This window comes from Clostridium sp. CX1, from assembly GCF_025398335.1.
Taxonomy (GTDB): Bacteria; Bacillota; Clostridia; order Clostridiales; family Clostridiaceae; genus Clostridium_AM; species Clostridium_AM tanneri.
Genome location: NZ_JAODOO010000003.1, coordinates 1 through 57,671 on the forward strand (window position 1 = coordinate 1; position 57,671 = coordinate 57,671).

Below are 57,671 nucleotides of genomic sequence, written 5' to 3' on the forward strand. Positions count from 1 at the left end.
TAACGTTAAAGACACTAAGTATTAATACTTAGTGTCTTTATTATATTAACGATTATAATATAACCTCGCTAAAAACTTTCCCTATACTGTCGTTAATAATTATATCTGCTTTATTATCATAAGATGTTGAAGACTTGTTTATTAGAATTAACTTTTTTCCTTTAAAATAATCTACTAAGCCAGCAGCTGGATAAACCACAAGAGAAGTACCTCCAACAATGAGTATTTCAGCACTTTTAATAAATCTAATAGAACTCTCTAGCACATCCATATCGAGGCTTTCTTCGTAGAGAATTACATCTGGTTTTACTATACCACCACATATATCACATCTTGGAACTATTGATTCACTATTAATAATATGATCTAGACTATATGACTTACCACATTTCATGCAATGGTTTCTATGTATAGAACCGTGTAATTCTAGTACATTTTTTGAACCAGAACATTGATGTAGGCCATCAATATTTTGAGTTATTATAGCTTTTAGCTTACCTAGTTTCTCCAAGTGAGATAAAACAAAATGTGCTGAATTAGGTTTTGCTTCTTTATATATCATTTTTGTTCTGTAAAAGCTAAAAAAGTCTTCAGTATGAGAATTAAAGAAACTTCGACTTAACATAACTTCTGGTGGGTATGAAAGATTGTTTTTAGTTTTATATAACCCAGCCTCAGATCTAAAATCGGGAATAGAGGACTCTGTAGACACTCCGGCACCACCAAAAAAGACGATGTTATTACTTTCTTTAAGGATAGAATTTAAATTTGAATAAATCATAAAATCACCTCATTAATAATTATATCATATATTAATTATATGCAAAAAAATATTGACAATATTGAATAAAGATGATATTATGTAAGAGCATTAGATGTTAAGATTATGGCGCTATAGCCAAGTGGTAAGGCAGAGGTCTGCAAAACCTTTATCCCCAGTTCAAATCTGGGTGGCGCCTCCATAAGAAGACACCTCACAATTTGTGAGGTGTTTTTCTATTTAACAAACAAAATAAGCTATTTTAGTTACTATTCTACTACTGCTTCTAGTACTTCTATTACTCTCTTTTTGCAGTTTATTTTAACTCTTGCACCGATAGGTAATGTTAGTTTTGGGTAAGAGTGTCCAGATTGAATATTGGTTAGTACCGGAATACCTAATGATAAGATTCTATCTTCAATTACTTCCTGCAGGGTTAAGCTTCTTTCATAGTGAGGAAGCCTACAGTTAGTAAATTGACCGAGTATTATACCGGCACATTTTTGTAGTTTTTCTGATAAAAGAAGTTGAGTTAGCATTCTATCGATTTTATAGGGTTGCTCTCCTACTTCTTCTATAAATAAGATTTTGTCATTAGTATCTATTTCAAAGGGAGTTCCTAGAGTACTGCAAATCAAAGAAAGATTACCTCCAACCAATTGTCCTATGGCATGAGTTTTATCAATACCTATTGTTGCTATTCGCTTAGGATTTTTTATTATAAATGGTTTGTAACCGAGCATTAAAGTGTCGAGAAAGCTTTTAATGGTAGGCTCATCATAAAAGTTAGAATTACACATAGGTGAATGAAAGGTTGTTAACTGGCATTTCTGTACGATGCTATTTAATAACGTAGTTATATCGCTAAAACCTGCAAATATTTTAGGATTCTTCTTTATAATGTCAAAGTCTATAAGAGGGAGGATTCTCATGGAACCATATCCTCCTCTTACACATAAAATCATATCTATATCTTTGTCTAAGAACATATTCATAAGGTCTTCTGCTCTGTCATTATCAGTACCAGCAAGATACCCTAATTTATCATATATATGTTTTCCTTTTTTAATTTTAAAGCCTAAAGATTCAAAAACTTTAATACTTTCCTTTATTTTTTCTGGGTTTTCAGGACCAGCTGGAGAAACAAGTCCAATTGTATCTCCTTTTTCCAATCTTTTAGCTATCAATTTATCACACCCTTATGATTAGAATAGATCTTTTTTACGAAGTATAGCTATTGAAACTAAGCATATTATTCCGGTTAAGCCGTAAATAATCCAAAATGCCAAGGGGCTATTACTAAAAGGTATTCCGTTAACATTCATACCAAAGGAACCAAAGATTATATTCGGTATAGACATTACTATAGTTAGGGAAGCAAGAAGTTTCATCACAATATTTAAGTTATTTGATATTATAGACGCAAAGGCATCCATAGTTCCACTTAAAATATTGCTATATATATTGGCCATTTCGATAGCCTGTTTATTCTCTATTATTACATCCTCAAGTATATCTTGGTCTTCAGGATACTTCTGTAGCAGCTCTAATTTAAGCATTTTTTCTAAAGTAATTTCATTTGATTTTAAAGATGTAGAAAAGTAAACTAGTGACTTTTCTAAAGATAGCAGTTGAATGAGTTCTTTGTTTCTCATGGACTTATGAAGTCTTTGCTCAATCATAACACTTTTTTTATCTATTTGTCTTAGATATAGTAAATAATAGCTTGCAATTCTATAGAGTATTTGTAGTATAAATCTAGAGCGTTTAAATGTAAAAAAAGACTTTACCTTTCTATCTATAAAATCAGTAAGAATTTTACTATTTTTTAAGCATACTGTTATTATAGTCGATTCTGTGTGAATAATTGCCAAAGGATATGAGTCATAGGTTAAAGTGTTTTCCTCCATCTCTGTAAAGGGTATATCAACAATTACAAGCAAATTATTATCTTCCATATCTATACGAGATGTTTCCTCTTCATCTAATGCTGCTCTTAAGAACTCAAGGGAGACTCCTACCTTTTTAGATATTATAAGCAGGTCTTCATCTGAAGGGGCTACGATGTTAATCCAACAACCAGGTTCTATAGTATCTAGAGATTGTAGCGTGCCTAGCTCATCTACAGTTTTATATATTGAAATCATATTTTCCTCCTAAGTAACTTCAGTTTAATCACTAGTTATATTATATATTATGAAAATAATTTCTGTATATACTAACTTAAGTTTTCATTTCTTAATCAGTATTTTAAATCATTCATAAAACAAAAAAAGAGACTAAACAGTCTCTTTTTTGTTGTTAAAAAATTCAGTTTTAACTTGACTAAGCAATGACTCATTCTCACTTAGGTCAAAGCCGGTTAAAGCAAGCGCCTGAGCAGTTTTCATAACTCTATCCTGTGCAAAATCAGATACTGTAGCCTTTGCAAACTCAGAAGATGAATAGGGAACTTTATTATCTTCTGTAATAGAAATATAAGGATGTATGCAGGGTACTACCTGGCTTACTGTACCTAGACTTAATCCGGAATTTGTATCCTTAGGAGGCGCTATTTCTATTATGCCGCTTTCCTTTAAGTTGTGAGAAAATATTCTAGATAGAACTTTATTAGGAACAAGTTCATCATAAGGCAATTCATATAAGCATATGTCAGATTCTATCTCCATTATGCTGCTTGTAATCTTAACAAGCTCTCTTAATTTTTTTTCTATGTTGCAGGCTGCATTCATTTTTGGAGCTCTAATATAAAACTTTGATTCTGTTTCTGATGGTAAAAGATATGGCGAACTTCCACCTCTTAATATAACCCCGTCAATTGAAGTATCTTCTTCAAATCCTTTAGAAAGTAGTTCCAATGTGTTAAAGGTAAAAAGGCATGCATCTAAAGCAGAATGGCCCTTTGATTTTCTATAAGCAAATCCTTCTTTACTTTTATAAGTTATTTTAATAGGAACAATGGCCATAGAGCTGCCACTTTCAGCTGTTATTACATCAGGATGAGCCATAAGTACTACATCAATATCATTAAAAGTACCCTGCTTTGTCATAGTAACTTTTGAACTTCCAAGAAATTCACCTGGGCAACCTATAACTATGACACTACCATTAATTTTGGGCACAACCTTAGATAAGGATATTGCAGCCCCTAGAGATATAGCTGATATAAGATTATGGCCTACAATGTGTCCTTCCTTATCTATGGCATCATACTCACAAAGATAGCAAATTTTTGGGTGACCTGTACCATATTGAGCATAAAAGGCTGTTGGTATCTCAAGATAATTTTCCGTTACTTTAAAGTTATTTTTTTTAAGCATATTTACTATATAATTACAAGCTTTATATTCCTGAAAACTTTTTTCAGGATTTTCATAAAGATATTTAGATAAATCAAATATTTCATCTTTTAGCATACTTAAGTGAGTTACTATCTCTTGTTTCATACATATACCTCCGATAGGTTTATAATAAGAAAAACATATAGTTTATATGTTTCTGTTGAAAATATTACCAAAAAATATTAAAATTAAGTATGTAACTTAATAATATAATGCCAAATCACAATACTTACCTAAGAAATCTATTAAATGAGGAGTGGTTATTATAAACAATAAATTCATACTAAAGAATACTTTTAAGGTTTTACTTTTGCTTCTATTTATTATTAGCACTACATCAGAGGTTTATGCACAGGGAAAGTATGAACGAATAGGTGGATCTGATAGATATGAAACTTCTATAAAGATATCACAGAATTTTAGTGATAAGTCTGAATATGCAATTCTGGTATCTGGAGAAAACTTCCCAGATGCTTTATGTGCAAGTCCCCTTTCGAAAAAGTATAATGCGCCTATAATGCTGACAACAGAAAAGAAGCTAGAGGATAGAGTAGCACAACAGCTTAGGAACTATGGCACTACTAGAGTTTTTATTATAGGACAATCTATATCAAAGGATGTAGAGGATAGTTTAAGTAATATGGGAATAGAGTATGTGAGGATAGGAGGAAAGGATAGGTACGAGACAGCTGTCTTGGTAGCAGATTACGTAGGGATAAAAGATAAAGTATTTTTAGTTTCAGGAGAAGGATATCCAGATGCATTATCTATCGCACCTATTGCTGCTTCTATGGACACTCCTATCATTCTTGTAAATAAGGATTATGTCCCAGATTCAGTTAAAGACTCACTAGCTGATAAGGATATTCAGTATACTTATATAATAGGATCTGAAGGGTCTATAAGTGATAATGTAAAATCTCAGTTTACAAATGCAGAAAGGATATCAGGAGAGGACAGATATAGCACGAATCTTGCGGTTATAAGTAGGTTTAAGGATTCATTAAATATGGAAAATATATATTTAGCTTCAGCACTTAGTTTCCCGGATTCTCTTTCTGGAGCTGCTTTGGCACAAAAAAATAGATCTCCGTTGATCTTAGTAAGTGAATATATAAGTGAAAGTCAGCAAAATGACATTAAAAATATTTTGGCTTCTGCAAAAAATACTTATGTATTAGGTTTAGAAGGAGCAGTTTCTCTAAAATCACTTTATTTAGTTGGGCTTGAGGATAAGCTGCCAGAACCACCTAAGTCTGAAAGTCCAAAACCTACAGGACCTCAAGCACCAGAATGGACAAGCTCTTTTAATGTAATGAATGCAGGAGAAACTGAGAGAGTTTATATAAAAAGCGCACCGAGTTCATATGCTTCTAATATTGCATCAACCTATGGAAGCCTTTCAGAGGTAAAAATATTGGATAGCAAAGATGGATATTATTATGTGGAAATACTAGATTATGATACCTTGAATAATGTAAAGGGGTATGTATCTGCTTCTAAGGTTACTACGGTAACGCCATCAGGGCCTTATAACATACTTGTAGACAAGAGTAAACAAAGGGTGTATATATTCAATGGACAAACCCTTGATAAGGAGTTTGTGTGCTCTACAGGAAAAGATGAAACACCAACTCCATCAGGTAGGTTTTTAGTAGGAGGTAAAGGTAAGCTTTTCTACGCCTCTTCAAACAGCATATGTTACTATTGGACAAGGCTTGATAATAACTACCTTTTCCATAGCGCTATTTACGATTTAAATGGATATGTTGTAGAATCAGAATATGAGAAATTAGGCTCAAAGGCATCTCATGGGTGCATAAGGCTTCCTTATAATGATGCAAAATGGATTTATGATAATGTTCCACAGGGAACATTAGTAACAATAAAAGATTAATATTTGAATTATTACCTCAGTATAAAATTATACTGAGGTAAATTTATTTATGTGGACAAAATAAGTTTATGGAAGCAGTTGAATATTATATATTATGAGAGGCAATAATTTAAGGTATTAGAAATTAATAAGGGGGATATTAAATGAAAAAACAGGGATGTATTATATGTGGGAAGCCTCTAAATAATGGTATAATGATATATGGAAGAGGAATTTGCAGATGCTGTGAAGGCAGAATGATTAATGTAAATGAAGAAACAGATTTTTACATTTACTATAAAGAATGTATTAAAAAGGCTATAGTTCAAGCTGTTATAAGAGGAGAGGAAATAAGTTGTCAAAATTACCGATTTTAGAAGGTGTTTTAAAATACATTAGAGAAAATAATATACCGTTTGCTATGCCAGGACATAAAAAAGGAAGAGGTTTTTTTAATACTCCAATTGGTAGGGAGTTTGCTACTAACCTCTTGAATTTTGATATTACAGAAGTAGAAGGGGTAGACAATCTTCACAATGCTGAAGGTATAATAAAAGAGTCATCAGAGTTATTAAGCTCTTTTTATGGAAGTAAAAAGTCTTATTTTTTAGTCAATGGCAGTACCTCTGGAAACTTAGCTATGATATTCAGTAGTTTCAATGAAGGAGATAAGGTACTAGTTGAGAGAAACTGCCATAGGTCTATCTTTAATGCTATAATAATGAGAAAATTAAAACCTATATATATTCAAAATGTAATAAGTGAGAGACTAAATGCTCCTCTATCAATAGACTTGGAGCATTTTTTACAGGTTTTAGATAATAACAAGGATGCAAAAGGAATAATAATTACATATCCTAATTACTATGGAATATGTACTAATTTAGAATACATAATTAATATAGCGAAAAAGTATAAGATAAAGGTATTAGTTGATTCAGCTCATGGTTGTCACTTTGGGGTACATAAAGAGCTTCCTGAAAGTGCTGTTAGACTAGGGGCTGATATGGTAGTTATGAGTGCTCATAAAACACTTTCAAGCTTGACTCAAACAGCTTACTTGCATATAAATAATGGACAAGATATAGAAAAAGCGGACTTTTATGTTAGTTCTTTTTCGAGCACCAGTCCTTCATATATGTTTCTATGTGCTATGGATTATGCAAGGTTTTATCTAGAAAGGTATGGGCTAAAAGAATATGAAAGACTCATAAGTATCTGTGATTATTATAAGAATAAAATAAATGAGATAAATGGCATATATATAGTCAATAAGGAAGATATAGATAATTTTAATAGAGAGATTGTAGATAAAAGGTATAAAGCTTCAGGTAACTTTAGTAATCATATAAAAACAATTTGGAATATAGATACTACTAGATATGTAATTAATCTAGAAAGAGGCTATAGCGGTCATTTACTTTCAAAGTATTTAAGACAGCTTGGAATTCAAGCTGAAATGAGTGATAGTTCTAATGTTGTATTAATCTTTTCACCTTTTAATGAAGAGTACGAGTTTAAAAGATTATATGAGGTTTTAAAAACATGTGATTTAAGTAAGCTAAAGCAAAAGAATCTAAGTTTACTTGATTACAATATTCCTGAGATGGTTATGTTGCCCTTTGAAGTTATGAGTAAAGAAAAGACGCATATTGATCTAAAAGATTGTCTAGGCAGAATTAGTGCATCAAGTATTGTGCCTTACCCACCAGGTATTCCTATTCTAACTGCAGGGGAATTAATTGATAAGGATTCTTTAGAGGTTATTAATTATTATAAAAATAGTGGTATAGATGTATTGGGATTAAAAAATGATAAGATAGAAGTAATTGATAATTAAGACACAAGAAGATTTAATTATGTAACAAATAATTAGGTATAGATATGAAACTATTCTATATTTTACGGAGGATAATTAATATGAGTTTATCAAAAGGAAGAGTCATAGTTATAGAAGGTTGTGATGGAAGTGGAAAAGCAACTCAGACAAAGAAGTTATATGAAAGGCTTGAAAAAGAGAGGTATAAAGTAAAAAAAATAGAGTATCCAAACTATGAAAGTGATTCCTCTGCCTTAGTAAAAATGTATCTCAACGGAGATTTTGGAAGTAGTCCAGAGGATGTAAGTGCCTATGTAGCTTCTACGTTTTATGCAGTAGACAGATTTGCATCCTACAAAAGGGAGTGGAAGGATTTCTACGAAAATGGGGGAATAGTTATAGCAGACAGATATACCACTGCTAATATGGTACATCAGGCTTCTAAAATTAATGATACAAAAGAAAAAACAAAATTCTTAGATTGGCTCTGGGATTTTGAATTTAGAATTTTTGCATTACCAGTTCCGGATTGCGTATTCTTTTTAGATATGCCGCCTGAGTACAGTAGGGAACTTATGCATGAGAGGGCTAACAAAATAACAGGACATAGTGATAAGGATATACATGAGAAAGATTTTAAGTACTTGGTTCATTCATATAATAACTCTTGCGATATATCTGATAGATATCATTGGAAAAGAGTTAGGTGTGTAGAAAAGGAAAGATTAAAATCCGTTGAAGAAATACATCATGAAATATATAGGGAAGTTAAGGATATGATATCAGGTTAATAAGGTCTTAGGGACCTTATATATAGTGCCTAGATAACTATATTGAGTTGTTATATAAATATTAAGGCTATAGAGGATATAGTAAAATAGAATAAATTAACATATAATACATTTAAGTATTAAGTTTAGGGTTAAGTACTAGGGTATAGTAAAAGGGAGATGAGTTGTATGAAGTTAATTATAGCAATTGTCCAAGATGATGATTCTGGAGATTTAATAAATACTTTAACAGAGTCAGGGTTTAGGGTAACAAAACTTGCAACCACAGGAGGATTTTTAAAGGCTGGTAATACTACGCTTATGATAGGAGTGGAAGACGCTGCTGTAGATAGAGTCATATCTCAAATACAAGAGGTTTGTAAGGTAAGAGATGAAATTATGACTGCACCATCACCAATAGTAGGCTCCACAGGAGCATATGTGCCTTATCCTGTAGAAATAGAGGTTGGAGGAGCAACTATATTTGTAGTAGATGTAGATAGATTTATAAAAATTTAGATGGAGGCGTTAACAAGTGAACTTTAATAACATAGTAGGGCATGAAAAGATAAGATGTCAGATAACCCAATCTATAGATAGTGGAAGATTTTCACATGCCTATGTTATTGCAGGTGAAGATGGCATTGGAAAAAGTCTTATTGCCAGGGAAATTGCTATAAGGCTTTTAGGAAAAAATGAGGATAAACAGTACGTAGATGTAGTAGAGTTTACAATGTTAAAGGATAAAAAATCTATAGGTATTGATGAAATAAAGAAAATAATACAAGAAACTAATAAAAAACCTTATGAAGGTGATAAAAAGATAATTATATTATATAAAGCAGATAAAATGACAGAAGCAGCTCAAAATGCGTTTTTGAAAACTATTGAAGAGCCTCCGAAGGGAATTTTTATAATATTGCTTTGTGAGAAATTAGAGAATATTTTGGACACAATAAAGTCAAGATGTCAAATCTATAAACTGAATAGATTAAGTGAAAAGGAAATCCTAATATTTTTAACTAATAAGTATAAGAACTTATCAGAAGACGAAATAAAGGTTATTGGTGCATTTAGTGATGGGGTTCCAGGAAGAGCTGAGCGGTTTATAGAAGATAAGTCCTTAATGGAGATAAGAGATACTGTAGTAGATATATTAAAGGAATGCAGTAGAGATGCCTTAGATACATCCAACAAATACTCAGAATTTCTTCTAAAGTATAAAAATGAGTGGCAAGAGGTTTTAACTTGTTTTTTATCTTATATAAGAGATGCTTTAATTTATAAAGAAATAGGAAATAGGGAATTAATAATAAATATTGATAAGATAAAGGAAATAAAAGATATAGCAGAAATGTTTTCATTTAACAAGCTAAATGGTATTATTAATATTATTAAGGATACTAGAAACAAGCTAGATAGAAATGTTAATTCAACGCTAGTTTTTGATTCTATGTTGGTGAAACTTCAGGAGGTATAGTATGATAACAGTTGTAGGTGTGCGTTTTAAGAAGGCCGGTAAAATATATTATTTTTCACCAGGTGAGCTAGAGGTTAAAGACAATAGTAACGTAATAGTAGAGACTGCTAGGGGTATAGAATTTGGAGAATGTGTTATAGCACCTAAGCAAATAGATGAAAGTGAAATAGTATCTCCTCTAAAGAGTGTTATAAGAATAGCAACAGAAGAGGATGTAGAGAGGCATACAGAAAATAAAGCAAAAGAAAAGGAAGCTTTCCAAGTATGCTTGGAAAAAATTCAACAGCATGGTCTAAAGATGAAGCTTATAGATGTAGAATATACATTTGATAATAATAAAGTTATATTTTATTTTACTGCAGATGGAAGAGTAGATTTTAGAGAACTTGTTAAAGACTTAGCATCTATTTTTAGAACAAGAATTGAGTTAAGACAAATAGGAGTAAGAGATGAAGCTAAGATGATAGGGGGACTTGGTCCTTGTGGAAGAACTCTTTGTTGTTCAACCTTCTTGGGGGATTTTGCACCTGTATCTATAAAAATGGCTAAAGAACAGAATTTATCACTAAACCCAACTAAAATTTCAGGAATATGTGGAAGACTTATGTGCTGCTTAAATTATGAGCAGGAAACCTATGAACATATTAGGAAAAAGATGCCGAAGGTGGATTCTGTTGTTCAGACTCCGGATGGAAGAGCTGTAGTAATTTCAAATTCAGTAGTAAAAGAAAGTGCAAAGGTCAGAATAAAAACTGAAGAAGGTGAAGAAGTAATTAAGGAAGTATCTATACATGATATGGATCTAATTTCTGGAGGATATGAAGGAAGTATAAGTGAAGATGAAATTAAAATCGATGTTGAACCTGAAGACGCAGAAGATGCAGATATAATTAAGGAATTATTTAAAGAGAACTAAGGAGGTAAAGTATGAAATCTGTATTTAAAATTTGTAATATGCACACCTCTGAAGATATTAATAAAATAAGAAGAGCAATTTCAAATAATGAGGGAGTAGTAGCTTGTCAGATTAGTAAGGAAAAAGGTGAAGTAAGTATTATATACGATGACTATTTTGTAACTAGCGAGGTTTTACTGCAATCTATAGAGGATTTGGGGTACGCAGTGATATAAAATTAACTTTAAAAGTTAGTGTAAACGTGGTAAAATATAAATTAGATGCTTGTCATCTAAATTTATAAGGAGGTGTTACATATGGCATATAAAATCGAAGATTCATGTGTAAGCTGTGGAGCATGCGCTTCAGAATGCCCAGTTGATGCTATAAGCCAAGGAGATACTTTATTTGTTATAGATGCAGATACTTGTATCGATTGCGGAAACTGTGCTAATGTTTGCCCAGTAGGAGCACCAGTTCAAGAATAATTAAAAAATAAAAAGGCTGCCTATGGCAGCTTTTTTATTTTTATAAGGTTTTACTAAAATAAATTTGCATAGATATAGTAATTTATATATAACATAAATATATAATATTGTATAAAGATTACAATAATTTTAACGAATATTTATATAGAAACGAGAAGGCCTTCTTAAAGAAGAATTTATTGAATGGAGGTAATTATGGATATATCAGTTATTATATTTATCATCTTGGGCTTAGCATCCCTAATAGGTGGTTTTTTACTAGAGGGGGGACATGCAGCAGCTCTTTTAGCAGGAACTGCAGCTATGATAGTTTTTGGAGGAACCGTTGGAGCAGTGGGACTAGCTTTCCCAGCAGAAACCTTAAAGAGACTTCCGGGGATTTTTAAAGTGCTTTTCAATCCGAGAAAATCAGATTTACCATCTTTGGTAGCATATTTTAAGGATGTATCCTATAAAACAAGAAAAAATGGATTACTGAGCTTAGAAGGAGAAATAACAAGTGACCCTAATTTAGATCCTTTTATAAGAAAGGGGTTACAATTAGTTGTTGATGGTGTAGATCCTCAAGCAGTTAGAAGTATATTAGAATTAGAATTAGAATCAACATCAGAAAGACATAGAGAGGGATCGGCAGTATTTGATCAAGCAGGTGGCTTTGCACCAACAATGGGTATTATAGGAACAGTTATGGGTTTAGTTCATGTTCTAGGTAATTTAAGTGATCCTAGTTCTCTTGGTCCTAAGATAGCGGTTGCATTTATAGCCACACTATATGGAGTTGCGTCAGCCAACCTTTTATGGCTACCTATAGGTCATAGGCTGAAAGCAGCAGATGAAAAAGAGATCAAGGAAAAGACCCTAATAATTGAAGGAATATTATATATTCAAGAGGGAATAAATCCAAACACTATAGCAGAAAAGCTTAAGGGATTCTTAAATAAACAGGAGTTATCAAAATTTGAAGGAATGGGTGGTAAGACTGAGCTATGAAGAGAAAACCGGAAAAACCAGAGAATCATGAGAGATGGCTTCTTACTTACTCTGACCTAATAACCTTATTGATGATATTTTTTGTAATAATGTATGCTATGAGCAATGTAGATGCAGCAAAATATAAACAAATGTCTGAATCCTTAAAGGTTGCAATGGGAGGAGGAAAAACTATAATAGGAAATGAAGATGCAATAAGTGTGTCTGAAGATAGTGATAAAGTTACTGAAGATATTGAGGCTAAAGGTGAAAGAGCTAAGTTAGAGCAGGTAAAGTCCCAAGTAGATAGGTATCTTGAACAAAATGGAATGAAGGATAGTGTAACTACTAAGATTGATGAGAGAGGGCTTGTAGTAAGTTTAAATGATACTGTATTTTTTGATATTGGAACAGCGGAAATAAAGCCAGAGTCTCAAAAAAGAATTATTGAAATAGGAAAAATATTAAATCAGATTGATAACTATATTAGAATTGAAGGTCATACAGATAACATACCTATAAGAAATAGCCAATACTCCTCAAATTGGCAGTTATCCTCAGTAAGAGCTGCTAATGCTACAGAGTTTCTTATTGCTAATTGTGGAATAGTCCCTGAGAGATTTTCATCAGTTGGTTATGGTGAATATAGGCCGATTCTAGATAACGCTACAGAAGAAGGAAGAGCTAGAAATAGAAGAGTGGATATAATAATAGTAAGTAGTAAATTTAATAAGATAGAAAACAATGGCTCAGGAAGTAATCCTGTACTTGATAATAAAAAATAGCTAAAAAGCCTTAAGATTGACGATAATCTTAAGGTTTTTTAGCTATTGACTTATACAAAGTAAGAGGCCTTATGCTAGTGAATTTGACAATTATAAGTACATAAATGATAATTAAGTATAATTAGGGTAATAATTAGAAATGAAGCGAGGTTGTTAGTTATTATGAATAAAGATTTTTTAGGAGATGAAGAAACATTAGATGATTTACAACTAAAAGGAATTCATGTTATACAAAAAAAAGATGCTTTTAGGTTTGGGGTAGATGCAGTACTTTTGGCTAACTTCCCAAAGATAAAAAAAGGGGCAAAAGTTATAGACTTATGCAGTGGTACCGGCATAATTCCTTTTATAATAGCAGGTAAAACAGAAGCAGCAAATATTATAGGAATAGAAATACAAGATGATATGGTTGATATGGCTCAAAGGTCAGTTAAGCTTAATAAATTAGGAGATAGAATAGGGTTTATAAACAGAGACTTAAAAGATATAGAGTTCCTTAAAGGGCTGCCAAAAGTAGATATAGTAACAGTAAATCCTCCATACAAGCTTAAAAACTCTGGGATCATAAATCCTAATGATAAAAATGCTATTGCAAGACATGAAATATGTTGTACATTAGAAGATGTGATTAAAGGAGTCAAAGCTGTACTAAAGGATAATGGGCGGATGTACATGATACATAGACCAGATAGATTGGCAGATATTATATGTACTATGAGAAAGCATAAGATAGAACCTAAGCTTATAAAAATGATTCACCCAAATATTAAAAAAGCACCTACTATGGTTCTGATTGAAGGTCAAAATCATGGGGGGACTTTTTTAAAGTGGGAAGCACCTTTGTATATATATAATCTTGATGGAAGTTATACTGATGAATTAAATGAGATATATGGTAGATAAAACATTGAATAATGGAGGGTTAACAAAATGAGTAGTGGCAAGTTGTACTTAGTACCAACTCCTATAGGGAATTTAAAAGATATAACATTAAGAGCACTTGAAGTGCTAAATTCAGTAGATTTAATAGCAGCAGAAGATACAAGGCAAAGTATTAAGCTATTGAATCACTTTAACATAAAAAAGTCCCTTATAAGTTATCATCAACATAATGAACAGGGTAAGAGTGAAAATTTATTAGAAAGACTTAGAGAGGGAAAAAACATAGCTTTAGTAAGCGATGCTGGAACTCCTGGCATATCAGATCCTGGAAGCTTGATAGTTTCAAAATGTATAGAGGAAAATATAGAGTTTGAGGTATTAACAGGTGCAACTGCTGTAACTACAGCATTAGTGTATTCAGGTCTTGATACTACTAAATTTATATTTAGAGGATTTCTACCTAGGGAAAACAAGGATAGAAGGTTTGTTATAGAGGAATTGAGGGATAGAAAAGAAACATTAATTTTTTATGAAGCTCCACACAGACTAAAAGACTCTCTCTATTTTTTAAAAGAGAATCTTGGAAATCGAAAAATAGCAATTTGCAGAGAACTTACTAAATTACATGAGCAAATATTAAGATGTACTTTAGATGAAGCAATAGAATATTATGAAGAAAAAAGTGTAAAAGGTGAAATTGTTATCGTTATTGAAGGAAAGACAGAAGAAGAAATAGCTAATGAGCAAATGGCAAAGTGGAACAGTTTAACTGTAGAGCAGCACATTAAAATGTATATAGAAGACGGTTTAAGTAAGAAGGAAGCGGTAAAAAAGGTAGCTAAGGATAGGAAGTTATCAAAATCTGATATATATAAGTATTCTATTGATATATAGATAATAAGTACTTATATATTAATTAAGTAAGTTAATTTTAGCACAGGTATCTATATTATTAAAATACTTGTGCTAAATGTTGTTGAATTTAATAGTATGATTGTGTATTTCTATTATTTTGGAAAACATTATCATTTAAATATTGAGGTTTTATGTATTTTAATGATATAATAGAAATAATTAGGTTGTTTATAGATGATTTAATTTAAGGATTACTTAAATAACATAAATAGGGCTTTGATATAGGGAGGTAGAGAGTGTGAAAAAAAAGATGTTATCTGCTATCATAGCGTTAACTTTAGCGGTATCAACAAGCGGAATGGCACTAGCAGCACCAGCTAATAGTGGATCTACTTCATTAAAACAAGTTCAGAATCAGAGACAGGAACTTGAAATAAAAGTAGAGAAGTTAGATAGTCAGATTATTGCTGTGATGAAGCAAATAGATGACAACAAGAGCAACATTAACAAGATAGGCAAGGAAATAAAAAAGACCCAGGAAGAATTAGGGAAGGCTGAAGATAATATAAAAGGTCAGCAGAACCTGTTTAGCAAAAGAGTAAGGGCCATGTACATAAATGGGGTAGACAGTTACCTAAATGTAGTTCTAGAGGCAGATAATTTAGGGGATCTTATTTCAAGAGTTGAAAATGTAAAAAAGGTAGTAAATTATGATAATAATATAGTAAATGATTTAAAAAGTAAAAAAGCTGCCATAGCTGATAGAAAACAAGAGCTAAATAACCAGAATAATAAACTATTATCCCTAAAAAAAGATAATGAAAGTAAGTTGTCCAAGCTAAATATTGATAAATCAAATCAAACGAAGCTTATATCAGACTTGAAAGATAAGGAAAAAATATTAGCACTAAGAGATACAGCAACTACTAATCTTGTTACATCTGCCCAAAACAGAGTTCAACAGGTTAGAGATGCAGCTCCTAGAATCTCGAGAGGGACAAGCTCTACAACTGCTGCCTCATCTGATTCTATAGTTGCCTATGCTTCAAACTTTTTAGGAACTCCATATCAGTGGGGGGGCAATGGACCAAACAGTTTTGACTGTTCTGGTTTTACTAGCTACGTTTATTCTCATTTTGGTATAGGTTTACCAAGAATTGCTTCAGATCAGCAAGGTGTTGGTACTTCAGTATCAAGGGATCAACTACAGCCTGGAGATTTAGTTTTCTTTGGTTCACCAGCTACTCATGTAGGTATATATGTTGGAAACAACTGCTATATTCACGCGCCTAGAACAGGAGATGTAGTTAAAATATCACCATTAAATAGATCAGACTATAGTGGAGCTAGAAGAGTAAGATAACTGATTATATAATTACTAGTGTAACGACAATTAAGTGTTACGATTTAATATAGGACTTAATAATAGAAAATGATAACCTTAGGTATAGAAGCCACATAGGGGGTTGTCTTACAATGCATATTTACGTATTGTAGGACAACCCTTATTTTATAAATAGTGTTTTAATAAAGAAAAAGCCCACATATAATCATGTGGGTAAAAAGGTGTGTTGTTTATTTTTATATGTATATCGACTTATTTATCGCCCTTTAATTCATTTAAGCAATTTTTGCAGATGTTTTTTCCTTTGTAGTTTACAACATCTCTTGCATCTCCACAGAAGATACATGCTGGTTCATATTTTTTTAATATGATTTGCTCACCATCAACATATATTTCTAATGCATCTTTTTCTGCAATATCTAAAGTTCTTCTTAACTCTATAGGAATAACTATTCTTCCTAGTTCGTCTACTCTTCTTACAACACCAGTTGATTTCATTTAAAATTCCTCCTCTAACTCCACAATTCGACATATTTACAATTAAATAGTAACAAATTTGTCAGTAAAAGTCAATATAATTTTACAGTCAAATTTACAATTTTCTTAACAAATTCCATCTATAGTTAATATACTACCAAAATATACAAATGTCAATATATTTTATGGGACAATACATTTTTTTACTATGCCAGATAATGTTGATATATCAATGTCTTTAATGTTAGTATATATCTTTTTACATATGAATGCTATTGAAAATACTTGGAAGATATTTGAGAAATAAAATAGTAATTAAATGGATAATAAATTATTAAATGTCGAAATACTAAAGTTTTTTTAAAATAGATTAAGATCAACACTTTATAAATTAAGATATATAATTATAATATCGTTGAATTTAAAGGTATTTATTCAATTTATTAACATATATTCATCAAACAATATACATAATATGTGAAAATTTAAGAATCTATAAACTCTATTGTGAAAAATAAGGAAATTTTATTTAGGTATTTTAAAATTAAAATACAGCAAAATAATTAGTAGGTAATGGACCACACTAAACGTTATTTAACTAAGCTATTTGCAAGCTTTAAAACAGAATGCTAAATAAGAGATTTTGTATAAATCACATAAAGTTAATATTTGGGTTATATAAATAGTATCCAATATGGTATAATGTTAGTTACAATAAATAGTATTGGGGGAATATAGTATGAAATTTTTTATTGATACCGCTAATGTTGACGAAATAAAAAGAGTTGCTAAGTGGGGAGTATTAGATGGTGTAACTACTAATCCATCCCTAATTGCTAAGGAAGGTAGAGATCTTAAAGACGTAGTTCAAGAAATTTGCTCAATAGTTGATGGTCCAATAAGTGCAGAAGTTATAAGTTTAGAATCCGATAAAATGGTTGAAGAAGCTAGAGAGCTTGTAAAAATTCATAATAATATAGTTATAAAAATACCGATGTGTGAAGAAGGTCTTAAGGCTGTTTCTATTCTAGCTAGTGAAGGTATAAGAACTAATGTTACATTAATATTTTCTGCGCAGCAGGCGTTACTTGCTGCTAAAGCAGGCGCTAGCTTTGTAAGCCCATTTATGGGAAGATTAGATGACATAGGAAGTAATGGACTTACAGTAATTCAAGATATATCTCAGATTTTTGATTTTTATGGTTTGGATACAGAAATAATAGCAGCAAGTATAAGAACTCCTATTCATGTTTTAGAGTGTGCAAAAGCAGGTGCTCATATTTCAACAATACCTTATAAGGTACTAATGCAAATGCTTAAACATCCACTAACTGATGCAGGTATAGAAAAGTTCTTAGAGGATTATAACAAGTCACAAAAATAGTTAAGGGCTACCCTATGGTGTATAAATGTACACTATAGGGTGGCTCTTTTAGTTGCATATTAAAGCTATTGTTTCAAAAATCTATTTTTTACTCCTTAATATTAAATAAATATATTGTATAAACAAATAAAAATTTTTTGTAATAGGTAAGATTAACATGAAAAATGAAAGTTACATAAACATATTTGGACAAAAAAATTCAATGTTATTAACAGGTATAGTTATCCACAGTGTGAATAAAGTTTTATAAATTTCTGTTAAAGCAAATGTTATCAAAGCCCATAGGTTATCCACAGATTTTGTTAGTAAATCCACAAAATCTGTGGACAAGTTAATAAAGGTGTTCAAAGTTAGCCATTTTGAATATAAATAATGAGCCAAAATCATTTTTTTGAATGGTGTATATTGTTGAAAAAAAGGACTTGTAGCAACAAGTCCTTATATTAATGCTATATTAAGTTTCTATATTTTGAAATGTTGAAACTATAAAGTCAAATTCTTCTGCGTCAGTAATTTCACCGTAGTTATCTTCAGAAATACCAGGGTAATAGTGAAGTATAAATTTTTCTTTTGATACAATATTTTCTAGTATAATATACTTTCTGTTTAGTTGGACATCCTGAAGAGTTGCAAGAACAATATATTTATCACTTTCACCTGTATTATTGTTAGTTAAGTTTAATAAAAAGTTGTCATGCTTTGTTACATTTATTTTCCCATGATCACAGTAAGCTATACGAGAATGACTTTTGCAACCAAGACAGCTATCAAATTTGCACATAGCTGTACAATTCAAGCATTTACAGTGGCTACATTTTTCTAGTTGAGATAGTGCTTCTAGGTTATCCTTCTTAAAGCTCTTTATCAAATCTATATATTTGTCATCATTAAGCTTTGAAAAGAAACCACTTTTTTTTACTTGAAGCTCTGCTGCTTCAATAGAGTCTATATATTTTTTCAAAGTTGAAACTCTAGATACAAACTTTCTGTTTTTCAGACAATCTTTTTCGAGAAAAGGAGAAATGTTATCTATTGCATAATTTATATCTACATAAATTTTACCATATTTATCTTTCTCACCTTTCAAAAAGTCTTCAGTTCTACCCATAGTACCCCCCTAGTCCTATTTATACTTATTTAACTCTTCATCAAGATTTACTTCTTTTAATTTTTCAAGCTCTTTTTCCAAAGAATTATCTTCCCTTAGATCTTGAAGACCTTCAGCTAAGGATTCTTTCTTTTGTATTTTTCTTTCTATGTCGTCTAAGTTTATTTTATTACTTCCAGTATCAACATTTGCTAAAATTTCATTTACTTTTTTGCTAGCTTCAGCATTATTGTATCGTGCAGCAGCTTCATCCCTGTAAGTTCTAGTTTTGTCTATTTCTTCTTGAAGATCTCTTAGCTTAAGCTTTATTGATTCGGCTTTTTTGCGAGCATCTTCGTAACTAGTACTTAATGAATTATAAGTTTTATCAGCTTCTAATTTTTTTGCAAGAGCCTTTTTTGCCAACTCTTCGTTTCCTTTGCTCATTGCAAACTTAACATTTTCTTCGAATTCTTGAGAGGTTCTTTTAGCCTCATCCATTTTCTTTTCTATTTCGTGAACGTTTCCAAGAATTTGAGCTGAAGAAAGTTTTGCTTTATTTAAGCTTTCCTCCATATCTCTTATTTTTTGGTCTAATAACTCGATTGGATTTTCTGCCTCGTCTAAAGCAGAATTCACCTTTGATCTAAAAATGTTAGAAACTCTTTTAAATAATCCCATAAAATATCCTCCTTAATTATCTTCTTCTATATTTTTTTATTAATTTAATGATAACTACAATAATAATAATAAGAATTATAAGCTCTACCACTGAAGCTATAATGTTTCCCATAAGACTTTGCCCGCCATAGCCTGCACCTGACCCATAGTAATTATTACTATGTCCCCATGGTATAGGGATTGGAATTGGCAAAAAGGATCTTTTACTTCCGCTATTATAATTCTTAGGTGGTGATGTATTAGTATTTGATTCAGATTTAACCCCTCCGGAAGATGATTTTGGTGTGTTTGAAAAGCTTCCAGACTTAAAGTCTCCTGAAGAGGATTTTGGTGCACTTGTAGAAGTACCAGAATTAACTGTCTTTGAGGATGAATTTGATGTAGTGTTGGAAGTATTAGACTTAGTCTCTCCGGAAGAGGACTTCGGTGTATTAGAAAAACTTCCAGACTTAAAATCTCCTCCAGAAGATTTAGGTGCAGAAGTAGAACTTCCTGAAGAGGATTTAGGACTAGAAAAACTTCCAGACTTAAAGCTGCTTCCAGAGCTCTTGCTACTAGAACTACGACTTCCTCCACCCTTTGCATAAACAGTAGCAGAATTATTGGTACATCCCATAAAATTCCTTAACTCAGGAGTAATAATGTCCACAGATATAAAAAGAAAAGCAAGCAGTAGACATATGAAAAACCGTTTTTTATTAATTTTAATCGCCCCCCAAAATAAAGAGAAATAATTTTCTTTCTTTATTATATGTTAGCATATTATCCTTAGTTATAGGTTAAAAATAATATTAAGTTTTCATTTATTAGCTTATGAATATATTATATAGTATAACATACTATATAACAATATTTAGATTAACTCATTTTAGGAGATTTAACACGATTTGCTTTCAAAGAGTTACTAAATCTTTCAATAGCTCATTATTCCTTATTATTTTGTCTAATTGTACTACATTAGTTTATAATATTTAACTTGTAAAGGGTTTATTCATAACTTATAATGTTAATATAATATATTTGTAGAAGGAGATTATAAAATTGACTAAGAGAAAGTTTAGTATTGAGTATATAAATGAAACAGCAAAAGAAATGTCAAAGAATACTATAGTTCCTTATGATGATTTACCTAGATATGATTTATTTCTATCACAAGTAATAGATTACTTAAATGATAAATTCGAAGGTGATAAATATACTAATAATATAGTGCAAAATTATATTAAAAACGAAGTTATATCTAAGCCTGAGGATGGTAAGAAAAGAGGTTATACTAAAGTACACTTAGCTCAGCTTGTACTTCTAAGTTATATGAGACCTATATTAACAACTGAGGAGATAAAAAGTGTGTTTCATCTAGCTTTTAATGAAATAAATAATGGTGATGATGACATTATATCTTGGGAAAAAGCTTATAAGATTTTCTCTGATATCCAGGAAGATAGCTTTGAGGATATTCTAGCAAGAGAGCATTTTAATGAAGAACGACTACAAAATATAATTAAGGAAATGGATTTAGAGTCGAAGGATCAAGAGAGAATATTAGTATTTTTCGCTGTTATGTCCTTGATATGTCAAGCCAGTGCAATAAAAAGATTAGTTCAACACATTGTTAATAGTTATGATAAAGAAAGTATGTCATAAATGTTGGTTTATGTATTATAAAACACCCCTTTAACCTAGCAGCTAAAGGGGTGTTTTACTATTTAGAGATTATGGAATTAAGCAAGCAGATGCTTTGAGCTGCGATGCCTTCCTCTTTACCGGTAAAGCCAAGGCCCTCTTCGGTAGTAGCCTTTACACTAATCATATCTATGTTAATATTAAGGGCTTCCGAGATGTTTCTTCTCATATCATATATGTAAGGCGCTAGTTTAGGTTTTTGAGCTATTATAGTAGAATCTATATTTCCTATCTCGTAGCCATTATCAGCTATAAGACTAGATACCTTTTTAAGCAAGTAAAGGCTAGAGATGTTTTTATAGTTTGTATCTGTATCCGGAAAGTGATAGCCTATATCACCTAAAGCTAAAGCACCAAGCAGGCTGTCCATTATAGCATGAATTAAAACATCAGCATCTGAGTGACCTAGCAATCCTTTCACATGGGGAATAGTTACTCCACCTATTATCATAGGCCTATCCTCAACAAGTTTGTGTACATCATATCCAATTCCTACTCTCATAAACAAAATCCTCCTGAGTTTTTTATTTATATTTTAACATGAAGTGATATAGATTATATAAGAATTCAACACATTGAGCTTGTTAAATATGATTTGTTTTAAATATAACAAAAAAGGTGCTGCGCTAGCACCTAGGATATCCCTTTGTTGTAATATATAATTTTTTTGTCGCTATCTGGGTCAGGGGTAGAAGGAGGAGTATGAGAGCTAAATAGGTTTTTTAACCTCTTTTTTATTAATGAAAGGAATGATTCTTTTTTATCTTTTTTATTTTTATTAAAATCTACATAAATGATTTTACTAACCATAAACAGCCCTACCTTTCATAATATAAATCTTCCTAATAAAATAATAGCACAAAACAGTTGGAATTTTAAGAAAATTATAGAAATAATTTGACTTTTATGTATATTTTTTATATCAAATTTAAATGTACTAGTCTATAAGAGCAGGTATCTTATAACTTATAATGAACTCCATTAGAGAAAATATGTATTAAGCTTAAAAGTCATAAAGGGATAATAAAGTTTGGGGACAGGAGTCCCCAGAATAAAGTTAAAGGAAAAAAGGTTAAAGGCATATAAAGAAAGGGCGTATTATTTAAATGAGCTTTACATCTTTATAGCTAATAATATTATATGTATGTAAGGTAAAATTGGTTAAACTAAATAAGTTAAAAATTCATATAAACAGCAGTACACCAGTTAAATAAAAATACCGTATAAAATAATCTGATTTACGACAGCATATTCTCGAAAGATATAGGATAATAAAGAATTATTATATGAAATAGAAAGTGTGGAAAATAATATACATTATCCACATGTTGTCCACAAAATTGTGGATAATGTGTATAATAAGTGATGTTAAATATGGATAATTAGCAAATATGTGACGGAATATTCAGACAAGTATATTATTCAACATAAATTTCACAAGTTATAAACAGGCAAACTGTGGATAATGTGAATAAGTTTATTTAAGTTAGATATTGAAGATATAACCAACTTAAAAAGTTAGTTATATTAATAGATACAGATTTTAGAAGTAATTTGTAGTAAAATGCGATATAGACTGAATAATAGAGTTTGTTGATACTATCAAAGGTATTAGAGAAGTGACAAAAAAGTAGAAAAATAATAATTGATATTAAGTAACACTAACAAGTTATTCACAGGTCAGGCATTAATGTTGTGGATAAGATAATAACAATACATACTATTAATCATATAATATTTATATTATAATTATGACAAATATTTTAATGTTCAGAAAATACATTAGAGGAAGTGAAAGTATGAGTAAAAAGTATAAAGGTTTTTTGTGGATTTTTATTTTTCTCGTAATTATAGGAGTAAGTATATTTTATCTCTTAAGGCAGTACGATAATCAACAAGCTAATAACACTAAGCTTATTCAGAATAATGAAACCAAAGCAAATGAAGGAGTATCAGATAAACCTCAAATCAATAAAAAGAAGGAAAGAGAATTTGCTGGAGTAAACATAAAATACAATGATAGGTCACTACCAGTTCTTATGTATCATTCAATAGCATATGAAGAAGGAAATGAATTAAGAATTCCTAAAGAAAACTTTAGAGAGCAAATGAAGTATTTAAAAGATAATAACTATACTACTTTAACCCTTGATGAGCTTTATAGTTTTTTTATAAGCAATAAACCTATACAGGAAAAGTCAGTTGTTATAACTTTTGATGATGGTTATAAGGATAACTATGAAAATGCGTATCCCATATTAAAAGAATTTGGGTTTAATGCAACTATTTTCGTAATTACAGGAGCCATTGACAATGAAAAGGATTACTTAACTTTAAATCAGTTGAAGGAAATGGAACAAAATGGAATAGACATAGAAAGTCATACAGTAGCTCATGAGCAATTAGATAAGATTTCTTACGAGAAACAGTTGGATACAATTACAAGATCTAAAAAATACCTAGAGGAAGCATTAGGAAAAGAAATAAGATACATAGCATATCCTTTTGGAAAATACAACACTGATACAGTAAAAGCATCAAAGTATGCAGGTTACAATATGTCCTTTACCACTCAGGGAGGATGGTCCAATAAAACACAGGACATATTTACACTAAACAGAGTATATATAAGTGCTAATTACGGATTATCAGAATTTAAAAGGCGCTTAACTAACCCAAATTATAATACTAATTAATAACAATAAGAAAGAGGCTTTATATAGAAGCCTCTTCTGTTTTAATGGAGGTTGAAATTAACTTATTTATTGTATCCATTTCATCTGAAGTTAGATATCTCCATTTTCCATTAGGAAGGTCTTTTAAAGTTACATTCATTATCCTTACTCTTTTCAATTTTATTACGGTATATCCGAAGGCTTCACACATTCTTCTTATCTGTCTATTTAAACCCTGAGTTAAAATAATTCTGAAAGTATTGGTGCCTTCCTTTTTTACTATGCAAGGTTTAGTTACTGTATTTAATATTTTAACACCTGAAGACATACCTTTAATAAAGTCAGAAGTTATAGGTCTATTTACTGTAACTACATATTCTTTTTCATGATTATTTCCAGCCCGTAGAATTTTATTAACTATATCACCGTCGTTAGTTAGGAATATCAGTCCTTCTGAATCTTTATCTAGTCGTCCAATGGGAAAGATTCGCTTTGGATAATTTACAAAGTCAACTATATTGTTTTTTACTTTTTTCTCGGTAGTACTGATTATTCCAACAGGTTTATTTAGAGCTATGTATACTCTGCTCTCTTTTTTTCTTAGTAATTTTCCATATAGTCTTACCTCGTCATCTGGGCCAACTTTTGAGCCAGTCTCAGCTATGACTCCATTTATAGTAACTCGTTTTTCTTCTATTAGTTTATCAGCATCTCTTCTTGAGCATATGCCTTTTTCACTTATAAATTTATTTATTCTTACTGAGTTGGTCATTTCTTCATGATTTATTAGATATTTTCTCAACTGAATAAATTCTCCCCTCTTTAATTTATTTTACAGTAAATTATTATACCTAAATTCTAAAGTATTATCTATTAAGTAAGATAATATTTATATATAGTTTATTAACTAAGGATTTAATAACGAAATTAAAGCTTAATAAACAATTCTGTTTAAAATATATAAATACAAATTTTAAGCTTTTAAAAATAATGTTGGAAAAAACTTTTTAATTTCCTTATAATAACATTGTAGGAATGAAATTGGGGGGGTAAACATGAATAAGAGGTTAAAGGCTCTTACCTGTTCTTTAATATTTTCATTATCTTTGATTCAGTCGAAGGTTTATGCAGTTAATTATTTATCAGAAGGTTCGCCTAGGATAGATATAAATAAGGAATGGGTTGTTAAATTCAATAGTCCATTAAAAATGGAAACAGTCAATAATAAGAATATATTAGTTACTGATGATAGTGGCAAAACTATCCCTGTGAATGTATCTATAGGGGCTAGTTCAGATATTGTATTGGTAAGTCCCATAGTATCAGGATATGACCCTAATAAAAAATATAACCTAGTAATAAGTCCTGATGTTAAATCAATCTCAGGAAAAAGTTTGGGAAAAACCATAAATATGCAATTTAATACTATTAACAAATATTCAGATGGTACAAGCTATGAAGGAGTACCGCAAATAGCATCATTAAGTTTTGATTATAATTCTCTTTTATCAAATCAAAAACCAGTGTTTTTTATAAACTCTAAAAGTGGAACAGATGCACAGTATAGAATATTTGTACATAACTACGCAGATAACAAAGATGTATATACGGAATTAACAGACGGATATGTATCAGCTGAAGGTGGTAAAATTACATCATCTAAAATACTAACAGGTAGTTCAAGTGGTGAGAAGTACAAAGTTGTAGTATATAGTAAGAGAGCAAACACCGCAGGAGCTCATAAAGATATAAACACTGATTATGATAACTATTACGTGGATTACTTTAGAGTTGTTGATAGCACAAATATAGGAGATAGCCAAGTTTCTAATTACGGTATTACTCTTGATGAAATGATTAATATTCAGAAGAATGTAGAGTCAAAACCGGTTTTTGTAGAGTATAGCGATATGAGCAATGAAGCAAGTAAGAATCACATTAAGTATTATGTTAATCCTAGTAATTTTTTAGATAACTATGGAAAATACCAATTTTTAAAGTTAACTTACTCCGAAGGCATTACTGCAGAGGATTTAGATAACATATTAAAAGGAAAGGGTATATTAGAAGGAAAAGGACAAGTATTCTTAGATGCAGCTAAAGAGGCCAATATAAATCCTGCTTATCTAGTTTCTCATGCGCTATTAGAAACGGGAAATGGAAAATCTCAATTAGCTAATGGGGGAATTAACGATAGTAGTGGTAACCCATATTACGGTGTGCCAGTATATAATTTTTTTGGAATAGGTGCTTTTGATGTAGAGCCTAATTTGAATGGAACTAGAACTGCCTATGAAAATAAATGGTTTTCTCCGGAAGAAGCGATTATGGGGGGAGCAAAATGGATTTCACCAAGATACATAAATAATCCAAATGGTAAACAGGATACATTGTATAAGATGAGATGGAATCCTGAAAAACCGGGAACTCACCAGTATGCAACTGATGTTTCTTGGGCATATAAGCAAATTCCACGAATGTATAATATTATGTCTCAAGTTAAAAATCCTGTATTAAGTTTTGAGATACCTAAGTATAAGTAGGAATATAAATAATAAGCAGCTAGATTTACCAGTAAATCTAGCTGCTTATTATTTATATTATGTTATTCAAGAATACCTTCTTCTTTTAAAATTGTTTCGAGTTGTGATACTTTTTCTGCAAGAAACATAAATTTTTCTTTTAAAACATCTTTAGGAAGGTTTTCGTTGTTAAGACTTTTCTCCATGTATTCAATAGTTGAAAGAGCCTCATCAATATCCTGTTGAGCTAATTTTAAGTTATTTTCCTTCATATGAACTCTCCTTTAGTTTAGCATATTTTTAGCTTTATTAAATCCATCCTCATCTATAAATGGTGCACAAAACTCGAAGGTTTTTTCATAGCCGCAACTTGAACAGATACAATCACATACGTCATAAGGTACGTCATCAACAATATCAATCTTTAAGCTTTCAGCTATGTACCCTCCACCACATATTTCACAAGGAGTATCATTTATAACATAGTACTCACTTTCTATATACTTCATTATATCCTTAATGGTCATCTCTAACCTCCAATTATAAAAATAATGCACATCATAAATGTTAACATTCTTAAAATTTATTTTCAATAGTAAATAGAATGAAAGCATAATATTTATGCAATACTGGCTAATTTCTATCATATACATTAATGATAAGTAGTGTCAACAATTAATAAAAGGAGAGAAACAATATGATTAACTTTATATGGTTTTCTATTTTAGCTATCGGAATTATTTTTGGTATTTTTACTGGAAGGGGAGCAGAGGTATCAAAATCTATTATAGTATCAGCAGATTCAACAGTAAAACTTGTTATTGGACTAGCTGGTATTATGTGTTTATGGTGTGGAGTTATGAAAGTTGCAGAAAGAAGCGGTCTAACAGATAAACTGGCAAAGCTGCTAAGGCCGCTGTTGAGACTCATTTTTAAGGAAGCCGCCAGGGATGAAAAGGCAATGGGAGCTATAGTTATGAATCTTACTGCTAATATGATGGGATTGTCTAATGCAGCAACCCCTTTTGGAATAAAAGCTATGGAGGAACTAAAACGACTTAATAAGAATAAAGATGGTGTAGCTAGTAATGATATGGCCCTATTTTTAGTTTTAAATGCAGCTTGTGTTCAAATAATACCAACTACAGTTATCTCTATACGTGCAGCTGTTGGTTCTCAAAATCCAGCAGAAACTATAATACCATCAATTATTACTACTGGAATAGCGGCTATATTTGGAGTAACGATGTGCAAAGTACTTCAAAGGTATTTTTAAGGAGGAAATAGCATGGATTACATCATAAAATCGATAATCCCCATTATTATTTTCTTAATCATTGCCTATGGGATGATTAAGAAGGTAAAAGTGTATGAATGCTTTGTAGAAGGTGCAAAGGAAGGACTATATATATGCGTTAGAATTTTTCCTTACTTATTAGCGATGATTATAGCAGTTGGGGTCTTTAGGGAATCTAATGCATTAGATTATTTCATAAGTATAGTGAAACCAGTGGTTAAGCTCATAGGGCTTCCGCCGGAGGTTGTGCCTTTAGTGCTCGTTAAGCCCTTATCAGGAAGTGGAGCAATGGGGATTTTTGCAGAAACATTAAATAAGTTTGGTGCTGATAGTTACATAGGGAGAGTTGCATCAATAATTATTGGGTCTACTGAAACGATATTTTATACCCTTACTGTATACTTTGGAGCTGTTGGGATAAAGAAAATACGACATACCCTTTGGGTAGCTATAATGGCAGATATGATATGTGTCATATTGGCGATAAATATTGTGAAAATTATGTTCTAAGATAAAACTTGTTTGGAACCTAGAACTATATAGAATTAGTAAAAAATAAAACTATTAGGTGTAAAAAGGAATATTTATTAAAAATTTAGACATCATATTGACAGTATAGAATATATAACATATTATTAATTTAAAATGCTATGAAGGAAAGAGTAGTAAATGAAAATGTCTAAAGAGAGTCGGAAGTGGTGAAAACCGATGACACAATAGTTTATGAACATGGCTCCAGAGCAGGTTATCTAAAAATAGAGTAGGATAGCACGGAAGCAACCGTTATTTTGCAGAGTAATAAGGAATTTTAGGAAAATGCTAAATTTCAATTACTTATTGAGGTCTTTATCGCGAGGTAAGGATAAAATAGAGTGGTAAAGCGTAAGCACGCCTCTATATGAAGGATATCTTCGTATAGAGGCTTTTTATTATAAAAATTTAATCTCAAAGTTAAAAACTGAAAAATAAAGGAGGAAAAATTAATGAACAAAAAAACATATTATATTACTACACCGATTTATTATCCATCAGCAAAGTTGCATATAGGAAACACTTATACTACTGTAGCTGCAGATGCTCTAGCAAGATTTAAAAGGCTTACAGGTTATGATGTAATGTTTTTAACAGGTACTGATGAACATGGTCAAAAGATACAAAGACTAGCAGAGGCTAAAGGGGTTACTCCGATACAATATGTGGATGAAATAGTAGCAGGTATCAAGGATCTATGGGGAATGATGAATGTAAGCTATGATAAGTTTATAAGAACAACAGAGGATTATCATATAAAAGCTGTTCAAGATATCTTTAAGAGACTATATGATCAAGGAGATATATATAAGGACTCTTATGAAGGATGGTACTGTACACCTTGTGAATCCTTTTGGACAGAAACTCAGCTAGCAGATGGAAAGTGTCCAGATTGTGGAAGACCTGTTGAAAAGGCAAAGGAAGAAGCTTATTTCTTTAAAATGTCGAAGTATGCCCCAAAACTTATTGAGCATATAGAAAACCATCCAGAATTCATTCAACCAGAATCAAGAAAAAATGAAATGATAAATAATTTCTTAAAGCCTGGACTTCAAGATCTTTGCGTATCAAGAACTTCATTTGATTGGGGAGTTCCTGTAACCTTTGATGAAAAGCATGTTGTATATGTTTGGATAGATGCCTTAGCGAATTATATAACTGCATTAGGATATGCAGGAGAAAATAATGAACTATATAACAAATATTGGCCTGCAGATGTGCATTTAGTAGGTAAAGATATTTTAAGATTCCATACTATTTATTGGCCAATTATGCTTATGGCCCTAGGAGTTCCACTTCCAAAACAGGTTTTTGGTCATGGCTGGCTTTTAGTAGACGGTGGAAAAATGTCAAAATCTAAAGGAAACGTTGTGGATCCAGTAGTTTTAGTAAACCATTTCGGAACAGACCCTGTAAGATATTACCTATTAAGAGAAATTCCTTTTGGATCAGATGGTTTATTTAACAATGAGATATTTATAAAGAAGATAAACTCAGATCTAGCAAATGACTTAGGTAATCTTTTATCAAGAACTTGCACAATGGTAGAAAAGTATTTTGATGGTATAATACCAGCACCAACAGCAAAAGATGTTATTGATAACGAACTTATAAACCTTGCTTTGGAAACTCCTATAAAGGTAGAAAAGAATATGAATAACTTGAGAATTCCTGAAGCATTAGATAGTATATGGGAGCTTATATCAAGATCTAACAAATATATAGATGAAACTACTCCATGGATACTTGCAAAGGATGAATCAAATAAAGAAAGACTTGGAACAGTGCTTTATAACTTAGCAGAATCCTTAAGAATAACTTCCGTATGTCTTTCAGCCTTCCTTCCTGAAACAAGTGAAAAAATCAATAAGCAGTTAAATGTAGAGCTAACTAGTTGGAATAGTGTAGCCGCTTTTGATGGAACCAGTGCAGGAACAAAGGTTAATAAGGGAGAAATCATATTCCCAAGAATAGACGTAGAAAAGAAAATTGAAGAGTTAAATGCTCTTAAAGAACAGCAGTTAGGTGAGAATAAACCTAAAATGCAACCTTTAAAAGAAGAGATAACCATTGAGGATTTTGAAAAAATAGACTTAAGAGTAGTTAAGGTTTTAGAGTGTGAACCTGTAAAAGGAGCTAAAAAACTTCTTAAGTTAAAGGTTGAATTAAATGGAGAGGAAAGACAGGTAATATCAGGTATAGCTAAGCATTATAAACCTGAAGATTTAGTAGGAAAATATGTAGTATTAGTTGCTAACTTGAAACCTGTTAAGCTTAGAGGAGAACTTTCACAGGGAATGATACTAGCAGCTTCTACAGATGATGATAGTAAGTTATTTACCGTTTCTATACCTGGAGAACTTCCAACTGGAAGCGTAGTTAGATAAAAGTATATAAATTATCATTTACTATGAGGATTATTAGAAGAAAGACTGACCTATAGAACAAATTGATTTAGAAATACCCTATATGATAATAATCCTATAGGGTATTTTTATTAACAAAACTTGTAAATAAGTAGGGAATTTTGTTTACATGAGAAGTTAAATGAGTTTTTACTAAAAATAGCTTGACTATAATTAAAAATGTAATAAAATGGTAATATATTGGTGGCTGTCAATTTTATATATATTTTCTAGGTTAACTAAAAACAAAAGAGTTTACACTTAAGTGTTTGAAATGGAGAAGATACAGATGATGGATAACATAGAACTAGATAAAGCAATTAAAATATTTGATGCTCACGCTCATTATGATGATGAACAGTTTGATGAAGACAGAAATTTAGTAATAGAAGAGCTTAAAAAAAATAATGTAATAGGAGTTCTAAATTGTGGAGCATCTTTAGAGGGGTGTGTTCAATCTGTTAACCTTGCTGATAAATACGATTTTTTTTATGCAGCAGTAGGCATACATCCTGAGCATGCAGATAAATTCGGAGAGGATACGGTAGTCGAATTAAAAAGGTTGGCTAAGAATCAAAAAGTTAAAGCTATAGGAGAAATAGGGTTGGACTATTATTGGGAGGAGAATCCAGATAGAAGGATACAGAAAGAAGTATTTATAAGGCAAATGGAGTTGGCAAAAGAACTAAATCTGCCAGTAATAATACATGACAGGGATGCCCATGAGGATACTCTGAACATAATAAAACAATTTAAAGGAGTAACTGGAGAAATTCATTGTTTTTCTGGAAGCGTAGAGTTTGCCAAGGAGTGTTTAAAGTTAGGTTATTACATAGGTTTTACTGGTGTTATAACATTTAAAAATGCTAGAAAGATTATAGAAGTGGTTAAAGAAGTTCCTATTGATAGAATACTATTAGAAACAGATTGTCCGTACATGGCTCCAGTTCCTTTTAGGGGGAAAAGAAATAGATCTGAATACATTAGGAATATGATAGAAAAGGTGGCAGAAATTAAAGATATTAAACCAGAAGAGGTAAGTAATTGGACTATTTCCAATGTTGAGAAGTTGCTAAATATAAGAAAGTAGTGTAAAATCAAAAAGGAATATTTATAATATTAACAAAAAATTAATTTTTGTCATAAAGATTCTCAATAGAGAATATAATTATAATAGTTTAACAAAATTCCACCGAAAGCCGTATTAGACTGTTAAAATAATTTGCTATCATAATATTTTATTTTTTTAGTTTTATGCAGGTATGTGCATTAAACAGTCTAAAAAGCATGAGTGATATTTGACATAAGAAGTTATAGCAATTATAATGATTGATGTCGCTCTTGCCCGGAGGAGGTATTCTTATGGTGGAAAAAATCACAAGTTACTTAAAAAAATACTTTTCCAATGGTCCTAAATTTATTTTCATGTCAGTATCAATAGTTCTTATTGCTTTGACAGTATTAATTTTCAGCACAAGGAAGACAATAACAGTTTCTGTTGATGGACAGGATAAACAGATTACTACATTTAGTAGAACTTACAAAAAAGCTTTAAGCAATAACAATATAGTTGTAGGACCAAAGGACAAAACCACACCTAGTCTGGACAGTAGAGTTGAAAAAGGAAAGAAAATATCCATAAAAAGAGCTGTTAAGGTTCATGTGGAGGCAGATGGAAGGCAGGTAACCATTGAGTCAGCGGAACAGAACGTTGAGAAAATGTTGCAAGCTGAAGGAATAGGACTTCAAGATTTTGATAAAGTATATCCAGCAAAGGATTTAGCAATTAAAGATGGATTAAAAGTAGTAATAACAAGAGTAGAAACTAAGGAAGTAAAAGAAAATAAAAAGATAGATTATACAACGGTTGTAAAAAAAGATGATGAAATGGAACAGGGCAAAAATAAAGTTATACAAGAGGGACAATTAGGAGAAAAAGAAACTGTAACCAAAGTTATTTATGAAAATGGTAAAGAAGTTTCAAGAAAAGTAATAACTGAAATAATTAAAAAACAGCCTGTACAAAAAGTTGTAGCTATGGGAACACTTAGCACATATACCCCTTCCCGTGGAGGAAAAGTTACTTATACAAAATCCATGAGGATGAGGGCTACTGCGTATACTGCAGATTATGAAAGTACAGGTAAAAGTCCTGGTAATGCCGGATTCGGAATTACAGCAACTGGAACAGTTGCAAAAAGAAATAGTAGTAGCTATAGCTCTATAGCAGTTGATCCAAGAGTTATTCCACTTGGTACAAAGCTGTATGTTGATGGATATGGATATGCCGTTGCAGAAGATACTGGTGGAGCTATAAAGGGAAACAAAATAGACTTGTTTTTTAATTCTAGTTCAGAAGCGGACAACTGGGGCGTTAGATGGGTAAATGTTTATGTGGTTAAGTAAAGTAGGAGCTTAAGTAGCTCCTACTTTTCTTTTAAGAAAATTGCTATGTCTACCATTTTTAGTTAACTTCATTATATTGTTTATGATATTATTAATAAGTGTTAATACTTATTAATGTAGTATATTTGTAATTCTAACGGAGGGAAATTATGATAAAAGAAGTTATTGTAGTTGAGGGAAGAGATGACATTACTGCAGTTAAAAGAGCGGTAGATGCTGAAATCATAGCAGTAGGGGGCTTTGGAATAAATAAGAAGGTTATAGATAGGATAAAAGAAGCTCAGAAAAGACAAGGGGTAATTGTATTAACAGATCCGGATTTTGCAGGTGAAAAAATAAGAAGGATTATATCTAAAAGAGTAGAAGGAATTAAGCATGCTTATATATCTCGAAAGGATGGTACAAAGGACGGAGATATAGGAGTGGAGAATGCTGAACCAGAAACTATAATAAGAGCTTTAGAGGCAGCTAAGTGTGAGTTGAAAGAGAAAAGAAGTGAATTCGACATAAATGATATGATTTTTTTTGGTCTTGCAGGAAATACTAATTCAAAAGAAAAAAGAGATGCTTTAGGTAAAGAGTTAGGAATAGGTTATTGTAATGCTGCCCAATTTTTAACTCGACTTAATAACTATGGAATAACTAAAGATGAATTTATAATAGCAATAAAAAGAATAGATAAGGAGAAATAATATGGAAAATTTACTTACTAAGGATATAGTTGAAAAATACGGGTTCAGATTTTCTAAGAGCCTTGGACAAAATTTTTTGATTGATAACTCGGTATTAATGGATATAGTTAATAGTGCAAATGTAACTGAAGAAGATACTGTTATAGAAATAGGTCCAGGAGTTGGGACATTAACTAGAGAATTGTTAAAGAAGGCTAAGAAGGTATATGCAATCGAATTGGACTCAGACCTAATACCTATTTTAACAGAAGAACTTAAAGAATTTGATAATTTTGAACTAATACATAAAGATGCATTAAAAGTAAATTTTAATGAAATTATAGGGGAAGAAAAAAATGTTAAACTTGTTGCTAATTTGCCTTATTACGTGACTACACCTATAATTTCAAGACTTTTAAATGGAGGATATAACTTTGACTCTCTAACTATAATGATACAGAAAGAAGTTGGAGAAAGAATTGCAGCAGAACCTGATACTAAGGAATATGGCTCGCTTTCAATACTTGTTCAGTACTATTGTGATATAGAAGTTATAAGAAAAGTAAGTCCAGGATCTTTTGTTCCAAGACCAAAGGTGGATTCCATTGTATTAAGGCTAGATAAGCTTAAGAATCCTAGAGTTGATGTTAAAGACAAAGATTTATTTTTTAAGATTGTAAGAAATTCCTTTAATATGAGAAGAAAAACTCTATGGAATGCTCTTAAAAGTTTAAAATTGCCAAAGGAGACTATGGAAACTGCTTTTAGTAACGCAGAGATAGATCCTAAAAGAAGAGGTGAAACCCTATCTTTAGCTGAATTTGGAAGACTTTCAGACTGCATATTAGATTTATCATAATCTTTTTACCGACAAGTTGTTCACTTTTTGAATATTACCTCATATATTATAATGAATGAAATATATGGAGGTATACGAAGTTGGCACAAAAAAAGAGTTATAGTAGGTATTTCATAATATTACAAGAAGATGAAAAGGGATACTCCCTAGCTTCTGACAAGGTAGCGTCAGGTTATGCTAAATTGGAATTAAAGAATGACAAGTGCAAAATATCGTACTATGTGCAAAACTTGAAAAAGGAAGTAGCGCCTTATTACATGGTTTTAATATGTAATAAGAAGGATGTAAAAAAGATAATTAAGATTGGTGAGATGAACATAGATGATTATGGAAGAGCAGACATTTGTTATGAGTATCCTGTAGGTAATGTTGCAGGTAGTGGTATATCTATGGATAAGGTGTCGGGGGCTGCTATAGTTAGAGTTTTAAGTGGTAATATAGTACCAGTTATGAGTGGTTTTGCAAGTACAGAAATACCTCAATGGAAAAGCTTTGAGATGATTGAAGATAAGGATAGAGGTATTGACGAAGAAGAAAAGGTGATTAATAAAGAATCTGCCGAAGAAAAAAGCATCTTCGATAAGTATGAAGAAAGTATAGAACGTGTTAAGGAAGAGGAAAAGGAAGCTTTAGATGTTCCAGAAGAGCAGGATGATTTACAGCAAATAAGAAATGCAGTTATAAAGGACGAGAACATAGTTGAGGCTACTGAAGAAGATGGAGAGGAAGAGTCTCCAAGGATCCCTGAGGAAGAGAAAGTGTCAGAGCCTTCAGTTGAAGAAGAAAGAGAGTCTGAGCCAGTGCCTTTATTAGGTGAGGAAAATCAGGACAGGGATGATCAGGAATCTATAGAAGAAGATAATAAAAACGAGCAAAGTGATGAAACTAGTGATAGTGAAGCTGATGAGTATAGAAACGATGAAGAAGACTATCCAAGAGGAGGAACAGCTAAGTTTTTTAAAGGCCTAGTAAAAGACTTTGATGAACTTCCTGGCATATGTAGGGAAATTAAAAGATGTAGATGGTACAAGGTTCCTATTAGCTGTAAAGAAGATATGCAGGATATGAGGGATCACGATAGGCATAGAATAATATACTATCCTATGCAAAGTTATTTCCAGTATATTAAAAAATATGGTCATTGCTTAATTGGATATAAGTGTGATAAATCAGGAGAGGTTAAGTACCTAATTTATGGAGTGCCTGGTTTAAAAGATGTTAAAGAACAGCCTTTTGGAGGAAGATCTGGTTTTGTTACCTGGGTACCAGTGGATAAAGATGAAACTTTCGGGTACTGGCTTATGTTTTATGATTTTAAGACCTCTACAATATTAATACCTGTAAAAAAATAATGTATGACCTCGCAAAATGGTACCAAAAATATTTAATATTTTTGGTACCATTTTCATATAATTTAATAATCATGTATTAACATGTGCAGGAGGTGAGGGCTGAACTTATATTTATTATATAGGGAAGCGTTATTTATGAAAGTCATAATAATAAACAGAAAGCGATTAGGGGTAACTACTATAATAATCGGACTTATGCTAGTCTTGTTAGGATTAGAAAAGCATTTTGATGCCAAGCTTAAGCTTGCTGCTCTTATGCAGAATAATATAAATTCGTTAGTACAGTATCAAGCTTTAGACAGTAAACTGACTTATAAACTACCATCAGAATGGTCTACATCAGAGCAAAACTTTTCTGGACAAGAAATAATATATCATAATGACTTTAAGGACAAAGATTATAAAGTTCATGGCTTTATCGAGGTTTGGAATCTAAACAAGGATTTAAAAACATTTCTTCAAGAAAGTAAGAAGATATCCAGTGAACAAAATGAATATAAAGATTACAATATCAGTCCAATAACCATAAATAATAGAGAAGGATATTTAGTTAACTACACAATAAAAACCAATACTAATACTTATTATAAGGGATATGAATACTTTATAAAGGATAAAGATAAATTCTTTAGATTTTCATTCTTCATGAGAGATGAGAATTTTAAAGAAAATATGCCAACAGTATTTAAAACAATAGTTCAGACTCTAAACTATAGAGAATAGCATGCTGCCAGTAAAAGTCCTCTTGTGATTGAATATCACAAAAGGACTTTTTCATGTTAATTATGATATAATGTAATTTGTAGTTTTAAATGATTATGCATATAAATATTTATATAATCAGTGGTGCTGTATTGTTATTTAATAAAAATGAGGAGGAGAACTAATTGTATAAGAACTTTCAAGACTTAAGAAACAAAAAAGTAATATTTTTAGTTGTACTTTTAATATTTTGTATGTTTTCATCTGGATGTACCAAGCTAGATGATATGAAAGTAAAGTTAGGGATTAAAAATACTGATTTTGAATATATAAAGCAGGGTAAAATAGAGAAAATTGTAATACAAAGTACAAGGGATCAGGGATTTAGATTTATAGTTACAGATAAGAAAGCAATTAGTGAATTATATGACATCCTTTCCAATGCTAAAGCAGCTACAACAAAAAGTTCGCTAGAGCCAGACTATGTCTTTGAAATGATTGAAGGAAACAAGGTACATAAATTTAGCTATGTAGCTGGACTAGATAAAAAAGAATCAGGAAACCTTTATAGTGATAATAAAATATATATCGTATCTAAAAGAATAGATAACGATATAATAAAAAGTTTTTGGACAATAAGAAAACCAAAAGATTTTAGTGAGGTGTATTATAGCTCTATAATAGATGCTTTAAGTCAATACCTAAAGGGTAAGGAAGGAAATACAAATGTAGGTATAAACTTAAGAGATGATGTGGAATCAGGAAAGTTTATATTATCTACTGACTTAGAGGACTTTAAGAATAATCTAAACAATAAGTTTAAGAGTGTTAAAATTGCAGATAAGGACAAGGAAAATTATGATGTTTGGGTTACAATAAAGACTCAAGGATATAAATCCACATTATATAAATCTATAATTACTTTTTGGGATAAAAATGAGAAAAGTGAGAAAAAGTTTTATGTATTTGATAAATACGAGAATGGTAGGTGGAGCATAAAGGTTTCTGAGGAAAAACCTGATGGGTTTTAATGGGTGTTCTTACTTTTATAATGTAAAATGTAGTGTTATAATTGAGTTAACTATATATTATAAATTTTCAAGTGTTTAGCATGATAGTATTTACTTGTAAATCAAAGGAGGAATATTTAAATGGGAAACTGTAATACATGTCCTAGTAAGGGAAGCTGTAATAGCAATGAAACAAGTTGTTCTAAGACAGTTCCTAAGTATGGAAACATAAAGAATATTATTGGAGTTATAAGTGGAAAAGGTGGAGTTGGAAAGTCTACAGTTACTGGATTACTAGCAGTTCAGCTAAAAAAGGCTGGATATAGTGTTGGTGTACTAGATGGCGATATCACAGGACCATCAATGCCAAGATTTTTTGGAATAAATAATCAAAGAGCAGATATAAAACAGGTTGCAGATACTAAAGATGTGAAATTTTCACCAGTAGAGACGTCATCAGGAATTAAGGTCATATCTTTAAACCTGTTAACGGATGAAGAAGAGCAGCCAGTGATTTGGAGAGGCCCTGTTATTACTGGTGCATTAAAACAAATGTATTCAGATACTGAGTGGGGAGAGTTGGATTATCTTCTTATAGATATGCCTCCAGGAACAGGGGATATAGCTTTAACTATAATGCAGGAGATTCCACTTCAAGGTATGGTTATAGTTTCTACACCACAGGACATGGTATCAATGATAGTTAAAAAAGTAGTGATAATGGCTCAAAAGATGAATGTAAATATAATAGGTTTAGTAGAAAACATGTCTTATATTAACTGTGGAAAATGTGGAGAAAAAATAAGAGTGTTTAGTAAAAAATCAGCAGAGGAACAAGCAGAGTATATAGGATTACCTTTACTTGCTGAGTTACCAATAAACTTAGATTTAGTAGAGAATATGGAAAATGGCAAAGTAGAAAGTTATATAATGGAATCAGGACAGTATGACATATTGCTAGATAACTTCAAGGGAAAGGCTCATTAATAAGTTATATCAATAAGGATATATAATATTAAAAAAATATTATATATCTTTATTTATTTTTATAATAAATAAACACTGTTTTGATAACAATAAATATATAAAGTTCAAATATTAAATATACTAGGAGGAATACAGATGAAAGCAGTAGTTGATCAAGAGACTTGTATAGGATGTGGATTATGTCCGTCAGTATGTCCTGAGGTATTTCAGATGAATGATGATGGAAAGGCAGAAGCAGTTGTAGATGAGGTTCCTGGAAATGCAGTAGATTCAGCAAAAGAAGCAGAGGGAAGTTGTCCTGTAAATGCTATAATAGTAGAATAAAATAGAACTAAGAAAGCCGATGTGCTTTCTTAGTTCTATTTTACTATTACAAGCTTTTACAACCTTAAAATAAGTGAGCAGAGTTATAATTCACCATTCTCATGGAACCTGTTTGAATATTTACAGTGTCACCAACTCTAACTCCCGCTGGTAATTGATAAATATCAATATTTATTGTCCTTCCATCGTGAAAATTTACAGAAGCGTCCGAAAGATTTATGTCAATTATTTTTCCAAGCATTTCATATCACCTCAATAATAGTGTGTTTTTATTCTTTACGAATTATTCACTAAATAGCAAATCTCATACGGCAATAAAAAACAAAATAATATAAAGGTAAATAAGACTAACGAGAGGTAATATATTCTTAATATTAATTTCAAAATTGCTTAAAAAAATTTTGCATAGTATAATAGCAAAGTGTCTAGCACAATATATGGTAGTTCGGAGGTATGTAATATGCTACATGTTGTGAAGCGAGATGGCAGAAAGGTCGAATTTGATTCAATTAAGATAACTAATGCCATAAAGGGAGCTTCTGAAGAAATAGGATATGACTTAAAAGAAAGTGACTTCATAGATCTAACTAAAAAAACTATAAAACAAATAGAGGAACTTAATATAACTGAAATTAATGTAGAGGAAATTCAAAATATTGTTGAAACAATCCTTTTGGAAAATAGCCATAAAGAAATAGGTATTGCTTATTCTTACTATAGAAAAGAAAGAACTAAAATAAGAGAGATAAAATCTGATTTAATGAAAGCTATAGAGAAAATAGGTGTAGAGACAGATAGAGATAATGCTAATGTCGGAAACAACTTTAGTTCCAAGCTGCTAAGAATCGCAAGTGAATCAAATAAGTGGCATAATCTATCCAATATGCCAAAGTATCTTTCTAAGGCTCATGAGAATGGAGATGTATACTATCATGATCTTGATAGCTATAATTTAACTACAAACTGCTTACATATTCCCACTAGGGAAATACTGGAAAGGGGTTTTAATACAGGATATGGAACTATTAGAACACCTAGAAGAATAGAATCAGCTGCAGAGCTTTCATGCATACTTTTGCAATCTACACAAAATGATATGTTTGGTGGACAATCTCACCCGGATTTTGACAATGATATGGGTGTATTCGTAGAGCCTACTAGACAAGAATTGATAAAAGAATTAAGGGAATTAGGAGTAGAAGAGGACAGACTTAACCTCATGGTAGAGAAGAAGCTTAAGAGAACTATAGAGCAGGCTATGCAGGGAATAGTTTATAACCTCAATACCATGCATTCAAGGGCTGGAAGCCAGGTGCCATTTTCATCTATTAATATAGGAATACCAGACTCAAAAGATGCAGCTCTAGTTTGTGAAGTATTCTTAAAAGAATATGAAAAAGGTTTAGGAAATGGTGAACAGCCTATATTTCCAAATATAATATTTAGAGTTAAAAAGGGAGTAAATGCAGAGCAAGGAGATCAATATTATTATTTATTCCAATTAGCCTGTAGAGTAGCAGCTAAGAGGATGAATCCTACATTCATGAATCTGGATGCAGATTTTAATAAGTATTACTATGACCAAGGAGTAATACCTGCTACTATGGGATGCAGAACTTATGTTTGCTCAAATGTAAATGGAGAACCAGGAACAAAGGGCAGAGGAAATATCGCTCCGACTACTATAAATTTACCTAGATTAGGTCTTATGGCAAAAAAAGACATAAATAAGTTTTTTAAACTATTAGATAGTAAACTTCAATTAGCTAAAGAATCCTTGATGCACAGATATGAAATTCTAAAAAGACTAAGAGTAAAAGATTTACCTTTCGTGGCGGGACAGGGTTTAATGAAGGGAGCAGAAAATCTTTTATTAGAGGACTCAATTGAACCTATACTAAAGCAAGGAACTTGGTCAATTGGATTTATTGGCCTTGCAGAGACTCTAACTGCTTTAGTTGGAAAACATCATGGAGAAGATGAAAAAGCTAGAGAATTAGGAATAGAAATAGTATCTCATATTAGACAATACACTGACAGATTAACAGAAGAGACTCTCTTAAATTGGAGTTGTTATGCAACCCCGGCAGAAGGACTCAGCGGAAAATTTATACTTCAAGATAGAAAGATATTTGGCAATGTAGTTGGTGTAACTGATAAGGATTACTACACAAATTCATATCATATACCAGTAGGATATCCTATATCAATAAAAGACAAAATAGATATAGAGGCACCTTACCATAAGCTGTGTAATGCGGGACACATAAGTTATATAGAGATAGATGATTACCCATCTCCAGAGACTATTATGGATATACTAAATTATGCTTATAATAATACGAATATAAGCTATATAGGAATAAATTTTCACATAAGATATTGTAGGGATTGTGGAACATATCTTCACGGAGAAGAAAAGTGTCCAAACTGTGAAAGTAGTAATATTCAGGGTGTATCAAGAGTAACAGGATATCTTTCATTAGATGAAAGATTCGGTTCAGGTAAGGTTGCTGAGAGAGCAGATAGAATATCACATGGCAACAATAAACAGGTTTATACAGTCAATAGTTATTAATTTTATTATAGTTTTAAAAGACAGGGAATACTCTGTCTTTTAAAATTATAACAGGCAATTTTTTAGGAGGGATTAGAGTGAATAGACAAATTAGGCTAGCTGGAATAGCTTATGAAAGCTTAGTTAATGGCCCTGGTCTTAGAAGAGTATTTTTTGCACAGGGATGTAGGCACAATTGTAAAGGTTGCTTTAATCCAAGTACTCACGATTTTAACAGTGGAGAACTAAAAAGTATAAATGAGTTGGTAAAAAGTATAAAAGAAAATCCTATGATAAAGGGAGTAACTTTTTCTGGTGGGGATCCATTTGAGCAAGCAGAAGAGTTTGCATATATGGCAGAGAAGATAAAAGAATTAGGATTAAATATTTGGTGCTACACAGGATATACATTTAATTGCATCATTGATAGAGCAAATAAAGAAAAGGGATGGGAAAAGTTATTGTCAAATATTGATGTTTTAATTGACGGTAAGTTTGAAGAAGATAAGAAAGATGATAGTCTTAAGTTTAGAGGTTCTAGCAATCAAAGGATTATTGATGTAAAAGAAAGCATATCTTCAGGAACTATTGTAACTATGGAAGGTTAGGATCTTGTTAATAAATATTTAGGGTTTAGAGAAAGAGGATACTAAATTTATTATTAAAAAATATGAAATTTTTACTTGGAGATGTTCTCAAGTAAAAATTTCATAAATCTCTAAGTTATTTATAATCTAATATCATGACCTTATTTGTATCTTCTAATGGTCCTTCTAAGGTTAACTTGTTGCTGCCAACTCTTTCACCATTTTTCATGTAAGTTAAGAAACTTTCTAGTCCTTCTAATTCAAAAGAAAGCATAGGAGTTTTATAGTGCATAGGTATAACTAAAGGACTATTAATCAGCTTAGCTACTTGAGAAGCCTCTTTACCATCCAATGTGTAATTACCACCAATAGGTATAAGCAAAACATCTACTTTTCCTATCTTTTCTATATCATCCTGTGATAAAACATAACCTAAGTCACCTAGATGGCATACCTTATAGTCATCTATAGTAAGAATAAAAATTATATTTTCTCCACGTTTAGCACCCTGTACTTTGTCATGATAAGATGGAACTCCAGTTACAGGTATATCAGATAGGTAAAAAAAGCCAGCTTTATCTATGGAATGTTCATAATTTACATTTTCAAGATAATCATGGTCAAAGTGATGATGACTTATTGTAACAACATCCACATCTCCTTTAAATACATCATATCCAACGCTTTCATCAAAGGGGTCCATTAAAACCTTTCGTCCTTTAGAGTCCTTAATAAAAAAAGATGAATGACCAAGCCAAGTTATTTCCACAAAAAGCACCTCTTTCTTTTTATTTGTCAGTTTTAAATAAGGTATACACTTATATTATAACCTTAATTACTTTTATTAAAATAAGTAAAAGAAACATTCCTGTAAATACATGTCAAAGTTATCATATTAAAGTTATATTGTATTTAACCTAAAAAAGAAAGTGAAATTTGTATTAATAACAAAATCAAGCCACTTTTTAGTGTGAAATTCTGTTATTTTATATTATAATAGTATATGGTGAATAATACTTATTGGGATATATTTCACTTAAAGTATCTTATATAAACTTGGAGGTGATAATGTGAAAAGTGGAAAAGGCTATATTTTTTTGTTAATAAGTTTTTTATTCATTTTAATTGCCAGCAGTAATTTAAATCTTGTACAAGCTGCTTCCTATGATGACAAAGGTATAAAAGCAGATATTGATGCAGGAAAGGTATGGACAGTAAGGTTTAATAAGGAGCTAGATGAAAACACGGTAAATGATTCTGTTTTTTCAGTAACTGATGAAAATGATCAGCCGGTAAGTATAACTGTAGCTCTTGGAGAAGATAAAAAATCTGTAACAATGGTGCCTAAAAATCAATATGCTTATGGCAAAACTTATAGTTTATTCATAAAGGATGGGTTAAAAGCTATAAATGGTGCTGCCTTGATTAAACCAGTAAAACTTCAGTTTAAAATTAAAGATAATGCTGTAGTTGATAAGGGATATACAGTTGCTATTGATGCAGGACATGGCGGAAGTGATAGTGGAAACATAGGACAAACAGGGGTAAAAGAAAAGGATGTAAACTTATCAGTAGCACTAAAGGCTGGAAAGATATTAGAAGCTAATGGAGTAAAGGTAGTTTATACAAGAAATAGCGATTCCGTATCATGGAATAAAGATAATGAATTAAAGGCACGTTTTGATATAGCAAACAACGCTAAGTCAGACTTTTTTGTAAGCATACATTGTAACTCATACCCAGAAAATTTAGCTGCAAATGGAATAGAAACTTATTATGCAGATTCAGATACTATTGGTCAAAAGTTTGCTCAATCAATTCAAGATGAGCTAATAGGTCAAACTTCTCGCTTAAATAGAGGAGTAAAAGTAGGACTTGCTCAACATGAAATATTAAGGGGAACTGTAGCAAGTGCAGTAATGGTACAACTGGGCTTCTTAACTAATGCAGAAGAAGGAGCAGCTTTAGGAACAGAAGATTACCAAAATAAAAGTGCCTCTGCAATAGCTAATGGTATATTAAAGTCTCTAAGTTATATAGATAAAACTAAAAACTTAACTATAAGTTCTGTACAAGATTTATCTGCCACTGTAGTTGAGGGAAATGGATTTGCACTTCCTTTGAATATACCAGCAGTGATGAGTGACGGAAGTTCTAAAAAAGTAAATGTTATATGGAGTCCAAAGACGGTAGATACTACTAAGGCAGGAACTTATTCATATCAAGGAGTTGTGGCTGGGTATGAAAGGCCTGTAAATCTTAGTTTAGTAGTCAAGGCTAAGCCAGATCCTACAACTAGCAAGATTGTAGTATTAGATGCTGGACATGGAATTGGAAGAGACACAGGAGCCACAGGTATAACTGGTGTGCAAGAAGATGATGTAACCCTTAGTGTTACATTAAAGGCTGGTAAAATACTAGAGAGTCGTGGTGTTCAGGTGGTATATACCAGAACTACAGATCAACGTTCTACACCGATGGAAGTAATAGATAGTTTACAAAAACGTTGCGACATATCTAATGAAGCAGGTGCCACATATTTTGTTTCTATACATAATAATTCTGCAGGTACACCAAATGCTTATGGTACTGAGACTTATTATTATGCGGGAAATAGTGAAGGTCAAAGATTAGCTTCTGAGATACAATCGAGCTTAGTAAGCACAGTAGGCTCCTATGATAGAGGTGTAAAAACTGCAGGGTTCTACGTTATAAAGAATACGGCTGCTCCAGCAGCACTAGTAGAACTTGGATTTTTAAGTAATCCTGATGAAGAGAGCAAGCTAGCAAGCGAAGAGTATCAGGCAAAATATGCAGAAGGTGTTGCCTCGGGAATACTTAGAACTCTAGGTATGTAAAAATCTATGAATATTTATAAAAATATTTATAAAAAGTTTGACAATATAAATTTGTTATAATATAATAATAACAAATTACAAGGATTTGTAAAAAACATGGTTAAGAAATGTTGAACAGGAAAAGTATTTAGGCTAAGTTACTTACAGAGAGTGGAGAAGGGTGGAAATCCATAGGAAGAGCTTAAAGAAAATCACCTGGGAGTTAAGAAACTGAATGATTTTTAGTAAGTTTTTTCGTAATTCTGCGTTAAAGAATAGAGTATGTAAGTACTTGAACTATTTTAGTACCATAGGTGGTATAGCGAACTAAACTTCGTCCTATTTGGATGAAGTTTTTTTTATTTGTAAATTATAAGTATTAGGTATAAAATAACAAAAATAGTAAAAAATCTACAATAACAAAAGGAAAGGGGCTAATATCATGTACAAAAAGATTGATAACTCTAGAAGTTTCGTAGATATGGAAAAAGACGTAATGAAACTTTGGAAAGAAAGAGATGTAATCAAAAAGAACTTTGACCTAAATGAAGATGGTGAATATTTCACTTTCTATGATGGACCACCAACAGCTAATGGAAAACCACATATAGGTCACGTATTAACAAGAGTTATGAAGGATTTAATTCCTAGGTATAAGGTTATGAAGGGATACAAGGTTCTTAGAAAGGCTGGATGGGATACCCACGGTCTTCCAGTAGAACTTGAAGTTGAAAAAACTCTTGGGATTTCCGGTAAGCCTCAAATTGAAAATTATGGAGTAGAGAAGTTTATTCATAAATGTAAAGACAGTGTATTCTCCTATGTAAGCCAGTGGGAAGAAATGTCGGACAGAATAGGTTTTTGGGTGGATATGGAAGACCCTTATGTTACCTACCACAATAATTATATAGAGTCAGTTTGGTGGGCATTAAAGCAAATATGGGATAAAGACCTTTTATATAAGGGTCATAAGATAGTCCCTTATTGCCCAAGATGTGGAACTGCATTATCATCTCATGAGGTTTCACAAGGTTATAAAGACGTTAAGGAAGCATCAGTTTATGCTAAGTTTAAATTAAAAAATGAAGATAAATACATGCTCGCATGGACAACAACACCTTGGACGCTACCAAGTAATATAGCATTAACTATAAATAAAAATTTTGATTATGTAGAAGTGTTAAATAAAGAAGAACATTTAATTTTAGCTGAAGGACTTTTAGGAAAGCTAGAAGGTGAATATGAAATATTAAGAAAGTTCAAAGGTGAAGAATTAATAGGATTAGAGTATGAGCAACTGCTTAAATTTGTAAAGCCAGAAGGAAAAGCGTTCCAGGTTGTTCACGGAGATTATGTAACTTTAACTGATGGTACAGGAATAGTTCATACAGCACCAGCTTTCGGTGATGACGATAATATGACTTGCCAAAAATACGGTTTAGCCTTCGTAAATCCAGTTGATACTCAAGGTCGTTTTACAGAAGAAGTTACACCATGGAAGGGAATGTTTGTAAAAGAAGCAGACCCTAAGATTATAGAGTATTTAAAAGAAAACAATTTATTATATAAAGATGAGAAGTTTTTACACTCATACCCATTCTGTTGGAGATGTGATACTCACTTACTATATTACCCAAGAGAAACTTGGTTTATCAGAATGTCTTCTCTAAGAGACAGATTAGTGAAGAATACAAATGCAACAAACTGGTATCCTGATAATGTAAGAACAGGACGTTTTGGTAACTTTGTAGAAGGTGCTATTGACTGGGGCTTAAGTAGAGAAAGATATTGGGGTACTCCTCTTCCTATTTGGGAATGTGATTGTGGTCATAGGGAATGTATAGGAAGTATAGCTGAACTTAAGGAAAAAGGAATAAGTGTACCAGAAGATATAGAGCTTCATAAACCATATATAGATGGAGTTAAGTTAAAGTGTGATAAGTGCGGAAAGGAAATGACGAGAGTTAGTGAAGTAATTGACTGCTGGTTTGATTCAGGATCAATGCCATTTGCTCAACATCATTATCCATTTGAAAATAAAGAGCTTTTTGAGCAAAATTTCCCAGCGCAGTTTATATCAGAAGCTGTTGACCAAACAAGAGGATGGTTCTACACCTTAATGGCTATATCTACACTTTTATTTGATAAGAGTCCATTTGAAAACTGTGTAGTATTAGGACACGTACTAGATAAACATGGTTTAAAAATGTCAAAGAGTAAAGGAAATGTATTAAGTCCAACAGTAGTTCTAGAAAACGAAGGATCAGATGCGACTAGATGGTACTTCTACACTGCTAGTGCTCCATGGCTTCCATCAAGATTCTATGAAGAAGCTGTTCAGGAAAGTCAAAGAAAGTTCTTAGGAACTCTTTGGAACGTATACTCATTCTATATATTATACGCTGACTTAGATAACTTCAATCCGTTAGATTATAAGGATTTTGTAAGTGGTAATGTAATGGATAAGTGGATTATGTCAAGATTAAATTCCTTAATTAATGAGACAGCAGACCACTTAGATAATTACAGAATTACTCAAGCAGCTCTTAATATTGGTGAGTTCGTAGATGAACTTTCAAACTGGTATGTAAGAAGAAACAGAGCTAGATTCTGGACTGAAGATTTAACAGATGATAAGATAGGGGCTTATGTAACTTTATATAGAGTTCTTACTACTTTAACAAAGATAGCTGCACCATTCGTTCCATTTATGACCGAGGAAATATATCAAAATCTTGTAGTAAATCTTGATAAAGATGCACCAGAGAGTGTACATTTATGCAAGTGGCCTGAGTACAACGAGGAACTTGTAGATAGAGATTTAGAAGCAGATATGGAAGAGGCATATAGAATAGTTAAGCTAGGAAGAAGTGCTAGAAACTCTGCTAATATAAAGAACAGACAGCCGCTTTTAGAAATGCTTGTAAGTGCAAAATCACTGCCTGAGTACTATGGAGATATTATAAAGGATGAATTAAATATTAAAGAGGTAGTATTTGGTGCTGATTTATCAAAATATGTTAACTTCGATATTAAGCCTAATCTCCCTGTAATAGGTAAGAAGTACGGTAAGTTGATACCAGCTATAAGAAAAGAAATATCAGCTATGAATCAGATGGAACTTGCACAAAAAATTAGAAACGGTGAGACTGTATTAATATATGTTGATGAAGAGACAGAAATAGAGTTAAATGAGGAAAATTTACTTGTTACAATGCAAGGTTTAGAAGGTTTTGCATTTGCTGGTGAAGGAACTATAGGAGTTGTCTTAGATACAACAATTACTGATGAGTTAAGAGAAGAAGGAAATCTTAGAGAAATACTAAGTAAGATTCAGAACATGAGAAAAGAAAGCGGATTTGAAGTAGCTGACAAGATCAATCTTTATGTTTCTGGAAATGAAGGCTTAGAAAATGTAGTTAAGAAACACGAAGAAGCTGTTAAAAAAGAAACTCTTACAGTAGGTATTATCTATAATGCAGAAAAAGAATATGCTAAATGCAAAATCAATGGTGAAGAGTTCAATATCGCTGTAGAAGTAGTAAAATAGTAACTTAAAATGTGTATAAGATAAGTTCAGTATCTTATACACATTTTTATTCACCAAAAAAATTAATATTTAATAGTAAAATTCTTAGGAGTAGGACAAGACTTTTTCACAATATTAGGAAATAATTGTGGATAAAAACCTGTCTAAAGGTTTATATTATAAATCAAGAGAATAATTATATATTAGATGTAAGAAATTAATTATAAGTATATTAAAATATAGAGCGGGAGTTGATAGTATGCCAGCCTCAATAAAGGATGTAGCGAAGGAAGCGGGAGTATCAATTGCTACTGTTTCCAGAGTTTTAAATGACGTAGATGTTGTTAACGAAGAAACTAAGAAGAAGGTTCTAGAAGCCATAGATAAGCTAGGATACAGACCTAATATTGTAGCAAGAAGTTTAAAAACTCAAAGGACAAAGACTATTGGAATAATAATACCTGATATATCAAGTCAGATTTATCCTGAAATAGTAAGAGGAGCAGAAGATGTGGCAAATATATATGACTACAATTTAATGCTCTGCAACAGTGATCTCGATCCTGAAAAGGAAATGGAGTATCTTAGGGTCCTGAGAGAAAAGATGGTAGACGGAGTTTTATATATGAGTACTTCTCTTGAGCCAAGTATACTGGAGCTAATAAACAAGCTGCAAATACCAATGGTTTTAATTGAAACTACAAGCAAAGAGGGCAATATACCAAGCGTAACTATAGATAATGAAAAAGCTGCTTTCGATGCAGCAGAGTATTTGATTAAAAAAGGAAACAAGAAAATAGGATACATAGGAACCCATGAGGATGCAGTAAATGCTAGTGCTTTAAGATATACAGGTTATAAGAAAGCACTATTAGAAAATAACTTAAAAGTAGATGATAAGTTTGCATATTTTGGAGGACTTAAATCTCAAGATGGTTATGAGGGAATGCTAAGCATTTTAGAAAAAGACACAGTAGATGCAGTATTTTGTGCTAGTGATGAAATTGCTATGGGAGCAATAAATGCTTTAAGGGATAAAGGAATGAAGGTTCCAGAAGAGGTAGATGTAATAGGATTTAATAACATATATTCCGCAGCTGTATTTTATCCTAAAATTACAACTATAGCCGAGCCTATGTATGATATGGGATCAGTGGGAATGAGAATGCTTATTAAAATAATAAATAAACAGGAAGTTGAGCTTAAAAACTATGTTCTTAAGCATGAATTAATAGAAAGAAACTCTTGTAAATAGTAAAAGACGACGTAATTTAGGGAACAATTCCTAAGTTACGTCGTCTTTTACTGTTTTTATGTAAAATACTCTAGTAATACTTATAAAACCCTGTCATTAAAAAATGAATTATGGTAAACGAAAATTTTGAACAATTTAAAATGAAATGGTATAATTTTACATAAAAGTAAATATACTTACAGATTAAATTGTGGAGGGTATAAAATGGATTATAGAGAGTGTGTTAAAGATATTTTCTTATATTTGCTTAATGTAAAGAAACTAGGTGAAAAAGTAGTAAAGAATATTTGGGGATATGATAAGTTTTACTTGGAAAGTCAGCTTAAAAAAACAGAGGGATGTGTTATAAATAAAAACCCAAATAAAAAGTGGTGGGTTAAAGTAGGTGAAAAGTCCAATGAGTTATATACAAGATTACTTAGTTTATATAGAGAAATAGATGAGGGAAATGAGGACATAGAAATAGTTTGGGGACATGGACTTATGGCATGGAAGGTTGCTGATGAAGGTATACTCCATCCTATCTTAACTACTAAGCTGAAGCTGAATTTTAATTCTGAAAAAGAAGTTTTTACGTTAAATCCACAACATAAAACATTAATGGAGACAGATATCTTTAGTGGGATTGATGTTCCCAATTTAAAAAGTATATTGGAAATGGAAGGTAGAATTAGAGAAACTGACCTAGACCCTAGAGAAACAGAAAGTATTATTAATATTTTTTCTGAACTAACAGCATATCTAAGTGTTGATGGAAAGGTAATAAAACAGGATGCCTTCAATTCAAACCTGGAGATACCAAATCATCCAGTTATATATGATTGTTCAGTGTTTATAATAAAAAGGAACAATGCAAAACTGTGGAATAAGGAAATTACTAACATTGTAAGAGAGTTAGATAGAGGTTACCCAATACCAAAAACAATAAAGGCATTAGTGAAAGATGTAAAATTAAGTGAGGATGAGGAAGATGTTAAAAAGTGGAACAAGCTAAATAAAAGGTTGTTTTTTCCTTTACCATCAAATGATGAGCAGAAAGAAATTGTTAAAAGGATAAGTAAAAACTATGGTGTAGTGGTACAGGGGACACCAGGAACAGGAAAAACTCATACTTTAGCTAATTTGATATGTCATTTGATGGCAAATGGCAAAAGAGTGCTTGTAACTAGTGAAACGGATAGAGCTTTGAGAGTCTTACTTGAAAAAATACCGGAGCAGGTAAGGCCCTTTTGTTTAAGTATTTTAGGAAAGGATACTAATTCTCTAAGGGAATTGGAAGAATCTATAAAGAGAACAGCGGCTAATTTAACTTTGGATAAGAATAAAGTATATAAGAAACTAGAAGAACTTGAAATGCAACTTAAAAATTGTAAGGAAACTGAAAGGTTTTTGTACAACAAGCTTGACGAAATTGAAAAAGTTGAAAATAGAGGTTTTAGTTTTCAAGGACAAAACTATAAGGTTATAGACGCTGTTAAATGGGTCACAAAGCATGGTAATGAATATTCTTGGATAGAAGATAATGTAGAAAAGGAACAACAGATACCTCTAAATGAAAGTGAATTTAACAAGTTGCTATCTTTGTTAAAGGAGATAAGAAAAGAAGACATGGAGTTATATGATAGCATAGCAGTTACAGTAGACAAGCTATCAATTAGTGATAAATTATGTAAAGTAGTAACTGAATTTAAGAGATTAAGCAATAACTATAAAGAGTACACAAGTAATATAGAGGGATGGAGGGTACCTGATAACAATAGATGTAATTACGATGGTATTTTAAATCTATTGAAGCAATGCAGATCAAAAATAGAAGAATTGGAAAATGACATGTTTGAGGGCATATTAAGTAACTATAGCAATAATAAAATAGCTTATGAATCTTTTAATGATATAGCTCGCAAATGCAATGATTATATGTCACTTTTAAGTAATATAAGAAATAGATTAGGAAACCATATTGTTCAAATCCCAGAAAATGTTGATATTTATAGATTTAATAATGACCTTAATACATTATATAATAACTTGACTTTAAGAGGCAGGGTAGGAAGGTTTTTTAGACTATCTCATCCAGAATGCAACTATATTATTAGAGAGTGTAGAATTGATGGAAATAATATAGAAAGTATAGAACAGGTATCGATTCTTAAGCTTTACGCTCAAAAAAAAATAATTTGGAGAGAATTAAAAGCACTATGGAATAATACCGTAAAACAATATGGTGGAAAAATAATTACAGAAGTAGAAAGTAATTTAGACTTACTAATAATTGAAGAGTATATAAAAAAGCTAAATATAATGGTTAATTGGAATAAGAACTATAAGAGTAAGGTTATATCAATGCTAGGTAGAATTTCTGCCCCTAATAATATTAATTGGTATAAGAAGGACAGCTATGATTACCTAATAAGTTGTATTGAAGCTATAAGAAATTTGGATGAATATGATAGATTAAAAGCCTATATTCAAATAACAAAAAAGTGGCTTTGTAACAATGAAAAATTACGGGAATTATATACAGCTGTTGACGAGTTAGATACCGTTAAAATAAAACATGCTTTAAATAAGATAGAAAGAGTTAAGGCACTAAAAAATAAGTTTTTAGAATTAAATATTCTTATAGAAAAACTACAGAAGAAATGTCCGTTAACTGCTGAAAAAATAATTAACAATTGGCAATACAGCAGCATTCTTTATAAAGATTGGGTAAATGCATGGAGGTGGGCTAAGTGGAATAGTTTATTGAAAGGAATTAATGATATAGACATTGAGAATATAGAAAAGTCTATAGATCAGGAAAAGGATAAAGAAAGAAAAATTATTGAGGAAATTGTGGCAAAAAGAACTCTATATAATCAGATATTAAAAACTACAGAAAGAGAAAAGAAAAGTCTTTTTGCATGGATGCAAGCAATGAAAAAGCTTGGTAGAGGAACAGGAAAGTCAGCATTAGAGTATAGAAAAATAGCTCAAAAGGAGATGGAGGAGTGTAAAGACACTATACCTGTATGGATTATGCCTCTAAATGCTGTAATTGAAAACATAAGTTTATCATGTAATCTATTTGATGTGATAATTATCGATGAGAGTAGTCAAAGTAACATATTTTCTATTTGTGCATTAGCTAGAGCTGAAAAAGCTGTTATAGTTGGTGATGATAAACAGTTAAGTCCTGAACCAATTGGAATTAATTACGAACAAGTTGAAGCTTTAATCAGTAGGTATCTAAAAAAGATACCTAACAATGAGTTGTTTGACCTTCATACCAGCCTATATAATACAGCTCTAAGGGTATTTCCTAATAGATTAATTTTAAAGGAGCATTTTAGATGTTTACCTGAGATAATTAATTTTAGTAATGAAACATGCTATTCTAGGTCGATAAATTCACTAAGGCATGCAGGATACCAGGAAGGTTTGAAGCCACCGGTCATGGCTATAAAAGTTGATGGAGGATATAGAGATAAGTATAAACCAATAAATGTTTTAGAAGCAGAGTGTTTAGTTAACAAAATGGTAGAGTGTTGTAAAGATGAAAGGTATTCAGGAATGACTTTTGGCGTTATATCTCTTTTAGGGGAGAGTCAAAGCTGCTTAATAGAAGAGATGATAAGAGAAAAATTAGGACAGGATGAAATAGCTAAAAGAAAAATTAATTGCGGGGATGCCTATTCTTTTCAGGGTGATGAAAGAGATGTAATGTTTTTATCTATGGTAGTTTCAAATAATGTAAAGTTTACGTCTCTTACTAAGGATTCAGATATAAGGAGGTTTAATGTTGCAACAACTAGAGCAAAAAATCAAATGTGGCTATTTCATTCTATAGATTTGAAGGATTTAAAGGTAGACTGTGTAAGATATTCTTTACTGAACTATTGTTTGAACCATAAAAGTCAACCTATTAAAGGTAATAATCTTGGACTCTATTTTAAGTCCAATTTTCAAAAAGATGTTTATGAAATGCTGATTAAAAGAGGATATTCAGTGATACCTAAGGTTAATTTAGGAACATATAAAGTAGATTTTATAATAAGAAGCGAAAGAAATGAGGCAGCGATTATATGTGAGGGAGAGGGGAGTTATAGTAGTAGTAGGAAAGAGAGTATAGAAGAAAAATTAGAGCTTAAAAGAATGGGGTGGGATATTTTTAGAATCAGGGGATGTGAGTTTTATTACAATCCAGAGGAAACAATGGAGATATTATCAAGGAAGTTAAAGAGTATAGGAATAGAACAGGATGAGGTTAAAAATGATGTTCGCAACAATTTGAAAATTGTGTAAAAATATTTAAGGGAGAATATTTTCTGTATATAATTATAATTAGATGTTATTTTGATACAAGGGTGATTATATGGTTAAGATGATTTATAAGAATATTCCCGTAAAGTTCATATCCGGTATTTCTAAAAAAGAGGCAAATAGCAAGAAGCCTATATACCAGGTTCATAAGTGGTTTGGAAGGAAAACAGATGCTATATTCAGAAGTATACTTTTATCATTGCAGTTAGACGAGGATAATATAGATACGTTTAGTAATAACTATTACAAGGATAACCATGATGTTTTAAAGGGAAAGATAATATTAGATCCATTTATGGGAGGGGGAGTAACTCTTGTAAATACCTTAAGATTTGGAGGAAAGGTTGTAGGAATAGATATTAATCCTGTAGCGTGGTTTATAACTAAAAATGAGCTTCAGCTCCCAAATAGAAATAAGAGAGAAGAGTATTATTCTATAGAAGAGTTAACAAGAAGATTAGAGGAGGAATTTCATAAACTTGAAGAAAGCATTGGAAGAGAAATAAAAAAAATCTATACTACAACAATATATGATTCAGATAAGAAAATTAGAAAAGAAGTAGATATAATGTATATACTTTGGGTAAAGAGGGTTAAATGCCCTAGTTGCGGAAAGTATGTAAGACTATTTCCAGCACATTCCATAACCAAGATTCATAGAAAAAATTTTGAAAACTATAACATATGTCCTCGATGTGGGGAAATTGTTAGAGGTAATGAATTAGAGTTGCATTGTAGTAACTGCGGGCTTAATTTTAAAAAAGATAGGGGTAACTATAGAGGTAGAAACTTTATATGTTCAGGTTGTGGTGAAAAATTTAATTTAGTAAGAGATATAATGAGGAAAAGAAAAACTCCCCTTTCTTCCAGCATGTATGCTATACAGTATTATGATCCTGATACTGGCAAAAAGGGGTTTAAAGTTCCTGATAAAGAGGATTTGAATAAATATAATGCTATAAGAAAGAAAGCTAAAAATATAACAGTTGATATTTCGAGGTTTATTCCCCATAGTAAAATACCTAATGGGTACAATACCAAACAGATACAAAATCATAATTATAGATATTGGAAACAAATGTTTAACGATAGACAATTATATTATTTGTCAAGGTTACTGGAAGAGATAGATAAAATACCTGACCTAATAATAAAGGAACTATTCCTTTGTGTTTTTTCTAATACAATTAACGCTAATAACATGTTTTGTATTTATAACTCTCAATGTATGAAAATTGAACCTTTATTTGGAGATCATCATATGGCACCTGTGATGAATCCTGTGGAAAACAATATATGGGGAACAAGGTTTGGCAGAGGAAGTTTCACAAAATCTTTTAAAGGGATTTTGCAAAGTAAAAAATTCAATTACTTTCCCTACGAAAGACTAATTGTAGACGGAAAAAACAGTAATAAGGTTATAAAGAATGAAGAGTTCCACTCAGAGTTTGCAAGTGACTTTAATGAATTAACTAGCAAAAATAAAAACACTATATTGAGGTATGGCTCTGCTGAAAACCTATCATTTTTGCCTTCAAGATCGATAGATGCAGTGATTACAGACCCACCATACTATTCAGCAATCAATTATGGAGAACTAAGTGAATTTTTCTATTCTTGGTCTAAATTAATTTTAGAGAATAAATACGACTTTTTTCAATCGGAACATATAATAAGCGATAACGAGGTCACTGTTAGTGAAGCAAAAGGAATAACTAAAGATGAGTTCATTTTCAAGTTAACTAGATGTTTTACTGAAATAAAAAGAGTTCTAAAGGAGGATGCACCGTTAATACTTACATATAACAACAGTTGTTCAGAAGGTTGGCAAGCTTTAGCCCAGCCTATGTTTAACTCAGGTTTTATAGTAGAAAAGACATATCCTGTACATACAGAATTAAGAGCAGGACTTATAGATAACAGAAGAGAGAAAATGAATTATGACCTTATTATAGTGGCTAGGGTAAAAGAAAATAATAATAACTGTTCAATACAGATTAATGAATTTTTAGAAAAAGTGGAAATTGAGTTTCAAAAAACCTACCTAGAGTTAGAAGATGAAAATTTATCTGTTATAGATATGAATTTGATTAGAGTTGGAAAGGTTTTCGAAATCTACTCTCAGTGTTATACTAATATATATAAAGGAGACACTAGAATAAGCTTCCAGGATATATTAGAATGTATATATAAAAAGATTCCAATTGTAATATAGCAGATATAACACTATAATTAAATTAAAAGACTAAGGTAGGTGAAAAAATGAGTATATCCGATCTTATTGTTTATAAAGTCAGAGATATTATGACTAAAAATTTTATAGAGGTGCCTGTAAGCGAAAGTATAAAAGATGCATTAGATAAAATGATAGAGTTGTATAGGGATGAAGTTTTAATTACAAATGCAAGAGGAAACTTAATTGGCATTTTCACTATGAAAGATATAGCAAAACTAAAAAATGAGGGTATATGCTTCAGCTCACCTGTCGTGGAGTTTTCAAATAAAAATGTAGTTACTATAGATTGCAATACATGTGCAAGAGATGCAAGAGATATAATGATAGATAATAATATAGGAAGACTTCCTGTAGTGGAAAACGGAAGAGTTATAGGAATTTTAACTAGTGAAAACTTACGGGACACCTTTTACTTAAAAATGGATGAACTTTTCAATCTTCAAACTAATGTTTTTGATAACCTTCATGAGGCTGTTTGTATATGCGACGAAAATGGACTGGTAAAGTATTGGAATAGAAGTGCTGAAAAACTCTATAATGTTACAGCAAATAACATTATAGATAAATTCATAGGCGACTTTTTCCCCAATGCTTTAAGTTTAGAAGGATTAAAATTAGGAAAGAGAATTGAGAATGTAATCCATGAACCAGTAAAAGGGAAGCTAGTAGCGTTAAGTGTAGTACCGCTTTATAATTCAAGAAATAATTTAATTGCTGTAGTATCAACTGATAGAGATGTTACAGAGGCAGTAAACTTGACTAAACAGCTTGAGGATGAAAGAAAAAAGGTGGAATTTTTAGAGCATGCTTATAAAAATGAAATAGCATCTAAATACAACTTTTCATCAATTATTGGTAAGAATAAGAAAATAATCGATGCTATCGCTATAGCACAGAAGGTAGCACCAACCTCTACCAGTGTGCTTATAACTGGAAAAAGCGGAACAGGTAAGGAAGTTTTTGCAAAGGCCATACACGAGGCTAGTGGAAGAACAGGTAACTTTGTAGCAATAAACTGTAGTGCAATACCGGACAGCCTATTTGAAAGTG

At 31.4% G+C, this 57,671-nt stretch carries 53 protein-coding genes, 1 tRNA gene and 2 other annotated features (1 of these 56 running past the window's edge); of the genes, 40 read left to right on the plus strand and 14 right to left on the minus strand.

Features of this window, described 5'->3' with window-relative positions; genetic code table 11:
• Nucleotides 1-52 precede the first annotated feature (52 nt).
• A complete protein-coding gene (locus N4T77_RS03630; protein WP_261670386.1) occupies nt 53-781 on the minus strand; it encodes an NAD-dependent protein deacylase in 729 nt (242 codons plus the stop codon).
• A gap of 107 nt (nt 782-888) precedes the next feature.
• On the opposite strand from N4T77_RS03630, the gene N4T77_RS03635 reads away from it, so the two are divergent.
• Nucleotides 889-962, plus strand: a tRNA-Cys gene (locus N4T77_RS03635).
• A 67-nt stretch (nt 963-1,029) separates the two neighbouring features.
• On the opposite strand, the gene N4T77_RS03640 is transcribed toward N4T77_RS03635, so the two are convergent.
• From N4T77_RS03640 to N4T77_RS03650, 3 genes are all read right to left on the minus strand, one after another.
• Entirely contained in the window at nt 1,030-1,947 is a 918-nt protein-coding gene (locus tag N4T77_RS03640; RefSeq protein WP_261670387.1) for an LD-carboxypeptidase, read from the minus strand.
• An 18-nt stretch (nt 1,948-1,965) separates the two neighbouring features.
• On the minus strand, nt 1,966-2,907 hold the full coding sequence (locus N4T77_RS03645; RefSeq protein ID WP_261670388.1) for a magnesium transporter CorA family protein: 942 nt from the start codon (nt 2,905-2,907) through the stop codon (nt 1,966-1,968).
• Between the two features lie 132 nt (nt 2,908-3,039).
• Complete coding sequence (locus tag N4T77_RS03650; protein ID WP_261670389.1) at nt 3,040-4,206, minus strand: M20 family peptidase; 1,167 nt, start codon at nt 4,204-4,206, stop codon at nt 3,040-3,042.
• A gap of 205 nt (nt 4,207-4,411) precedes the next feature.
• Here N4T77_RS03650 and N4T77_RS03655 point away from each other — a divergent pair, with 205 nt between their 5' ends.
• From N4T77_RS03655 to N4T77_RS03720, 14 genes are all read left to right on the plus strand, one after another.
• On the plus strand, nt 4,412-5,998 hold the full coding sequence (locus tag N4T77_RS03655) for a cell wall-binding repeat-containing protein (RefSeq protein ID WP_261670390.1): 1,587 nt from the start codon (nt 4,412-4,414) through the stop codon (nt 5,996-5,998).
• A 143-nt stretch (nt 5,999-6,141) separates the two neighbouring features.
• Entirely contained in the window at nt 6,142-6,354 is a 213-nt protein-coding gene (locus N4T77_RS03660) for a sigma factor G inhibitor Gin (RefSeq protein WP_261670391.1), read from the plus strand.
• Nucleotides 6,333-7,817: an aminotransferase class I/II-fold pyridoxal phosphate-dependent enzyme gene (locus N4T77_RS03665; RefSeq protein WP_261670392.1), complete on the plus strand. Its 1,485-nt coding sequence runs from the start codon at nt 6,333-6,335 to the stop codon at nt 7,815-7,817. Before N4T77_RS03660 ends, N4T77_RS03665 begins: the two co-directional genes overlap by 22 nt.
• 80 nt (nt 7,818-7,897) lie before the next feature.
• Nucleotides 7,898-8,587 carry a deoxynucleoside kinase gene (locus N4T77_RS03670; RefSeq protein ID WP_261670393.1) on the plus strand — a complete coding sequence of 230 codons (690 nt, stop codon included), beginning with the start codon at nt 7,898-7,900 and terminating at the stop codon, nt 8,585-8,587.
• Nucleotides 8,588-8,755: 168 nt separating this feature from the next.
• On the plus strand, nt 8,756-9,085 hold the full coding sequence (locus N4T77_RS03675) for a cyclic-di-AMP receptor (protein ID WP_261670394.1): 330 nt from the start codon (nt 8,756-8,758) through the stop codon (nt 9,083-9,085).
• Between the two features lie 16 nt (nt 9,086-9,101).
• Complete coding sequence (locus tag N4T77_RS03680; RefSeq protein ID WP_261670395.1) at nt 9,102-10,046, plus strand: DNA polymerase III subunit delta'; 945 nt, start codon at nt 9,102-9,104, stop codon at nt 10,044-10,046.
• A gap of 1 nt (nt 10,047) precedes the next feature.
• Complete coding sequence (locus N4T77_RS03685) at nt 10,048-10,962, plus strand: stage 0 sporulation family protein (protein WP_261670396.1); 915 nt, start codon at nt 10,048-10,050, stop codon at nt 10,960-10,962.
• Nucleotides 10,963-10,973: 11 nt separating this feature from the next.
• Nucleotides 10,974-11,177 carry a heavy-metal-associated domain-containing protein gene (locus N4T77_RS03690; RefSeq protein ID WP_261670397.1) on the plus strand — a complete coding sequence of 68 codons (204 nt, stop codon included), beginning with the start codon at nt 10,974-10,976 and terminating at the stop codon, nt 11,175-11,177.
• A gap of 81 nt (nt 11,178-11,258) precedes the next feature.
• Nucleotides 11,259-11,429, plus strand: coding sequence for a DUF362 domain-containing protein (locus N4T77_RS03695; RefSeq protein ID WP_261670398.1), 171 nt, complete (start codon nt 11,259-11,261; stop codon nt 11,427-11,429).
• Between the two features lie 195 nt (nt 11,430-11,624).
• Complete coding sequence (locus N4T77_RS03700; protein WP_261670399.1) at nt 11,625-12,419, plus strand: flagellar motor protein; 795 nt, start codon at nt 11,625-11,627, stop codon at nt 12,417-12,419.
• Nucleotides 12,416-13,183: a flagellar motor protein MotB gene (locus N4T77_RS03705; RefSeq protein WP_261670400.1), complete on the plus strand. Its 768-nt coding sequence runs from the start codon at nt 12,416-12,418 to the stop codon at nt 13,181-13,183. The genes N4T77_RS03700 and N4T77_RS03705 overlap by 4 nt, the downstream gene beginning before the upstream one ends.
• 162 nt (nt 13,184-13,345) lie before the next feature.
• Nucleotides 13,346-14,086, plus strand: coding sequence for a tRNA1(Val) (adenine(37)-N6)-methyltransferase (locus N4T77_RS03710; RefSeq protein ID WP_261670401.1), 741 nt, complete (start codon nt 13,346-13,348; stop codon nt 14,084-14,086).
• A 27-nt stretch (nt 14,087-14,113) separates the two neighbouring features.
• The gene (gene rsmI / locus N4T77_RS03715) at nt 14,114-14,959 is read left to right on the plus strand and encodes a 16S rRNA (cytidine(1402)-2'-O)-methyltransferase (protein ID WP_261670402.1); all 846 of its coding nucleotides are present in this window, start codon (nt 14,114-14,116) and stop codon (nt 14,957-14,959) included.
• Between the two features lie 259 nt (nt 14,960-15,218).
• Nucleotides 15,219-16,283: an NlpC/P60 family protein gene (locus N4T77_RS03720; RefSeq protein ID WP_261670403.1), complete on the plus strand. Its 1,065-nt coding sequence runs from the start codon at nt 15,219-15,221 to the stop codon at nt 16,281-16,283.
• A gap of 234 nt (nt 16,284-16,517) precedes the next feature.
• Here N4T77_RS03720 and N4T77_RS03725 read toward each other — a convergent pair whose 3' ends face one another.
• Nucleotides 16,518-16,763, minus strand: coding sequence for an AbrB/MazE/SpoVT family DNA-binding domain-containing protein (locus tag N4T77_RS03725; protein ID WP_261670404.1), 246 nt, complete (start codon nt 16,761-16,763; stop codon nt 16,518-16,520).
• A gap of 718 nt (nt 16,764-17,481) precedes the next feature.
• Between N4T77_RS03725 and fsa the strand changes: the two genes are divergently transcribed.
• Nucleotides 17,482-18,126: a fructose-6-phosphate aldolase gene (gene fsa, locus N4T77_RS03730; protein ID WP_261670405.1), complete on the plus strand. Its 645-nt coding sequence runs from the start codon at nt 17,482-17,484 to the stop codon at nt 18,124-18,126.
• Nucleotides 18,127-18,580: 454 nt separating this feature from the next.
• Here fsa and N4T77_RS03735 read toward each other — a convergent pair whose 3' ends face one another.
• From N4T77_RS03735 to N4T77_RS03745, 3 genes are read right to left on the minus strand one after another with little or no spacing between them, the layout of a single operon-like run.
• The gene (locus N4T77_RS03735; RefSeq protein ID WP_261670406.1) at nt 18,581-19,234 is read right to left on the minus strand and encodes a DUF1292 domain-containing protein; all 654 of its coding nucleotides are present in this window, start codon (nt 19,232-19,234) and stop codon (nt 18,581-18,583) included.
• Between the two features lie 15 nt (nt 19,235-19,249).
• Nucleotides 19,250-19,894 carry a PspA/IM30 family protein gene (locus tag N4T77_RS03740; protein ID WP_261670407.1) on the minus strand — a complete coding sequence of 215 codons (645 nt, stop codon included), beginning with the start codon at nt 19,892-19,894 and terminating at the stop codon, nt 19,250-19,252.
• Nucleotides 19,895-19,910: 16 nt separating this feature from the next.
• Nucleotides 19,911-20,087 carry a hypothetical protein gene (locus N4T77_RS03745; RefSeq protein WP_261670408.1) on the minus strand — a complete coding sequence of 59 codons (177 nt, stop codon included), beginning with the start codon at nt 20,085-20,087 and terminating at the stop codon, nt 19,911-19,913.
• A 91-nt stretch (nt 20,088-20,178) separates the two neighbouring features.
• On the opposite strand from N4T77_RS03745, the gene N4T77_RS03750 reads away from it, so the two are divergent.
• Together N4T77_RS03750 and N4T77_RS03755 are read left to right on the plus strand one after the other, a co-directional pair.
• The gene (locus tag N4T77_RS03750) at nt 20,179-20,481 is read left to right on the plus strand and encodes a hypothetical protein (RefSeq protein WP_261670409.1); all 303 of its coding nucleotides are present in this window, start codon (nt 20,179-20,181) and stop codon (nt 20,479-20,481) included.
• 505 nt (nt 20,482-20,986) lie between these two features.
• Nucleotides 20,987-21,538, plus strand: coding sequence for a DUF1836 domain-containing protein (locus tag N4T77_RS03755; protein WP_261670669.1), 552 nt, complete (start codon nt 20,987-20,989; stop codon nt 21,536-21,538).
• Nucleotides 21,539-21,596: 58 nt separating this feature from the next.
• On the opposite strand, the gene ispF is transcribed toward N4T77_RS03755, so the two are convergent.
• Complete coding sequence (gene ispF, locus N4T77_RS03760; RefSeq protein ID WP_261670410.1) at nt 21,597-22,079, minus strand: 2-C-methyl-D-erythritol 2,4-cyclodiphosphate synthase; 483 nt, start codon at nt 22,077-22,079, stop codon at nt 21,597-21,599.
• 1,297 nt (nt 22,080-23,376) lie between these two features.
• On the opposite strand from ispF, the gene N4T77_RS03765 reads away from it, so the two are divergent.
• On the plus strand, nt 23,377-24,273 hold the full coding sequence (locus N4T77_RS03765; protein ID WP_261670411.1) for a polysaccharide deacetylase family protein: 897 nt from the start codon (nt 23,377-23,379) through the stop codon (nt 24,271-24,273).
• 19 nt (nt 24,274-24,292) lie between these two features.
• Here N4T77_RS03765 and rluF read toward each other — a convergent pair whose 3' ends face one another.
• Nucleotides 24,293-25,024 carry a 23S rRNA pseudouridine(2604) synthase RluF gene (rluF, locus tag N4T77_RS03770; protein WP_261670670.1) on the minus strand — a complete coding sequence of 244 codons (732 nt, stop codon included), beginning with the start codon at nt 25,022-25,024 and terminating at the stop codon, nt 24,293-24,295.
• 283 nt (nt 25,025-25,307) lie between these two features.
• On the opposite strand from rluF, the gene N4T77_RS03775 reads away from it, so the two are divergent.
• Entirely contained in the window at nt 25,308-26,795 is a 1,488-nt protein-coding gene (locus N4T77_RS03775) for a glucosaminidase domain-containing protein (RefSeq protein ID WP_261670412.1), read from the plus strand.
• 62 nt (nt 26,796-26,857) lie between these two features.
• Here the strand turns inward: N4T77_RS03775 and N4T77_RS03780 are convergent, their stop codons facing one another.
• Together N4T77_RS03780 and N4T77_RS03785 are read right to left on the minus strand one after the other, a co-directional pair.
• Nucleotides 26,858-27,046 (minus strand): hypothetical protein, encoded by a 189-nt coding sequence (locus N4T77_RS03780; RefSeq protein ID WP_261670413.1) that lies wholly within the window; start codon nt 27,044-27,046, stop codon nt 26,858-26,860.
• 12 nt (nt 27,047-27,058) lie between these two features.
• A complete protein-coding gene (locus tag N4T77_RS03785; protein WP_261670414.1) occupies nt 27,059-27,301 on the minus strand; it encodes a metal-binding protein in 243 nt (80 codons plus the stop codon).
• A 170-nt stretch (nt 27,302-27,471) separates the two neighbouring features.
• On the opposite strand from N4T77_RS03785, the gene N4T77_RS03790 reads away from it, so the two are divergent.
• The 12 genes from N4T77_RS03790 (at nt 27,472) to N4T77_RS03845 (ending at nt 39,318) form a co-directional block, all read left to right on the plus strand.
• Nucleotides 27,472-28,050: a nucleoside recognition domain-containing protein gene (locus tag N4T77_RS03790; protein ID WP_261670415.1), complete on the plus strand. Its 579-nt coding sequence runs from the start codon at nt 27,472-27,474 to the stop codon at nt 28,048-28,050.
• A gap of 12 nt (nt 28,051-28,062) precedes the next feature.
• Nucleotides 28,063-28,581 (plus strand): spore maturation protein, encoded by a 519-nt coding sequence (locus N4T77_RS03795; protein ID WP_261670416.1) that lies wholly within the window; start codon nt 28,063-28,065, stop codon nt 28,579-28,581.
• Nucleotides 28,582-28,712: 131 nt separating this feature from the next.
• Nucleotides 28,713-28,970 (plus strand) — a binding site (T-box leader).
• 84 nt (nt 28,971-29,054) lie between these two features.
• Nucleotides 29,055-30,989 (plus strand): methionine--tRNA ligase, encoded by a 1,935-nt coding sequence (gene metG / locus N4T77_RS03800; RefSeq protein WP_261670417.1) that lies wholly within the window; start codon nt 29,055-29,057, stop codon nt 30,987-30,989.
• 307 nt (nt 30,990-31,296) lie between these two features.
• On the plus strand, nt 31,297-32,097 hold the full coding sequence (locus N4T77_RS03805; protein ID WP_261670418.1) for a TatD family hydrolase: 801 nt from the start codon (nt 31,297-31,299) through the stop codon (nt 32,095-32,097).
• A 272-nt stretch (nt 32,098-32,369) separates the two neighbouring features.
• On the plus strand, nt 32,370-33,413 hold the full coding sequence (locus tag N4T77_RS03810) for a 3D domain-containing protein (protein ID WP_261670419.1): 1,044 nt from the start codon (nt 32,370-32,372) through the stop codon (nt 33,411-33,413).
• Nucleotides 33,414-33,562: 149 nt separating this feature from the next.
• Nucleotides 33,563-34,105, plus strand: coding sequence for a ribonuclease M5 (gene rnmV / locus N4T77_RS03815; RefSeq protein ID WP_261670420.1), 543 nt, complete (start codon nt 33,563-33,565; stop codon nt 34,103-34,105).
• Between the two features lies 1 nt (nt 34,106).
• The gene (rsmA, locus tag N4T77_RS03820) at nt 34,107-34,943 is read left to right on the plus strand and encodes a 16S rRNA (adenine(1518)-N(6)/adenine(1519)-N(6))-dimethyltransferase RsmA (protein WP_261670421.1); all 837 of its coding nucleotides are present in this window, start codon (nt 34,107-34,109) and stop codon (nt 34,941-34,943) included.
• An 80-nt stretch (nt 34,944-35,023) separates the two neighbouring features.
• A complete protein-coding gene (locus tag N4T77_RS03825; RefSeq protein WP_261670422.1) occupies nt 35,024-36,295 on the plus strand; it encodes a hypothetical protein in 1,272 nt (423 codons plus the stop codon).
• Nucleotides 36,296-36,430: 135 nt separating this feature from the next.
• Nucleotides 36,431-37,018 (plus strand): hypothetical protein, encoded by a 588-nt coding sequence (locus N4T77_RS03830; RefSeq protein WP_261670423.1) that lies wholly within the window; start codon nt 36,431-36,433, stop codon nt 37,016-37,018.
• A 233-nt stretch (nt 37,019-37,251) separates the two neighbouring features.
• Nucleotides 37,252-38,028 carry a hypothetical protein gene (locus tag N4T77_RS03835; RefSeq protein ID WP_261670671.1) on the plus strand — a complete coding sequence of 259 codons (777 nt, stop codon included), beginning with the start codon at nt 37,252-37,254 and terminating at the stop codon, nt 38,026-38,028.
• 120 nt (nt 38,029-38,148) lie between these two features.
• A complete protein-coding gene (locus N4T77_RS03840; RefSeq protein WP_261670424.1) occupies nt 38,149-38,994 on the plus strand; it encodes an Mrp/NBP35 family ATP-binding protein in 846 nt (281 codons plus the stop codon).
• Between the two features lie 135 nt (nt 38,995-39,129).
• Entirely contained in the window at nt 39,130-39,318 is a 189-nt protein-coding gene (locus N4T77_RS03845; RefSeq protein ID WP_261670425.1) for a ferredoxin, read from the plus strand.
• A gap of 64 nt (nt 39,319-39,382) precedes the next feature.
• Here N4T77_RS03845 and N4T77_RS03850 read toward each other — a convergent pair whose 3' ends face one another.
• Nucleotides 39,383-39,559 carry a DUF3006 domain-containing protein gene (locus N4T77_RS03850; protein WP_261670426.1) on the minus strand — a complete coding sequence of 59 codons (177 nt, stop codon included), beginning with the start codon at nt 39,557-39,559 and terminating at the stop codon, nt 39,383-39,385.
• 219 nt (nt 39,560-39,778) lie between these two features.
• Between N4T77_RS03850 and N4T77_RS03855 the strand changes: the two genes are divergently transcribed.
• Entirely contained in the window at nt 39,779-41,896 is a 2,118-nt protein-coding gene (locus tag N4T77_RS03855; RefSeq protein WP_261670427.1) for an anaerobic ribonucleoside triphosphate reductase, read from the plus strand.
• A gap of 77 nt (nt 41,897-41,973) precedes the next feature.
• Nucleotides 41,974-42,483, plus strand: a complete 510-nt coding sequence (nrdG, locus tag N4T77_RS03860) for an anaerobic ribonucleoside-triphosphate reductase activating protein (RefSeq protein WP_261670428.1) — start codon at nt 41,974-41,976, stop codon at nt 42,481-42,483.
• A 115-nt stretch (nt 42,484-42,598) separates the two neighbouring features.
• Here the strand turns inward: nrdG and N4T77_RS03865 are convergent, their stop codons facing one another.
• A complete protein-coding gene (locus tag N4T77_RS03865) occupies nt 42,599-43,231 on the minus strand; it encodes an MBL fold metallo-hydrolase (protein ID WP_261670429.1) in 633 nt (210 codons plus the stop codon).
• Between the two features lie 301 nt (nt 43,232-43,532).
• Between N4T77_RS03865 and N4T77_RS03870 the strand changes: the two genes are divergently transcribed.
• The 6 genes from N4T77_RS03870 to prdR all read left to right on the plus strand — a co-directional run.
• Complete coding sequence (locus tag N4T77_RS03870) at nt 43,533-45,320, plus strand: N-acetylmuramoyl-L-alanine amidase (protein ID WP_261670430.1); 1,788 nt, start codon at nt 43,533-43,535, stop codon at nt 45,318-45,320.
• 101 nt (nt 45,321-45,421) lie between these two features.
• Nucleotides 45,422-45,644: a binding site (T-box leader), on the plus strand.
• Between the two features lie 97 nt (nt 45,645-45,741).
• Entirely contained in the window at nt 45,742-48,849 is a 3,108-nt protein-coding gene (gene ileS, locus N4T77_RS03875) for an isoleucine--tRNA ligase (protein WP_261670431.1), read from the plus strand.
• Nucleotides 48,850-49,087: 238 nt separating this feature from the next.
• Complete coding sequence (locus N4T77_RS03880) at nt 49,088-50,083, plus strand: LacI family DNA-binding transcriptional regulator (RefSeq protein ID WP_261670432.1); 996 nt, start codon at nt 49,088-49,090, stop codon at nt 50,081-50,083.
• Between the two features lie 204 nt (nt 50,084-50,287).
• The gene (locus N4T77_RS03885) at nt 50,288-54,367 is read left to right on the plus strand and encodes an AAA domain-containing protein (RefSeq protein WP_261670433.1); all 4,080 of its coding nucleotides are present in this window, start codon (nt 50,288-50,290) and stop codon (nt 54,365-54,367) included.
• Nucleotides 54,368-54,437: 70 nt separating this feature from the next.
• A complete protein-coding gene (locus N4T77_RS03890; protein ID WP_261670434.1) occupies nt 54,438-56,600 on the plus strand; it encodes a hypothetical protein in 2,163 nt (720 codons plus the stop codon).
• Nucleotides 56,601-56,647: 47 nt separating this feature from the next.
• A protein-coding gene (gene prdR, locus N4T77_RS03895) for a sigma-54 dependent transcriptional regulator PrdR (RefSeq protein ID WP_261670435.1) crosses the window boundary here: on the plus strand, nt 56,648-57,671 show its 5' portion. Its footprint extends 728 nt past the window's final position; the window shows 1,024 of its 1,752 coding nt (coding positions 1-1,024); its start codon is at nt 56,648-56,650; its stop codon lies beyond the right edge, outside the window.

Coding starts and splice junctions, on each gene's coding strand:
- N4T77_RS03675 (WP_261670394.1), top strand. CDS start 8,756: ATGAAGTTAATTATAGCAATTGTCCAAGATGATGATTCTGGAGATTTA.
- N4T77_RS03845 (WP_261670425.1), top strand. CDS start 39,130: ATGAAAGCAGTAGTTGATCAAGAGACTTGTATAGGATGTGGATTATGT.
- N4T77_RS03735 (WP_261670406.1), bottom strand. CDS start 19,234: ATGGGTAGAACTGAAGACTTTTTGAAAGGTGAGAAAGATAAATATGGT.
- N4T77_RS03890 (WP_261670434.1), top strand. CDS start 54,438: ATGGTTAAGATGATTTATAAGAATATTCCCGTAAAGTTCATATCCGGT.
- N4T77_RS03710 (WP_261670401.1), top strand. CDS start 13,346: ATGAATAAAGATTTTTTAGGAGATGAAGAAACATTAGATGATTTACAA.
- N4T77_RS03885 (WP_261670433.1), top strand. CDS start 50,288: ATGGATTATAGAGAGTGTGTTAAAGATATTTTCTTATATTTGCTTAAT.
- rnmV (WP_261670420.1), top strand. CDS start 33,563: ATGATAAAAGAAGTTATTGTAGTTGAGGGAAGAGATGACATTACTGCA.
- N4T77_RS03690 (WP_261670397.1), top strand. CDS start 10,974: ATGAAATCTGTATTTAAAATTTGTAATATGCACACCTCTGAAGATATT.
- fsa (WP_261670405.1), top strand. CDS start 17,482: ATGAAATTTTTTATTGATACCGCTAATGTTGACGAAATAAAAAGAGTT.
- N4T77_RS03810 (WP_261670419.1), top strand. CDS start 32,370: ATGGTGGAAAAAATCACAAGTTACTTAAAAAAATACTTTTCCAATGGT.
- N4T77_RS03795 (WP_261670416.1), top strand. CDS start 28,063: ATGGATTACATCATAAAATCGATAATCCCCATTATTATTTTCTTAATC.
- N4T77_RS03695 (WP_261670398.1), top strand. CDS start 11,259: ATGGCATATAAAATCGAAGATTCATGTGTAAGCTGTGGAGCATGCGCT.
- N4T77_RS03790 (WP_261670415.1), top strand. CDS start 27,472: ATGATTAACTTTATATGGTTTTCTATTTTAGCTATCGGAATTATTTTT.
- N4T77_RS03785 (WP_261670414.1), bottom strand. CDS start 27,301: ATGACCATTAAGGATATAATGAAGTATATAGAAAGTGAGTACTATGTT.
- N4T77_RS03650 (WP_261670389.1), bottom strand. CDS start 4,206: ATGAAACAAGAGATAGTAACTCACTTAAGTATGCTAAAAGATGAAATA.
- N4T77_RS03670 (WP_261670393.1), top strand. CDS start 7,898: ATGAGTTTATCAAAAGGAAGAGTCATAGTTATAGAAGGTTGTGATGGA.
- N4T77_RS03830 (WP_261670423.1), top strand. CDS start 36,431: ATGAAAGTCATAATAATAAACAGAAAGCGATTAGGGGTAACTACTATA.
- N4T77_RS03835 (WP_261670671.1), top strand. CDS start 37,252: ATGTTTTCATCTGGATGTACCAAGCTAGATGATATGAAAGTAAAGTTA.
- N4T77_RS03630 (WP_261670386.1), bottom strand. CDS start 781: ATGATTTATTCAAATTTAAATTCTATCCTTAAAGAAAGTAATAACATC.
- N4T77_RS03705 (WP_261670400.1), top strand. CDS start 12,416: ATGAAGAGAAAACCGGAAAAACCAGAGAATCATGAGAGATGGCTTCTT.
- N4T77_RS03725 (WP_261670404.1), bottom strand. CDS start 16,763: ATGAAATCAACTGGTGTTGTAAGAAGAGTAGACGAACTAGGAAGAATA.
- N4T77_RS03700 (WP_261670399.1), top strand. CDS start 11,625: ATGGATATATCAGTTATTATATTTATCATCTTGGGCTTAGCATCCCTA.
- N4T77_RS03855 (WP_261670427.1), top strand. CDS start 39,779: ATGCTACATGTTGTGAAGCGAGATGGCAGAAAGGTCGAATTTGATTCA.
- N4T77_RS03850 (WP_261670426.1), bottom strand. CDS start 39,559: ATGCTTGGAAAAATAATTGACATAAATCTTTCGGACGCTTCTGTAAAT.
- rsmI (WP_261670402.1), top strand. CDS start 14,114: ATGAGTAGTGGCAAGTTGTACTTAGTACCAACTCCTATAGGGAATTTA.
- N4T77_RS03765 (WP_261670411.1), top strand. CDS start 23,377: ATGAGTAAAAAGTATAAAGGTTTTTTGTGGATTTTTATTTTTCTCGTA.
- N4T77_RS03775 (WP_261670412.1), top strand. CDS start 25,308: ATGAATAAGAGGTTAAAGGCTCTTACCTGTTCTTTAATATTTTCATTA.
- rluF (WP_261670670.1), bottom strand. CDS start 25,024: ATGACCAACTCAGTAAGAATAAATAAATTTATAAGTGAAAAAGGCATA.
- N4T77_RS03645 (WP_261670388.1), bottom strand. CDS start 2,907: ATGATTTCAATATATAAAACTGTAGATGAGCTAGGCACGCTACAATCT.
- N4T77_RS03740 (WP_261670407.1), bottom strand. CDS start 19,894: ATGGGATTATTTAAAAGAGTTTCTAACATTTTTAGATCAAAGGTGAAT.
- N4T77_RS03840 (WP_261670424.1), top strand. CDS start 38,149: ATGGGAAACTGTAATACATGTCCTAGTAAGGGAAGCTGTAATAGCAAT.
- N4T77_RS03660 (WP_261670391.1), top strand. CDS start 6,142: ATGAAAAAACAGGGATGTATTATATGTGGGAAGCCTCTAAATAATGGT.
- ileS (WP_261670431.1), top strand. CDS start 45,742: ATGTACAAAAAGATTGATAACTCTAGAAGTTTCGTAGATATGGAAAAA.
- rsmA (WP_261670421.1), top strand. CDS start 34,107: ATGGAAAATTTACTTACTAAGGATATAGTTGAAAAATACGGGTTCAGA.
- metG (WP_261670417.1), top strand. CDS start 29,055: ATGAACAAAAAAACATATTATATTACTACACCGATTTATTATCCATCA.
- N4T77_RS03685 (WP_261670396.1), top strand. CDS start 10,048: ATGATAACAGTTGTAGGTGTGCGTTTTAAGAAGGCCGGTAAAATATAT.
- N4T77_RS03755 (WP_261670669.1), top strand. CDS start 20,987: ATGTCAAAGAATACTATAGTTCCTTATGATGATTTACCTAGATATGAT.
- ispF (WP_261670410.1), bottom strand. CDS start 22,079: ATGAGAGTAGGAATTGGATATGATGTACACAAACTTGTTGAGGATAGG.
- N4T77_RS03880 (WP_261670432.1), top strand. CDS start 49,088: ATGCCAGCCTCAATAAAGGATGTAGCGAAGGAAGCGGGAGTATCAATT.
- N4T77_RS03805 (WP_261670418.1), top strand. CDS start 31,297: ATGATGGATAACATAGAACTAGATAAAGCAATTAAAATATTTGATGCT.
- N4T77_RS03780 (WP_261670413.1), bottom strand. CDS start 27,046: ATGAAGGAAAATAACTTAAAATTAGCTCAACAGGATATTGATGAGGCT.